A 57671-nucleotide genomic window follows, 5' to 3' on the forward strand; every position below is an offset into this window, starting at 1 on the left:
GCGGCGGTGCTGCGCGCCGGCCTGGCCTGGCACAGGGCGACGGATTGGCGGGGGCGGGTTCCGCCTGCGGGGGTGGCGTAGGCCGGGGGCGCTGCCCCCGGACCCCCGGGATATTTTCCGACAGAAAATGGGCCGGAACGACGGTCAGCCGCGACCGCGGCGGCCGCCGCGGCGACCGCCGGCGGATTGGGTGGCGGCGGCGGAAGCCTCGGCGAAGGTGGCGCCGGCCTCGACCGCTTCGAGCACCTTGGCGAACCGGATCCATTCGCCGCCGTTCGGGTCGTGGTTCATCAGGAAGTTGGCAGCGCGGATCGCCTCCATTTCCTGCTGGCGGACGGGGTTCATGATGGCGCTGGTCATGCCGGCGCCGATGGCCATCGGCAGGAAGGCGCCGTTGATGCCGTGGCGATGCGGCAGGCCGAAGCTGATGTTCGAGGCGCCGCAGGTGGTGTTGACGCCCAGTTCCTCGCGCAGGCGGCGCACGAGGGTGAAGACCTGCTGCCCCGCCGAGGCCATCGCCCCCACCGGCATCACCAGCGGATCGACCACGATGTCATGCGCGGGGATGCCGTGATCGGCCGCGCGCTGGACGATCTTTTTCGCCACCGCGAAGCGCACGTCCGGGTCGGGGGAAATCCCGGTGTCGTCGTTGGAAATGGCCACGACCGGAACGTTGTACTTCTTCACCAGCGGCAGCACGAGTTCCAGCCGCTCCTCCTCGCCGGTCACCGAGTTCAGCAGCGGGCGCCCTTCGCAGGCCATCAGGCCCGCCTCCAGCGCGCCGGGCACCGAGCTGTCGATGCACAAGGGCACGTCCACCGTCTGCTGCACGATGTCGATCAGCGCCTTCATCAGGGGCGGCTCGACGAAGTTGTTGTCGGCATAGCGCGGGTCTTCGGCCATCTTGTTGGTGAAGACCGCGCCCGAGTTCACGTCCAGCACGGTGGCGCCGCAGGCGACCTGTTCCAGCGCATCCTTGATGACGGTGTCGAAGTTGCCCGCCTCCAGTTCCGCGGCCAGTTTCTTGCGCCCGGTCGGGTTGATGCGTTCGCCGATGACGCAGAAGGGTTCGTCGAACCCGATGACCACGGTTTTCGTCTTGGATTCCAGAACAGTGCGGGTCATTCTTCTACCTTTTTCTCAAGCGTTGGCGGGGCGGCCCGAGGCGCCGCCATGATCGGTTACCCACTGGGCGTTGGTCTTGATCCCGCCCAGCGGGAAGAAGTGCACCTGCTCGATCCCGAAATCGGGGTTCGCGGCCTTGTGGGCGGCAAGCTCGGCCAGGAACTCGGTGGGCTCGTAGGGCAACAGCAGCTTGGTCACGTCCATCGCGCGCTTTTGCAGCACCCGCAGGGACGGGCCGACGCCGCAGGCGATGGCGAATTTCAGCAGGGTCTGCAACTTGGCCGGGCCGGCGACGCCGATGTGCACCGGCAGCTTCACCCCTTCGGCAGCCAGGCGTTTCACCCAGTCGATCACCGGGCGGGCTTCGAAGCAGAACTGGGTGGCCATCGCCATCTGCGCATCGGTGCGTTCGGCAAAGGCCGATTTCCAGCGCGCGGCCTCCATCACCATGCGGTCGGAACCGTCGGGGTCGATGTCCTTGTTGCCTTCCGGGTGGCCGGCGACGTGCAGCCGTTCGAACCCGTCGAAGGCGCCCGATTCCAGCAGCTGCATCGAGGAATGGAATTCGCCCGGCGGGTTGCCGGCGTTGCCGGCCAGGATGAGCCCCTGCTTCACCCCGGCCTCGCCCTTGTAGCGGGCGACCCAATCCATCAGCGTGGCGCGATCCTTGATGATGCGCGCGGGGAAATGCGGCATCGGCTCGAAGCCTTCGCACCGCAGGCGGGCGGCGGTGGCGACCATGTCGGCGATCGGCGTGTCGATGTGCGCGATGTAGACGCGGGTTCCGGCTGGCAGGATGGCGCGGAAATCCTCGACCTTTTCGGCGGTGCGCGGCATGACCTCGATGGAATAGCCTTTCAGGAAGGCCTCCATCTCCTCGGCGCTGCCGGTGGCGGCGGGGGCGGTGTCGCGGCGGAAGTTGAACAGTGCCATGGCGTGTCCTTTCAGGCCCAGCCGTCGTTGTCGATCAGGGTTTTCAGGCGTGCGGTGTCGTATTCGGCGTCGATCCGGGCGGCTTCGCGGGCGGCGATCGCCTCGGGTTCGCCTTCGGCCTCGTAGGGCGGCGCCTTGCGCCATTCGGCCAGGTAGGCATCGGAATCGCGGGCGCCGATCTTCATGGCACATCGGTCGATGGCCTGTTCGAACCGTTCGGGCAGCGGCGCCTTGGCGCCCTTGCGGCCCTTGCCGACGATGACCTGCGCGGGGATGTCGCGCCAGCAGACGATGGTGACTTCGGGCATGCGACTCTCCCTTGACCCTGATCCGGTTCTAGCGCCTGTTCGCGACAGCCTGTGCCGGATTTCGACATGGCTTGTGCGATTGGCGACGTGAGGGAGGTTCTAGCGGGCGCGCGGCGGTTCGGCTACGGGGGCGAACATGAATTCTGTGCACATCGACGATGCGGCGGGCACAGGTCAGGCGGACGGGGGTTCGACCCGATCCTGCCAGCGGCCGCGGAAGCCCTGGGCCACCACGAACTTTTCGGAACTGTCCGCGCGCGAGGCCGGCGGCTTGACGTTGGCGACCTTTTCGAAGTTGCGCTTGAGCGTGGCCTGAAGCTCGTTTTCCGCCCCGCCGGCCAGCACCTTGGCGACGAAGGTGCCGCCGGGTTCGAGCACGTCGAAGGCGAATTCGGCCGCTGCCTCGCACAGTGCGATGATGCGCAGGTGATCGACCTGCCGGTTGCCCGAGGCGGCGGCGGCCATGTCCGACATCACGACATCGGCCTTGCCGCCCAGCCAGGTCTTCACCTGCTGTTCGGCGCCTTCGGCGAGGAAATCCAGCACATGCAGTTCGGCCCCGGGGATCGGCGCCACCTCTTGCAGATCGACCCCGATGATGCGGCCTTGCGGCTTGCCCTTGCGTTCGCCCAGGGCGTTGATGCGCGGCACCGCCACCTGGCACCAGCCGCCGGGCGCGCAGCCGAGGTCCACCACCCGCGCCCCCGGTTTCAGAAAGCCGAACTTGTCGTCGAGTTCGAGGATCTTGAAGGCGGCGCGGCCGCGGTAGCCTTCCTTCTTGGCCTTGATGACGTAGGGGTCGTTCAACTGGCGTTCCAGCCACAGCGTGGACGACAGCTTGCGCCCCTTGGCGGTCTTGACCCGCACGCGCAGATCGCGCGCACCGCGGCCGGAGGTCTTTTTCTCGGTCATCTTGGCGGTCCGTCCTGAAGCACGCCGTCGGCGCTCATCTGTGCGTAAAGCAGCCCCTCGCGCAGGCCGCGGTCGGCCACAGAAAGGCGGTCGGTCGGCCATATCCGCATCAGCGTCTGAAGTATAGCCGCCCCCGACATGATGAGCGCGTGCCGGTCGCGGCCGATGCGCGGGTCGGTGCGGCGGCCTTCGGGGCCGAGGTTCAGGTAGTCGCGGATCACGCTGTCGATCTGGGCGCTGGTCATGGTCAGCCCGTCGACCTTGGTGCGGTCATAGCGGCGCAGGCCCAGAAAGCTGGCGGCAACGGTGGTGATGGTGCCCGAAGTGCCGATGATCTGGAACCCGTCGCGCGCCTGCTGGCCCTGATAGGGGGTGAAGTTCGCCAGCTGTTCCTCGAAATACCAGCTCATCAGCGCAAAGCGGGCGGCGTCATCCTCGACGTCGCCGAACTGTTCGCGCAAGGTGGCAACGCCCAGCGGCACCGAGATCCAGTCCACCACCCGGGCTTGCGGCCCTTCGCCCGGCAGGCGGAACCCGGCCGACAGGCGCATCAGCGCCCGCGGGCGCAAGGCGGGGGGCACCGGGCGCAGGTCCACCCAGACCAGTTCGGTCGAGCCGCCGCCGATATCCACCACCAGCAACTGTTCGGTCCCCGGTTCCACCAGCGGCGCGCAGGATACCACGGCCAGCCGGGCCTCCTCCTCGGGGGCAATGATTTCCAGCGTCAGGCCGGTTTCGCGGCGCACGGCACGCATGAACTCGCGGCTGTTGGCCGCGCGGCGGCAGGCTTCGGTCGCCACAAGGCGCATCCGCGCGACGCCGTGGCTTTCCAGCTTTTTCTGGCAGATGCGCAGCGCCTGCACGGTGCGCCCCATCGAGGCGCGGCTGAGCCGGCCCGAGGTTTCCAGCCCGATGCCAAGCTGCACCGTCTTGGAAAAACTGTCCACGACGTGAAACTGACTGCCCCGCGGCCGGGCAATCAGCATGCGACAACTGTTGGTGCCGAGATCCAGCGCCGCATACAGCGGCGCCGGGTCGGCGTTTGCAGGGGTGCCGGACGATTCGACCGGCAAGGCCGCCCCCTCGGGCACGGCCTGCGCTTTCGGGAACGCGTCCGCACCCCGGGGACGCTGGGGCGTCATCTCCGCCCTCCGATATCTGGTTGCTTCCAACCTAGTCTTCCGACGCCCCCCGCGCAAGGGTGCGCGACGGCGGCGGTCCGTTGCGCGACCCGCCCCGATGCGCTATGCGCGCGTCACAACATCCGGGGGAAGCCATGAGCGCGGAAAAGACGGGCCTGACCTATGCCGATGCCGGCGTGGACATCGACGCGGGCAATGCGCTGGTGGATCGCATCAAGCCGGCGGCGAAACGCACCGACCGCCCGGGCGTGATGGGGGGGCTCGGCGGCTTTGGCGGGTTGTTCGACCTGAAGGCGGCGGGCTATGCCGACCCGGTGCTGGTGGCGGCGACCGACGGGGTGGGCACCAAGCTGCGCATCGCCATCGACACCGGGCGCGTGGACACCATCGGCATCGACCTGGTGGCGATGTGCGTCAACGACCTCGTTTGCCAGGGGGCGGAGCCGCTGTTCTTTCTGGACTATTTCGCCACCGGCAAGCTGGAGGTCGCGCAGGCCGCCCGCATCATCGAAGGCATTGCCGCCGGTTGCGAAGCCAGCGGTTGCGCCCTGATCGGTGGCGAAACCGCCGAGATGCCCGGCATGTATCACAAGGGCGATTTCGACCTGGCCGGGTTTGCGGTGGGGGCGATGGAACGCGGGGCCGACCTGCCGCGCGATGTGGCGGCGGGCGACGTGCTGCTGGGGCTTGTCTCCTCGGGCGTGCATTCCAACGGCTACAGTTTCGTGCGCAAGGTGGTGGAACTGTCGGGCCTGGGGTGGGATGCGCCCTGCCCCTGGGGGCCGGGCACGCTGGGGGAGGCGCTGTTGACCCCGACGCGGCTTTACGTGCGCCAGGCGCTGGCCACGATCCGCGCTGGCGGGGTTCATGGGCTGGCGCATATCACCGGGGGCGGCATCACCGAAAACCCGCCGCGCCTGCTGCCCGAAGGGCTGACCTGCGCCATCGACCTTTCGGCCTGGGACTTGCCGCCGGTGTTCCGCTGGCTGGCCGAGACCGCCGGCATGTCGGAACCGGAGCTGCTGAAGACCTTCAACTGCGGCATCGGCATGATGCTGGCGGTGGCGCCCGGCCGGGCCGATGCGCTGGCCGACCTGCTGGCCGGCATGGGCGAAACGGTGGTGCGGCTGGGCACGATCGTGCCCGGCGCGGGCGGGGTGGCCTATTCCGGGCGGCTTTTGTGAAACGTGTCGCCATCCTGATTTCCGGCGGCGGGTCGAACATGGTCCGCCTGGTGGAAAGCATGGTCGGCGATCACCCGGCAAGGGCCGTGCTGGTCGCCTCGAACGACCCTGCGGCGGCGGGGCTGGCGCGGGCGGCGGCGCTGGGGGTGCCGGTGGCGGCGGTGGACCACCGCCCGTTCAAGGGCGACCGCGCCGCGTTCGAGGCGGCGCTGCTGGCGCCGATCCTGGCGGCCGAGCCCGACATCCTGTGCCTTGCGGGGTTCATGCGGGTGCTGACGCCGGGCTTTGTCGCACGGTTTGCCGGGCGGATGCTGAACATCCACCCGTCGCTGTTGCCGAAGTATCCGGGGCTGCACACGCATCGGCGCGCGCTCGACGCCGGCGATGCCGAGGCCGGCTGCACCGTGCACGAGGTGACGGCCGTGCTGGACGATGGCCCGATCCTTGGCCAGGCGCGCGTGCCGGTCGAACCCGGCGACACGGCCGAAACGCTGGCAGCCCGGGTGCTGGCGATGGAACACCGGCTGTATCCGGCGGTGCTGCGCCGCTATGCGCAAGGCGACCGGACACCGGTCTTCCTGCCCTGAGCCTTGCCCACAGGGGACTCGCATATCCTGCACCGCCTGCTATGAGGGAACACCATGCGGGATACCCCCGCGCGACCCCGAGGACCGATGCTTACCATCACCACCACCGAAGCCCTGGCCGAATTCTGCACCCTGGCCAAGGCGCAGCCCTACGTCACCATCGACACCGAATTCCTGCGCGAACGCACCTATTGGGCCAAGCTCTGCCTGATCCAGATGGCGCTGCCCGGCAAGGACGGCCCCGCGGTGCTGGTGGACCCGATCGCCGGGCCCGACATGTCGATGGAGCCGCTGTACGACCTGATGCGCCACGAAGGCACGGTCAAGGTGTTTCACGCCGCCCGGCAGGATCTGGAAATCTTCTTCGTCGAAGGCGGTGTCTTTCCGCGCCCGCTGTTCGATACCCAGGTGGCCGCGATGGTCTGCGGCTATGGCGAACAGGTGGGCTATGAAACCCTGGTCAAGAAAATCTGCAAGGCCGATCTGGACAAGACCAGCCGCTTTACCGACTGGTCGCGCCGCCCGCTGACGCCCGCGCAATCGGAATATGCGCTGGCCGACGTGACGCATCTGCGGCTGATCTACGAAAACATGCTGGCGCAGTTGCGCAAGTCGGGCCGCACCCACTGGCTGGAAGAAGAACTGGCGATCCTGACCGATCCGGCCACCTATACCGTGACCCCGGAAGACGCCTGGACCCGCGTCAAGACCCGCACCACCTCGGGCCGGTTCCTGGCGGTGGTGCGCGAACTGGCGCGCTTCCGCGAGGAATACGCCCAGAGCCGCAACATCCCGAGGTCGCGCATCTTCAAGGACGATGCGCTGCTGGAGCTTGCCTCGACCCGGCCGACCAACCACGAGGAACTGAACCGCGCCCGCCTGCTGTTGCGCGAAGGCCGCAAGGGCGACATCGCCGACGGCATCCTTGCCGCCGTCAGGCGCGGGCTGGACACCCGCCCCGAAGACATGCCGAAGCCCGACCTGAGCCGCGAACAGATGCAGGTCAACCCGGCGCTGGCCGACCTGCTGCGCGTGCTGCTGAAGGCCAAGTCCGAAGAAACCGGCGTTGCGTCCAAGCTGATCGCCACCGCCTCCGATCTGGACGCCATCGCGGCCGGCGACCGCAGCGTGCCGGCCTTGCAAGGCTGGCGGGCCGAGGTGTTCGGCAACGATGCCTTGCGGCTGTGCCGCGGCGAAATCGCGCTGTCGGCGATGGGCCAGCAGGTGACGGTGGTGCGGCTCTAGCCGGGCGGGGCGCCTTCAGGCGCCCTTGCCGTAAAGCTGCGCGGCCCGCGCCTCGAAGGCGCGCACGATGCGCAGCATGGCTTCGTGGAACACCACGCCGATCACCTTTTGCAGGATGGCGTTGCGGAACTCGAAATCCACCAGGAACTCCACCTCGCAGCCGCCTTCGGGGCGGTCGCGGAACTCCCAGGTGGAGCGCATGTGCCGGAACGGCCCGTCGAGGTATTCGGTCTCGATCCGCAAGGCGCCCGGGTCCAGCACCACGCGGCTGCCGAAGCGTTCGCGGAACACCTTGAAGCTGATGACCAGATCGGCCTCCATCACCTCGCGCCCGTCGCCCAGGGGCTTGCGCGACCGGATCCGCGCCGCCGCGTTCCACGGCAGGAATTCGGGGTAGCGCGCCACATCGGCGACCAGATCGTACATCTGGCGCGCGGCATAGGGCAGCGGGCGGGTCTCGTGGTGGCGGGGCATCGGTCTGGTCTGTTGCGGAACCGTTCGGCAAGCCCTATGGGGGAAAGCAGGCCGGGAAATCAAGAGGCGCCCATGTCGCACAAGCCTTATGTCATCGACCAGATGATCAGCGCCAAGTCCATTGCCGCGCGTGTCGAGGAACTCGCGCGCGAGATCACCGCCCATTTCCGCGGCACCGACAAGCTGGTGGTGGTGGGGCTGTTGCGCGGATCGTTCATCTTCATCGCCGATCTGGTGCGCGAGATCGACCTGCCGGTCGAGGTCGATTTCCTCGAGGCGTCCAGCTATGGCGATGCCATGCATTCCAGCCGCGAGGTGCGCATCCTCAAGGACTTGCGCGGCGAAATCGCCGGGCGCGACGTGCTGGTGGTGGAGGATATCGTGGACACGGGCTTTACCCTGCACCACGTCAAGAACCTGCTGCTCAGCCGCGAGCCGCGGCGGCTGGAGGTTTGCGCCCTGCTCGACAAGCCCAGTCGGCGCGAGGTGGACATCAAGGCCACCTGGACGGGGTTCGAAATCCCCGACGAATTCGTCGTGGGCTATGGCATCGACTATGCGCAGCGCAACCGCAACCTGCCCTATATCGGCAAGGTGCGTTTCACCGGGCCTGACGCGTGAACCCCATCTGGTTCCTGCGCATGGCGAAATGGGTGCGCCGCCCGCCGTCGGCGCGCACCGTGGCGATCTGGGCGGTGGTGGCGGCGATCTGCCTTGGGATCGCGGGGTTCGAGCTGCTGTTCGGCTGGCCCGAGGCGCTGACGCTCAACCCCGGCGGCGTCCCGAAGGTGGCGGTACCAAAGCCGTGAGCGTGGCGCCTCGGCGCTGGACAGCACCGGGGCCGGCAAGGCAGGGTTTCGAAAGCAACAGTCGGGGAGGCGATGATGGGGTCCGCGCGTTATGCCCTGATCGGTGCGGTTCTGGTGGCCGGCGCGGTCGGATGGTGGGTCACCCGCCCGGTGCAGATCAACCCTGCGGTTTTCGCGGGCCTGTCGCCCGACCCCGCGCGGGGCGAGGCGGTGTATCACGCGGCGGGCTGCGGATCGTGCCACATGGCGCCCGGCGCGGCCGAGGAGGCGCGGCTGGTCCTGTCCGGCGGGCAGCAGTTCGAAACCCCGTTCGGCGTGTTCGTGGCCCCCAACATCTCGACCGACCCGGTCCACGGCATCGGGGGCTGGACGGTGCCGATGCTGGCCAATGCGGTGATGGCCGGCGTGTCGCCCGAAGGGGCGCATTACTACCCCGCCTTTCCCTGGGACAGCTATCGCGGCATGACCCCGCAGGATCTGGTGGATCTGCACGCCTGGCTGGCCACCCTGCCCGCCTCGGCGGCACCCAGCCTGCCGCACGAACTGCCCTGGCCGCTGCAATTTCGCCGCGGGATCGGCGCCTGGAAGCTGGCCTTCGGGCGCCTGGGCTGGGTCGTGGATGCGCCCGACCTGACCGAGGCCGAACGCCGTGGCCGCTATCTGGCCGAGGTGCTGGGCCATTGCGGCGAATGCCACACGCCGCGCGGCATCACGGGGGCCCCCGACACCGGCCGCTGGCTGGCCGGCGGGCCGGATGCCAGCGGCAAGGGGCGGGTGCCCAACATCACCCCCGCTGCCCTCGACTGGAGCGTCGAGGAGATCGCCGCCTACCTGACCACCGGCTTCACCCCAGACTACGACAGCGCGGGCGGCCACATGGCGCTGGTGGTGGCCAATTTCGCCCGCCTGCCCGACAGCGACCGCGCGGCGGTCGCCGCCTATCTCAAGCGGGTCGCCCCGGTGAAGTGACCCGGCCTTGCCGCATTGCGGCGTGGAATTGACCGCCGCCAGGCTTTCTGCAAAGGATTGACGTCACCGGCACGTGACAGAGGGGCGGGCGGACATGAAGGTCATCATCTGCGGGGCCGGGCAGGTCGGCTGGCAGATCGCGCGCCATCTGGCCGGCGAACGCAACGATGTCACCATCGTCGATTCGAACGCCGATCTGGTGCGACGCGCGGCCGACACGCTGGATGTGCAGGGGATCGCCGGCTTTGCCTCCTACCCTTCGGTGCTCGAGCGCGCGGGCGCGCGCGACGCCGACATGATCATCGCTGCCACCCATTCGGACGAGGTGAACATGGTCACCTGTCAGGTGGCGCATTCGGTCTTCGGCGTGCCGCGCAAGATTGCCCGCCTGCGCGCGCAGGATTACCAGGAAACCCTGCATGCCGACCTCTATCGGCAGGATCACCTGCCGATAGACGTGGTCATCAGCCCCGAACGCGAAGTGGCACTGGCCGCGTTGCAACGCATCGCCGCCCCCGCTGCCTTCGATACCGAGGCGTTCCTCGGCGGGCGGGCGCAACTGCTGGGCCTGGCACTGGAGGAGGATTGCCCGGTTCTGAACACGCCCTTGCGGCAGTTGTCGGACCTGTTTTCCACCCTTCGCGCCATCGTGGCGGGCATTCGCCGCGAAGGCCGGCTGTTTGCCCCCGAACCGGGCGACCAGTTGTTTCCCGGCGACCGGATCTATGTCTTCAGCCATGCCGAGGATGTGAAGCGCACGCTGGAAATCTTCGGCAAGGCCACGAAAAAGCAGGAGCGCGTGGTCGTGGTCGGGGCGGGCAACGTCGGGCTGGCGGTGGCGCAGGCGCTGGAATCGCGCAGCGACCGCGTGCGGGTCAAGCTGATCGAGCGCGACCGCAAGCGCGCCGAACAGGCCGCCGACGCGCTGGAACGCTCGATCGTGCTGAACGGCGACGGCATGGACATGGAGATCCTGCAGGAAGCCGACATCGACCGCGCCGATGCCATCCTGGCCGTCACCGACGACGACAAGACCAACCTGCTGGTGTCGGTGCGCGCCAAGCAGCTGGGCTGCAAGCTGGCCATCGCGCTGGTCAACGACCCCACCCTTGTGCCGCTGATCGCGGCGCTGGACGTGGACGCCTACATCAACCCGCGCGCGACCACCGTCAGCTCGATCCTGAAGCACATCCGCCACGGGCGGGTGCGCGCGATCTACAGCCTTGGCGATGCCGAGGCCGAGGTGATAGAGGCGCAGGTGCTTTCGACCTCGCCCATCGCGGGCAAGATGATACGCGATATCGACTTTCCCGAAGGCGTGCTGGTCGGCATGGTGATGAAGGGCAAGGAGGTGCTGCGCCCGCATTCCGGCCTGCGCATCGACGAAGGCGATGTGGTCACGCTGTTTGCCCTGGCCGGCGACATCCCCGAGGTGGAGCGCCTGTTGCAGGTCTCCATCGACTATTTCTAGGCCATGAAGCGGCTTGCCACCCTGCCCTTGCCGGTGGTGCTGCTGGTGGTGGCGGCGCTGCTGATGTTCCTGCCGGCGGCGCATGGCGTGATCGTGCGCCAGCATGCGGTGGGGCGCGCGTTCTTTTACTCCGGGGTGCTGGTGCTGTCGTTCGCGGTGCTCTTGGGCATCGTGACCCAGGGGTTCCGGCCGCGCAACCCGGCGCGCAGCCACCTGCGGGCGCTGGTGCTGGCCTATCTGATGTTGCCGCCGGTGCTGGCGCTGCCCTTTGCGCAAGCGGTGCCCGACACCTCGTTCTTCAATGCCTGGTTCGAGATGGTGTCGTCGTTCACCACCACGGGCGCCACGCTCTACGACACGCCGGGGCGGCTGCCGCCTTCGGTGCATCTGTGGCGCGGGATCGTGGGCTGGGCCGGGGGGTTCTTCGTGCTGGTGGCGGCGGCGGCGATTCTGGCGCCGCAGAACCTCGGCGGGTTCGAGCTTTATGCCCCCGCGGCGCTGGGGCGGGTGCGGCTGGAGCCGGGCCAGACCGGGCCCGGCGCCGACCCCGCGCAACGGGTGCTGGGGCATGCGTTGGCCTTGCTGCCGGTCTATGCCGGGCTGACGGTGATGGTCTGGGTTGCGCTTTCGGTGGCGGGCGATCCGCCGCTGGTCGCGGTGATGCACGCAATGGCGGCGCTGGCCACCTCGGGCATCAGCCCCCTGCCCGGCCTGCCCGAGGCGCCTTCGGGGCGCATCGGCGAAATGGTGCTGGCGCTGGCGCTGGTCGTGGCGCTGACCCGGCGGCTGCTGCCCGGCGCCCCGTTCGCCGAAGCGCGCGGCCCGCTGTGGCGCGACCCGGAACTGCGGGTTGCCGGCCTGTTCCTGCTGGCGGTGCCCGGCGCGCTGTTCCTGCGCCACTGGATCGGCGCCATCGAAAGCGACCTGCCGTCCAGCCTGGCGGGCGGGCTCAGCGCGTTGTGGGGGGCGCTGTTCACGGTGCTGTCGTTCCTGACGACCACCGGCTTCGAATCGGCCGGCTGGACGGATGCCCGGGTCTGGTCGGGCTTGCCGGCGCCGGGGTTGCTGCTGCTGGGGCTGGTGATGATGGGGGGCGGCGTCGCCACCACGGCGGGCGGGGTCAAGCTTTTGCGGGTCTATGCGCTTTACAGCCTGGGCCGGCATGAAATGGGCCGCCTGTCGGACCCGTCCTCGGTGGCCGGGGGCGGCCCTGCGGCACGGCAGATGCGCGGCGACGGTGCGTTCATCGCTTTTGTGTTCTTCATGCTGTTCGCGCTGTCGCTGGGGGCAGCCAATCTGGCGCTGGCCGGGCTTGGCCTGCCGTTCGAACGCGGGCTCGTGCTTTCGGTTGCGGCGCTGACCACCACCGGCCCGCTGGCCGAGGTGACGCAACTGTCCGAACGCGGCTGGTCGGGCCTGGGCGACGGGGCCAAGGCGGTGCTGGCGGCCTGCATGGTGCTGGGCCGGCTGGAAACGCTCGCACTGCTCGCCTTCCTGTTGCCGGCCGCCTGGCGGCGCTAGGCCCGATTAGATCCGTAACGGACTGTTTTTTGGGCTGGAATCTTGCCGCAAGGCACGACATAGTTGCACCGCGGGGAGGAACCGCGACAAGAAACGCCAAGAAAAACGCGCGCAAAGGCAAAAAAATATGGCTGGCGACAAACAGAACCTGCAGGACGCCTTTCTCAATCACGTCCGCAAGGCCAAGATTCCGGTAACGATCTTTCTCATCAACGGTGTCAAGCTGCAAGGCGTGATAACCTGGTTCGACAATTTCTGCGTGCTGCTGCGCCGCGATGGCCAGTCGCAGCTGGTCTACAAGCATGCGATTTCCACCATCATGCCGGGCCAGCCCATCAGCCTGTACGAAGGCGAGGATTGAGCCGCGAGGCGACCAGCGGCCCCGGCCCCACACGCGCCTGGGTGCTGCACCCGGACCTGAAGTCCGATCAGGGGCGGCGGATGGCCGAACATCGCCTGGCAGAGGCGGTGTCGCTGGCCGGCGCCTTGCCGGGGCTCGAGGTCTGCGGGTCGGACATCGTGCGCCTGTCGCGCGCGCAACCCGGAACGCTGTTCGGATCGGGCAAGGTCAAGGAGCTCGGCGACCGTTTCAAGCAGGCCGGGATCGATCTTGTGCTGGTCGATGGCCCGGTCACGCCGGTGCAGCAGCGCAACCTGGAAAAGGAATGGGGCGTCAAGCTGCTGGACCGCACCGGGCTGATCCTGGAAATCTTTGCCGACCGCGCGCGCACCCGCGAAGGCGTGTTGCAGGTGGAACTGGCGGCGCTCAGCTATCAGCGTACGCGGCTGGTGCGGGCCTGGACCCACCTCGAACGCCAGCGCGGCGGATTCGGGTTCGTGGGCGGCCCCGGCGAAACCCAGATCGAGGCCGACCGCCGCGCCATCGACGATCAGGTGATCCGGCTGAAACGCCAGCTGGACCGCGTGGTGAAAACGCGCGAACTGCACCGCGCCGCCCGCCGCAAGGTGCCGTTTCCGGTGGTCGCGTTGGCGGGGTATACCAACGCGGGCAAGTCCACCCTGTTCAACCGCATGACCGGGGCCGAGGTTCTGGCCAAGGACATGCTGTTTGCCACGCTGGACCCGACGATGCGCGGCGTGGTGCTGCCCAGCGGGCGCAAGGTGATCCTGTCGGATACGGTGGGGTTCATCTCCGACCTGCCCACGCAACTGGTCGCCGCGTTCCGCGCCACGCTGGAGGAGGTGCTGGAGGCCGACCTGATCCTGCATGTGCGCGACATCAGTCACCCCGAAACCGCCGAACAGGCGGCCGACGTGATGGAGATTCTGGGCGCCCTCGGCGTGCGGGCCGAAGTGCCGGTGCTCGAGGTGTGGAACAAGCTCGACCTGGTCGACGCCCCCGCGCGCGAGCCCTTGATGGCCGCGGCCGCCTTGCGCGCCGATGTGCTGCCGGTGTCGGCACTGACCGGCGAAGGGCTGGATCGGCTGCTGGAGGTGGTGTCGGAGCATCTGGGCGAAGAACGGGTGCCGCGCGACCTGGTGCTGCCGTTCGAGCAGGGCCGCAAGCGCGCCTGGCTGCACGAGCAGGGGCTGGTCACCGCCGAGACCGAAACCGAAACCGGCTGGGCGCTGTCGGTGCTGTGGACGGCCCGGCAGGAACGGGCGTTCCGCGCGCTTTAACGGGGCTACTGCCGCCGCGCCGCCAGCCAGCGCGCCCAATCGGCGGGACTGCCGCGAAAGGCGTTGATATCGACCTTGCCGGGAATGCCGGGCACGGCGCCAGTGCCGGTGTATTGCCAGAACGCCCAGTCCTGCCCCGGATAAACGTTCGACGGATGGTCTGCCACCGCCCGCAGCCAGAATTCGGCCCGCAGGCGGCCCAGGTCGGTGTCGCGGTAGAAATCCGGCGTGGTGTAGACGATGGGCCGCTGGCCATAGTGGCGTTCCAGCAGGTTCAGGAACACGGCCGCCTCGCGGCGCACATGCGCCCCCTCCGGCCGGTGCCGGCAGTTGCGCGACCGCGGCCATTCCAGATCCAGCACCGGCGGCAGCGCGCCGGGCTCGCGCGGGACGTTGCGGATGAACCATTCCGCCTGTTCTGCCCCGCTGCGGCAGTGATACCAGAAATGATAGGCCCCGCGCGGCACCCCGGCGCGGCCCGCCGCGACCCAGTGCCAGCGGAATTCCGGGTCGATGTGATCGCCGCCTTCGGTTGCCTTGATGAAGGCGAACGAAACCCCCGCCGCCTGCGCCACCGGCCAGTCGATGCCGGTGTTCCAGCGCGAAATGTCGATGCCATGCACCGGATAGGTGTCCGGGCGGCGCCCGGGCCAGTCCACCGGCTTGTGGTCGGCAAAGGCCGGTGCGGTCAGGGTCACCGGCGCCATCGGGCGCTGTTGCGGCCCCGGGCGCCCGCAGGCGGCCAGAACCGCCAGCACCAGCAGGCCAAGCGTCAGGCGAACGGCGGACACGGGCTTTCTCCACGGCGGTGCATCGCCCCGGTTCTTGCCGCGCCACGCTGCGCCTGTCACCCCTCGGGCCGGAGGGCCGCGTTCACGAAACCGTCAGGCCGAAGCCGCCGCCAGTTCGTCCCAGCAGGCAAAGGCCTTGGCGGCATACATCAGCGCCGGGCCGCCGCCCATCTGCACCGCCATCGCCACCACGTCGGCCATTTCCTCGCGCGTGGCGCCGGCCTTCATCAGCGCTTCGACGTGAAAGCCGATGCAAGGCTCGCAGCACTGCGCCACCGCAATGCCAAGCGCCACGTATTCCTTGTGCTTGAACTCCAGCACGCCGCCTTCCTTCACCGCCTTGGACAAGGCGGCAAAGCCGCGGGCGGTGTCGGGAATGGCCTTGTTGAGCAGGCGCAGGTCTTCGCGTTGCTTGGCGTTCTTGGCGGGCCAGTCCATTGGCAGTCTCCTTCATGGTCTGGCGCCCGGGTGCCACAGGCGGGGGCGCCCGGCCTTGATTCATGTCAAGACATGCGCAAACCGCGATGTTTGCGCCTCAGCCCGGTCGGTCGGCGATCAGGAACAGGTTGTTGGCCGGCATCGCCACCGGGGCGCGCGGGGCAAGCCCGGCCGCAGTCATCCGGCCCTGCACCCAGGCGGCATCCTTGTAGCCGATGGCGGGGTCTTGCGCGCGCAACGCGGCATCGAAGGCAGCATCGCCGTCCGAGGTGGTGCGCCCGTCGCGCAGGAACGGGCCGTAAACGGCCAGCACCCCGCCCGGCGCCAGCGCCGCGGCCGCCTCGGCCACCACCCTCTGCGCCACCTCGGCCGACACGAGGTGCAGCAGGTTCACCGCCAGCACCAGCGCGCAAGGCGCCTCGGCCCGGCCCCATCCGGCGCTGCCCGCATCCAGCACCCGGGCAGGCCGCAGGTTGGCAGCGCCGGACCACGCGGCCCAGGCCGCAATGGACGCAAGGTTGTCCGGGTCGCGGTCGGTCGGCTGCCAGTCAAGCCCCGGCAGCGCCTGCGCGAGGATCGCGGCGTGCTGTCCGGTGCCGCTGGCCAGTTCCAGCGCCCGGCCCCTGGCCGGGGCAGCCGCCACCAGCACATCGCGGATGGCTTCGGCATTGCGCGTTGCCGAAGGCGCCACCCGCCGCCCGTCGGGCAGGACCGCGGCCCCGCTGTCGGGCAGGCGCAGGCTCATGCAAAGCGCGCCGGGCTGACCGCGGCCACCAGCCCCGCATCCACCTGCGGCGCGCGCCCAATAATCAGATCCGCCCCCAGCCGCGCCGCCGCCGGCGCGGTCTGGAACCCGTAGCCGCCTTGTCCCGCCTGCCAGTAGAACCCCGGCGCCACCGGATCGGGCCCGATCACCAGCACCCGATCGGGCGCAAAGGTGCGCAAGCCGGCCCAGTTCGACAGCACCCGGGTTACCGGCTCGGTCACGAACGCCTCGTAGCGCGCCAGCCCTTCGGCCAGAACCATGTCGTCGGCCCAGGCATCGTGCGGGTCCATCGGGTGCTCCTCGGCGGGCGAAACGATCAGCGCCCCGGCATCGGGCTTGGCATACCAGGTTTCGCCGACGCCAAAGATCATCGGCCAACCCGACACATCCTGCCCGCCCGGCGCCGGAAGGCGCGCCATCGACCGGCGATAGGGCTGGAACCGCGGTCCGGCCACGCCTGCCAGCGCCGCCACGACATTCACCCAAGCCCCGGCCGCATTCACCAGAACCGGCGCGCTCAGTCGTTCCTGCGCCACCGTCACCTGCCAGGCATCTGCGGCGCGCGCCATCCCGGTGACGCGCGCGTTCAGCCGCACGGTGCCCCCCGCCGCCCGGATGCGCCGCACGCTGTCCTGCAAAAGGCGGTCGGTGTCGATGTCCCAGGCGTTGCCATGATAGCCGGCCAGGGTCACGGTATCGCGCCGCAGCACCGGCACGCGGGCAAAGGCCTCGTCCAGCGGCAGGCGTTCCATGCCCATCGCGGCAAGGTCGTGCTCGAACACATCGCGCTCGGTGTCGCGGCCCAGGAGCATCAGCCCGCGCGGGCTGAGCAGGCCCGAAGCATGATACCACTCGCCCGATGCGATCGACAGCTCGCGCACGGCGGGTTTGCCATAGGTCGGCTCATACAGCGCCGCCGACCGGCCCGAGCTGTGATAGCCCACCGCCGCTTCGGCCTCCAGCACCAGCACCCGCGCCGCCGCGGCCAGTTCCGCCGCCAGCGTCAGCCCCGCCACGCCGCCGCCGATCACGATCACATCCGCATGCATTCCCACACTCCAACCCTGCCCCTGCAGGTTTCACCTTGATCCAAATATCCCCGCCGGAGGCATCCGCCGCCGGCCAAGGGCGCAGGTCGCTACAATTCCTCGACCGCCAGCACCCCTTGCACCGCCTTCAACGCGCCTTTCACCTGCGGGCCCACCGGCCATTGCCCCGGCAGCACGATGTCGACCTCCTGCCCGGCCGCATCGTCGGCCACGCACAACCGCACCTCGCCTTTCGCCACCCGGCCCGCCGCCGCTCGCGCCCGGTCGAGCAGCGCCGCCACCGCCGCCACCGCCTGCGCTTCGGCCAGATGCACGCGCAAGGCGCTGGCCCCGGCATCCGCCGCCACCCCTTCGACCGCCTGCACGGCGCGCGCCAGCAACTTCAGACTGTCGCCTTCCAGCGTCGCTTCGACCGTCAGCACCACGTTCAGCCCCGGTTCCAGCAAGGCGCGCGCCTGGTCCAGCACGTCGGAAAACACCGTCACCTCGTAAAGCCCGGTCGGGTCGGAACAGGCGACAAAGGCAAAGCGGTTCCCGCGCGAGGATTTGCGCTCCTGCCGCGCGCCGACCGATCCGGCCAGCTTGGCCACCACGGGGCCGCTTTCGGCGCGGCGCGCCACCTCGGTCAGCGTCAGCACGCCCTTGCGCTTCAAGGCGCCCATCCAGTCGTCCAGCGGATGCCCCGACAGATAGAACCCGACCGCCTGGTGTTCCTGCTGCAGGCGTTCCACCGGCAACCAGTCGCCGCGCGGGGCCAGCCGGGGCGGCGGCAGGTCGGCGCCCTGTTCCCCGAACAGCGACACCTGCGCCGAGGCCCGCGCTTCGTGCACCGCCGAGGAATACGCCACCAGCCCGTCCAACCCCTCGAACACCCGGGCCCGGTTGCCCTCCAGCGCGTCGAAGGCCCCTGCCCGCGCCAGCATCTCCAGCGGGCGCTTGCCCACGCGCTTGAGGTCCACCCGCGCGGCGAAATCGGCCAGATCGCGGAAGGGCCTGTCGCCGCGCGCGGCCACGATCAGCCGCATGGCGTCGACGCCCACGTTCTTCAGCGCCCCCAGCGCATAGACGATGCGCCCCTTGTCCACGGTAAAGGTCGCGCCCGAACGGTTCACGCAAGGCGGCACCACGGCAATGCCCATCCGGTCGACCTCGCGCTTGTAGACGTTCAGCTTGTCGGTGAGGTGGATATCGCAGTTCATCACCGCGGCCATGAACTCGACCGGGTGGTTGGCTTTCAGCCAGGCGGTCTGATAGCTGACCACGGCATAGGCGGCGGCGTGCGACTTGTTGAAACCGTAGTTGGCGAATTTCTCCAACAGGTCAAAGACCTCTCCGGCCTTCTTCGCGTCGATCCCGTGGGTTTTCGCCGCCCCTTCGATGAACTTCGGCCGCTCGCGCGCCATTTCCTCGGCAATCTTCTTGCCCATCGCGCGGCGCAAGAGGTCGGCACCGCCCAGCGAATAGCCCGCCATCACCTGCGCAATCTGCATCACCTGTTCCTGATAGACGATGATGCCTTGGGTTTCCTTCAGGATGTCGTCGATGGTCGGGTGAATGGATTCAATGGGTTTCAGGCCGTTCTTCACCTCGCAATAGGTCGGGATGTTCTCCATCGGGCCCGGGCGATACAGCGCCACCAGCGCCACGATATCCTCGATGCAGGTCGGCTTCATCCGGCGCAGCGCATCCATCATGCCGCTGGATTCCACCTGGAACACCGCCACCGTCCGCGCGCTGGCGTAAAGCGCATAGGTTTTCGCATCGTCCAGCGGAATGGCGTTGATCTCGTCCACCGCGCCGGCTGGCGGCGGGTAAATCTGCGTGCCGTCCGGGGCCAGGTGCAGATGCCGCCCCTGCCCGCGGATCAGGTCCACCGCGTTCTGGATCACCGTCAGCGTCTTGAGCCCGAGGAAGTCGAATTTCACCAGCCCCGCCGCCTCGACCCATTTCATGTTGAACTGCGTCGCCGGCATGTCCGACCGCGGGTCGCGGTAAAGCGGCACCAGCTCGTCCAGCGGCCGGTCGCCGATCACCACGCCCGCGGCATGGGTCGAGGCGTTGCGCAGCAAGCCTTCGATCTTTTCGGCATGGGCCAGCAGGCGGCCCACGACTTCCTCCTTCGCGGCCTCGCGCAGGCGCGGCTCGTCGGCCAGCGCCTTGGTGATGGACACCGGCTTGACCCCCTCCAGCGGGATCATCTTCGACAGCTTGTCCACCTGGCCATAGGACATCTGCAGCACCCGCCCCACGTCGCGCACCGCCGCCTTGGACAACAGCGCACCGAAGGTGATGATCTGCGCCACCTTCTCGCGGCCGTATTTCTCCTGCACATAGCGGATCACCTCCTCGCGGCGGTCCATGCAGAAGTCGATGTCGAAGTCTGGCATGCTGACCCGCTCGGGGTTCAGGAAGCGTTCGAACAGCAGCGCATAGCGCAAGGGATCGAGGTCGGTGATGGTCAGCACCCAGGCCACCAGCGACCCCGCCCCCGACCCCCGCCCGGGCCCCACCGGAATCCCGCGGCTCTTGGCCCATTTGATGAAATCGGCCACGATCAGGAAATAGCCCGGGAACCCCATCTTCTCGATGATGCCCAGCTCGAAGCGCAGGCGCTCCTCATAGACCTCGCGCGGGGCCGACAGCGGCGTCACCGCCAGCCGGGCATCGAGGCCCTGCCACGCCTGGCGGCGCAGCTCCTCGACCTCGTCATCGGCAAAGCGCGGCAGGATCGGCTTGCGCTTCCTGGCGGCATAGGCGCAGCGGCGGGCGATTTCCACGGTGTTGGCCACCGCCTCGGGCAGGTCGGCGAACAGCGCGACCATTTCGGCTTCGGACTTGAAACAATGGTGCGGCGTCAGCCGGCGGCGCGGCGCGGTCTGGTCGACATAGGCGCCATCGGCGATGCACAGCAACGCATCATGCGCCTCGAACATGTCGGGCTTGGGGAAATGCACGTCATTGGTCGCCACCAGCGGCAAGCCCCGGGCATAGGCCGCCTCGACGAACCACGGTTCGGTGGCGCGCTCGGCCTCGGTCCAGCGCCCGTCCTCGCCCGGGTGGCGTTGCAGCTCGATGTACAGCCGCCCGGGATAGATCGCGGCCAGCCGGTCCAGCAGCGCCTCGGCCCGCGCGCCTTGCCCGGCGCGCACCAGCCGCCCCAGCGGCCCCTCGGCGGCCCCGGTCAGGCAGATCAACCCCTCGGCATGGGCGGCCAGATCCTCGACCGTCACCTGCGGCACCTCGCTCGACTCGCGCAGGTAAAGGCACGAGTTCAGCTTCATCAGGTTGCCGTATCCCGCCTCCGACTGCGCCAGCAGCACGATGGCCGCCGGGGGCCGCGGCCGTTCGCCGGGCGGCGCCGGATCGTGGCGCAGCGCGATCTGGCACCCGAGAATCGGCTGCACCCCCGCCCCCAGCGCCGTGACCGAAAACTCCAGCGCCGCAAACAGGTTGTTGGTGTCGGTGACCGCAACCGCCGGCATGCCGGCCGCCGCCGCCATCTTGACCAGCGTCTTCAGCGGCACGGCGCCTTCCAGCAGGGAATATTCGGTGTGGGTGCGCAGGTGGATGAATCGGGGCTCGCTCATGCGCCCGACCATAGGGGCGCGCGTGCCGGCAGGAAAGCCGCCATCGCGCAGGCACCGGCGCCGCCGCCGCCCATTTTCGCGGCAGAGGCGAAGATGTTTCAAATCCGCCCGCCAAGTGAAGGCTTGCCAAACCCGGACCCGATGCGCTTTGCTGAGGCCAAGGAGTGCGCCCGGACTTACGCCGCATCGGGACGGGCGCGAAACTCTGCCATCAGGGAAGTACCGCGGCGGAACTGACACATGACTGAGCTTGCGTTTCTGCTCAACGGAACGCCGGTGCGCCTGCGCGACGTTGCGCCCACCCGCACCCTGCTCGACTGGCTGCGCGAGGATCGCGGCCTGACCGGCACCAAGGAAGGCTGCAACGAAGGCGACTGCGGCGCCTGCACGGTGATGGTCACCGATGCGCGCGGCACCCGGGCCCTCAACGCCTGCATCCTGTTCCTGCCGCAACTGGCGGGCAAGGCCGTGCGCACCGTCGAAGGGCTGTCGGCCCCCGACGGCACCCTGCACCCGGTCCAGCAGGCGATGGTCGATCACCACGGCAGCCAGTGCGGCTTCTGCACCCCGGGCTTCGTGGTGGCCATGGCCGCCAACCACCTGAGCGGCGAAACCGACCACGACACCGCGCTGGCCGGCAACCTGTGCCGCTGCACCGGCTACGCCCCCATCCTGCGCGCCGCCCGCGCCGCCGAGGCCGCCCCCGCCCCCGCCTGGATCGACGATTCCGCCGCCCTTTTCACCTTGACCGAAATATCCTCGGGGGGTGAATGGCCCGGCACGGGCCAGAGGGGGGCAGACAGCCCCCCTGCCTTCCTGCCGCGCAGCGCCGACGAGCTCGCCGCCTGGTATCTTGCCCATCCGCAAGGCCGGCTGGTCGCAGGCGCGACGGATGTCGGGCTCTGGGTCACCAAGGGCCTGCGCGATCTGGGCCCGGTGGCCTTCGTCGCCGGGGTCGAGGATCTGCGCGGCGTCACGGTTTCGGACGGCGAAATCCGCATCGGTGCGGCCACCACCATCGCCGAGTTGCGCCGCGCGATCGCGCCGCATCACCCCTCCTTTGCCGGGCTTCTGCGCCGCTATGCCAGCGAACAGGTGCGCAACGCCGCCACCATCGGCGGCAACATCGCCAATGGCAGCCCGATCGGCGATGCCCCGCCGGCGCTGATCGCGCTGGGGGCCACGTTGCACCTGCGCCGCGGCGATGCCCGGCGGTCGATCCCGCTCGAGTCCTTCTTCCTCGCCTACGGCAAGCAGGACCGCGCGCCCGGCGAATTCGTCGAGGCCGTCAGCATCCCGCGCCAGCCCGATAGCTTGCGCTGCTACAAGCTTTCCAAGCGTTTCGACCAGGACATTTCCGCGGTCTGCGGCGCCTTGAACATTTCGGTCGCGGATGGGCGTGTGACAAGCGCGCGCATCGCCTTCGGCGGCATGGCCGGAACGCCGAAGCGTGCGATCCAAGCCGAAGCGGCGCTGCTGGGCGCGGCGTGGAACGAGAAGACCATCGAGGCGGCCTGCACCGCCCTGGCACAGGATTTCACCCCGCTTTCCGACATGCGCGCCTCGGCCGGCTACCGGATGGAGGCGGCGCGCGGCATGATCCGGCGCTGTTTTCTCGAAACGGCCGGAGCGGCCACCAGCGTTCTGGAGGTGCGGGCATGAGCGTGGCAAAACCCCTGGCCCACGATTCCGGACCGCTGCATGTGACCGGCCAGGCGCGCTATCTGGACGATGTGCCGCTGCCGGCCAATGCGCTGCATCTGGCCTTCGGGCTTTCCACCGTGGCCCATGCCGAAATCGTGGCGATGGATCTGGCCGCGGTGCGCGCCGCACCCGGGGTGGTGGCGGTGCTGACGGCCGCCGACATGCCCTTTGCCAACGACGCCTCGCCTTCGGCGCATGACGAACCGGTGCTGGCCGATGGCGTGGTGCATTTCCTCGGGCAGCCGATGTTCCTGGTGGTGGCGACCAGCCACCTTGCCGCCCGCCGCGCCGCCCGCCTGGCCAGGGTGCGCTATGCCGAACGGCCCGCGATCCTGACGGTCGAACAGGCGCTGGCGGCGGACAGCCGCTTCGGGCCGCCGGTGGTCTGGACGATGGGCGATGCCGCCGCCGCGCTGGCGCGGGCGCCGCATGTGATCGAGGGCCGGCTGGAACTGGGCGGGCAGGAACATTTTTACCTCGAAGGCCAGGCGGCGCTGGCCATCCCCGGCGAGGCGGGGGACATGCATGTCATGTCCTCGACCCAGCATCCGACCGAGATCCAGCACAAGGTGGCCGAGGCCATCGGCCTGCCGATGCATGCGGTGCGGGTCGAGTGCCGGCGCATGGGCGGCGGCTTCGGCGGCAAGGAAAGCCAGGGCAACCACCTGGCGGTGGCCTGCGCCGTCGCGGCTCGCGCGACGGGGCGGCCGTGCAAGATGCGCTACGACCGCGACGACGACATGATGGTCACCGGCAAGCGCCACGACTTCCGCATCGACTATCGCGCGGGCTTCGACGATGACGGGCGGCTGTCGGGGGTGGAATTCACGCATTACACCCGGGCCGGCTGGGCGCTGGACCTGACCCATCCGGTCGCGGACCGCGCCATGCTGCACGCAGGCAACGCCTATCACCTGCCGCATGTCCGCATCGAAAGCCACCGGCTGCGCACCAACACCCAAAGCGCCACCGCGTTTCGCGGGTTCGGCGGGCCGCAAGGCGTGGCCGGGATCGAGCGGGTGATGGATCACATCGCCCATGCCCTGGGCCGCGACCCGCTGGAGGTGCGGCGCGCGAACTTCTATGCGGCGCCCGCGGCAGCCCCGGGGGGCGCTGCCCCCCGGACCCCCCGGGATATTTCCGGACAGAAAATGGAGGGCGCGCAGACCACCCATTACGGCCAGCCGGTGCGCGGCTATGTGCTGCACGATCTGGTGGCGCGGCTGGAAGCCTCGTCGGAGTATGTCGCGCGGCGGGCGGCGGTGCGGGACTGGAACGCCCGCCACCCGGTGCTGAAGCGGGGTATCGCGCTGACGCCGGTGATGTTCGGCATTTCCTTCACGCTGACGCATCTGAACCAGGCCGGTGCGCTGGTGCATGTGTATCAGGACGGGTCGATCCACCTGAACCACGGCGGCACCGAGATGGGCCAGGGCCTGTTCCAGAAGGTCGCGCAGGTGGCCGCGACGGAGTTCGGGGTGGACATGGCGGCGGTGCGGATCACCGCGACCGACACGGCCAAGGTGCCCAACACCAGCGCCACCGCGGCATCCTCGGGGTCGGACCTGAACGGCATGGCGGTGCAGGCTGCTTGTGCCGAGATCCGCGGGCGGATGGCGGCGCATCTGGCGCAACTGCATCAGGTGGCGCCCGAGGCGGTGGTCTTTGCCGATGGGCGGGTGCGGGCGGGGGCCGGCGACTACGCCTTCGCCGAAGCGGCCAGCCTGTGTTACCAGGGGCGCGTCGCGCTGTCGGCCACCGGGTTTTACCGCACGCCCGACATCCGCTGGGACCGGACCCGCGGGCGCGGGCGGCCTTTCCTGTATTTCGCCTATGGCGCTGCGGTGACCGAAGTGGTGATCGACACGCTGACCGGCGAAAACCGCATCCTGCGTGCCGATATCCTGCACGATACCGGCGCCTCGCTGAACCCGGCGCTGGACATCGGGCAGGTCGAAGGCGGCTATGTGCAAGGCGCGGGATGGCTGACGACCGAGGAACTGGTCTGGGACGACAAGGGTGCCTTGCGCACCCATGCGCCCAGCACCTACAAGATCCCCGCCTTTGCCGACCGGCCCGAAGTGTTCAACGTGGCGCTTTACAACCAGCCCAACCCCGAACCGACGATCCACCGTTCCAAGGCGGTGGGCGAGCCGCCCTTCATGCTGGGGATTTCGGCGTTGATGGCGCTGTCGGATGCGGTGGCGGCTTGCGGCGACGGGTCGGTCTACCCCGACCTGAACGGGCCGGCCACCGCCGAACGGGTCTTGCGCGCGGTGCGCCGCCAGCAGGGCCGCGATGTTTGACCGGGCCGCGCTGGCGGCGGCGGTTGCGGCGCAGGGCCGCGTGGCGCGGGTGGTGATCGCGGGCTTTGCCGGGTCGTCCCCGCGCGAGGCAGGGGCGGCCATGCTGGTGTGGCAAGGCGGCCAGTCGGGCACCATCGGCGGCGGGGCGCTGGAATGGCAGGCGGCGCAGGCGGCGCGCGCCTTGCTGGGCGCGGGCGGTGCATGCGTCACGCGCCACGCGCTGGGGCCCGAACTGGGCCAGTGCTGCGGGGGGGCGGTGACGCTGGCGACCGAAGTGTTCGATGCGCCGGCGCTGGCGGCGCTGGAGCTGCGGGACGGCTGCGTGCTGCGCCGGGTTGCCGGTGCGGCGCCGGTGCCGCTGGCGATTGCCCGTGCGCTGGCGCGGGCGCGCGACCGCGGCGCGGTGCCGGCGGTGACGCTGGCCGACGGCTGGTTGCTGGAGCCCCTGGCGCTGCCCGCCCGCAAGCTGTGGATCTGGGGGGCAGGGCATGTGGGTCGGGCGCTGGTGGCGGTGCTGGCGCCGCTGCCGGGCTTTGCGCTGACCTGGGTCGATACCGCCGCCGACCGCTTTCCGGCCGACATCCCCCCCGGTGTCGTGCCGCGCATTTCCGCCGACCCGGGCGCGCTGGTGCCCGAGGCGCCCGCCGATGCCGAGCATCTGATCCTGACCTATTCGCATGCGCTGGACCTCGAGCTTTGCCACCGGCTCTTGCAGCACGGTTTCGCCGGTTGCGGGCTGATCGGGTCGGCGACGAAATGGGCGCGGTTCCGGTCGAGGCTTTCGGCGCTTGGCCATGCCCCGGCGGATGTGGCAAGGATCGTCTGCCCGATCGGCGATCCGGGCCTTGGCAAGCATCCGCAGGCCATTGCCATCGGGGTTGCGTCCGAACTGATGCGCGCCGCCCCTGCCCTGACACGAAAGGCCCTTGCATGACCGTGCCGTTGCTGAAGATCGAGGGGTTGACCAAGGCCTATCCGGGGGTCGTGGCCAACGCGGACGTTTCCTTTGCGATCCAGCCCGGCGAGGTTCATGCCCTGCTGGGGGAAAACGGCGCCGGGAAATCGACCCTCGTCAAGATGATCTACGGTCTTGTGCGCCCCGATTCGGGGCACATGTCGCTGCGGGGGGGGGCCTACGCGCCGGCCAAGCCCTCCGAGGCGCGGGCGCAGGGCGTGGCGATGGTATTTCAGCATTTCAGCCTGTTCGAGGCGCTGGATGTCGCCGAAAACGTGGCCTTGGGCATGGAAAACCCGCCGCCGATGCGGCAACTGGCCGAACGCATCCGCGCCGTGTCGCTGGAATACGGCCTGCCGCTCGACCCCGGGAAGCTGGTCGGCGACCTGTCGGCCGGCGAGCGGCAGCGGGTCGAGATCATCCGCTGCCTGCTGCAGGATCCCGAGCTGCTGATCATGGACGAGCCGACCTCGGTTCTGACCCCGCAAGAGGTCGGCATCCTGTTCCAGACGCTGCGGCAGTTGTCGGCCGAGGGCACGGCGATCCTTTACATCTCGCACAAGCTCGAGGAAATCCGCAGCCTCTGCGACGAGGCCACGATCCTGCGGCGCGGCAAGGTGGTGGCCACCTGCACCCCGCGCGAGCGCACCGCGCGCGAGATGGCGGAACTGATGGTGGGCCAGGTGCTGACCCCGCCGGCACGGGCGCAGAAGGCGCCGGGGGCGGTGGCCTTGCAGGTGCAGGGGCTGTCGGTCGCCTCGCCGAACCCCTTCGGCACGGCGTTGCACGACGTCTCTTTCACCTTGCGGCGCGGCGAGGTGCTGGGCATCGCCGGGGTGGCCGGCAACGGGCAGGACGAACTGCTGCTGGCCCTGTCGGGCGAACTGGCCTCGCCGCCGCAGGCGGTGCAGATCGACGGCGTGCCGGTCGGCCACCTTGGCCCCAATGAACGGCGCGCGCTGGGGCTGGTGGCCGCGCCCGAAGAAAGGCTTGGCCACGCCGCCGCCCCCGACATGAGCCTGACGGAAAATGCCCTGCTGTCGGCGCATGTGCGCAAGGGCTTTCTGACCAGCGGCTTCATCGACTGGGCGGCGGTCGAAGGCTTTGCGCAGCAGATCGTCCGCGATTTCGATGTGCGCACCCCCGGCACGCATGTTGCGGCGCGGGCGCTTTCGGGCGGCAACCTGCAGAAATACGTGATCGGGCGGGAAATCCTGCAAGACCCCTCGGTGATCGTGGTGAACCAGCCGACCTGGGGCGTGGATGCGGCGGCGGCCGCAGCCATCCGGCAGGCGCTGCTGGATCTGGCGGCACAGGGGGCGGCGGTGGTGGCAATCAGCCAGGATCTGGACGAGTTGCTGGAAATCGCCGACAGTTTCGCCGCGCTGAACGGCGGCCGGCTGACGCCGCCCCGCCCCGCGCAAGGGCTGACGGTGGACCAGATCGGCTTGATGATGGGGGGCGCGCACGGCATGGATGTGGCCCATCACCACCATCGGGAACAGGGTGCAAGCGCATGATCCGGCTGGAAAAACGCCCCACGCCTTCGCGGTTCTGGACCGCCGCCACCCCGGTTCTGGCGGTGCTGGCCACGATGGTGGCGGGGGGGCTGATGTTTGCCGCCTTGGGCAAGGATCCGTTCGAGGCGATCCGCACCATCTTCTGGGATCCGCTGTTTCACCCGCAGTTCTCGGGCTATTCGCGCCCGCAGCTGCTGGTCAAGGCCGGGCCGCTGATCCTGATTGCGGTGGGGCTGAGCCTCGGGTTCCGCGCCGGGGTCTGGAACATCGGCGCCGAGGGGCAGTACATCATCGGGGCGATCTGCGGCGCGGCGGTGGGGCTGGCCTTCTACCCTGCGGCGGGGTGGTACATCTTTCCGCTGATGGTGGCGGCGGGGGCCTTGGGCGGGTTTGTCTGGGCGATGATCCCGGCGGTGCTGCGCACGCGGTTCAACACCTCGGAAATCCTGGTGTCGCTGCTGCTGGTTTACGTGGCGCAGGCGCTGCTGGCCTCGATGGCGCTGGGGGTGCTGCGCAACCCCGATGGCGGCGGCTTTCCCGGCAGCCGGAACCTTTCGCAGTATCCGGCCGCGTCGAACCCCGAACTGATCGCCGGCACCGGGATGCACTGGGGGGTGGTCGCGGCCTTTGTCGCCGTCATCACCGCCTTCGTGCTGCTGCAACGGCACATCCTGGGCTTTCACATCAAACTGGCCGGCCAGGCACCGCGCGCGGCGCGGTTTGCCGGCGTGTCGTCCGCCGGGCTGGTGCTGACCTGCCTGGGCGTCTCGGGCGTGCTGGCGGGGATGGCGGGGATGTTCGAGGTGGCGGGCCCCTCGGGCAAGATCTCGATCGACTTTGCCAGCGGCTACGGCTTTACGGCGATCATCGTGGCGTTTCTCGGGCGGCTCAACCCGGTGGGCATCCTGCTGGCGGGGCTGCTGATGGCGCTGACCTATATCGGCGGGGAACTGGCGCAATTCATGCTGGGGTTGCCCAAGGCCAGCATCCAGGCTTTTCAGGGGATGCTGCTGTTCTTTCTGCTGGCTTTCGACCTGACCTCCAACTACCGGCTGCGGTTGCGCCGGCCCGAGGTGGCCTGACATGGACCTGAGCGCAATCAACCCGGCGGTGCTGTTCGCCTCGCTGATCGTGGCGGCGACGCCGATCCTGCTGGCGGGTCTGGGCGAGTTGGTGGTGGAAAAGGCCGGGGTGCTGAACCTGGGCGTCGAAGGCATGATGATCGTGGGCGCGATCTGCGGCTTTGCGGTGGCGGTCGGCACCGGCAGCCCGGTGCTGGGCTTTGCCGCGGGGGCGGCGGGGGGCGCGGGGCTTTCGCTGGTGTTCGCGTTGCTGACGCAATACCTGCTGGCCAACCAGGTGGCGACGGGCCTTGCGCTGACGCTGTTCGGCCTGGGTTTTTCGGCGCTGATCGGCCAGGGCTACGTGGGGATCAAGCCGCCGGCGGTGGCGCCGCTGGGCTTTGGCCCGCTGTCGGAGCTGCCGGTGGTGGGAACCGTGCTGCTGCGCCACGATGCGATGGTGTATCTGGCGCTGCTGGCGGTGCCGGGGCTGTGGTGGGCGCTGAACCGTACGCGCGCGGGGCTGGTGCTGCGCGCGGTGGGCGAAAACCACGATGCCGCCCATGCGCTCGGCTACAAGGTGGTGCGCATCCGGGTGCTGGCGATCCTGTTCGGCGGGGCGATGGCGGGCCTGGGCGGCGCATACCTCAGCCTCGTGCGCGTGCCGATGTGGACCGAAGGCATGACCTCGGGCGCAGGCTGGATCGCGCTGGCGCTGGTGGTGTTCGCCAGCTGGCGGCCAGGGCGGCTTTTGCTGGGCGCCTGGTTGTTCGGCGGCATCACGGTGCTGCAGCTCAATCTTCAGGCAGCGGGCGCGAAAGTGCCGGTCGAATACCTGGCAATGTCGCCTTATGTCATCACGATCGTCGTGCTTGTGCTGATCTCGGCGCGGGGCAGGCGCGCGGCCGGCGCCCCGGCGGCGCTGGGGCGCAGTTTCCACGCGACGCATTGACGATACGGGGAAAACCCCGGACAACGGCGGGAACGAACCCGCAGCAACAGGGAGACGACCACATGATCCGCAGAACACTGCTTGCAACGGCCGCACTGGCGGCGGCGCTGGCCTTTGGCGGCATGGCAAGCGCGCAGGCGCTGGACAAGGCCAAGGCGTGCTTCGTCTATGTCGGGCCGATCGGCGACGGCGGCTGGACCTACCAGCACCATCAGGGCGCGCTGGCGGTGAAAGAGGCCTACGGCGACAAGGTGGAAATCGCCTGGCAGGAATCGGTGCCCGAAGGCGCCGACGCCGAACGCGTGCTGACGCAGATGGCGCTGTCGGGCTGCAACATCATCTTCACCACCTCGTTCGGCTACATGGACCCGACCAACACGGTTGCGGCCAAGTTCCCGAACGTGAAGTTCGAACATGCCACCGGCTTCAAGCGCGAACATCCGAACGTCGCCACCTATGACGCGCGCTTCTACGAAGGCCGCGCCGTGATCGGCCACATCGCCGGCAAGATGACCAGGTCGAACAAGATCGGCTACATCGGCTCGTATCCGATCCCCGAGGTGATCCAGGGCATCAACAGCTATTTCCTGCACGCCCGCAAGGCCAACCCGGCGGTCGAACTGTCGGTCGTCTGGGCCTATACCTGGTTCGACCCGGCGAAAGAGGCCGATGCCGCCAAGGCGCTGATCGAACAGGGCGTCGACGTGATCGCCGCCCATACCGACAGCACCGCCCCGCTGGCCGAGGCGGCCAAGGCCGGCAACGTGATCGGCTTCGGCCAGGCGTCGGACATGGCCGCCTACAAGCCCAGCCCGCGCGTCGCCTCGATCATCGACAACTGGGCGCCCTACTACGTCAAGCGCGTCGGTCTGCTGCTGGAAGGCAAGTGGGAACAGGCCGCAAGCTGGGAAGGCATGCCGGGCGGCGAAGTGCAGATCGGCGAGATCACCGATGCCGTCCCCGCCGAGGTCAAGGCCGAAGCCGAAGCGATGATCGCCGCCATCACCGCCGGCACCTACCACCCCTTCACCGGCCCGATCAACAAGCAGGACGGCTCGGCCTGGCTGAAGGAGGGCGAAGTGGCCGATGACGGCACCCTGGCCGGCATGATGTTCTACGTCGAAGGCATCAAGGGCGAGATCCCCAAGTGATCCGCGGCTGATCCGCCCCGCCATCGCGCCCCGCCCCGGACGACAGGGCGGGGCGTCTGCTTTTGCGGGCCTTGCGTCGCGCAGCCTTGTCTCGGGTCAGACGAAGATGAACACGCTTTCGTCAAAGCTGGCTGCCGTCAGCGCTCCGGCCAGGGCATCCACCTGCAGCAGGTCGGCGCCATAGCCGATCAGCACCGACCCCGGGCCGTTGTCGGCAAAACTGAAGTCGCCGAAGTTGTAACCGATGATGAGCAGGCGGTCCTTGCCGAGTTCGAAGTCGAGGATGCGGTCCTGCGCAGCGTCGGTGGACAAGGCAAAGACATCGGCCCCCGCGCCACCGTAAAGCTGATCGGCCCCATCCCCATCGTAAAGCCAGTCCTGACCCGCGCCGCCGAACAGCGTATCGGCGCCGGCGCCGCCATACAGCGTGTCGTTGCCGCTGCCGCCAAAGACTAGGTCGTTGCCCTGCGCCCCCTGCACAAGGTCGTTGCCATTGCCGCCCCGAATCCGGTCGTGGCCGATGCCGCCTTGCAAGGTGTCGTCCCCGTTGCCCCCGAACAGCCGGTCGTTGCCGACATGCCCGACCAGCTGGTCGCCGCCGTCGCCGCCATCCAGCGTGTCGTTGCCTTGCCCGCCGCCCAGCCGGTCGGCGCCGCCCTGCCCTTCGATCCGGTCGTTGCCGCGCGCGCCTTGCAGGATGTTGTCCTGCGCATCGCCGATCAGCGTGTCGTTGCCATCGCCGCCGATCGCATGCTCGAACCCCTGAAGCGTGACAGCCACGCCGTCGATCTGGCCGGTGCCCGTGCTCAGGTCGATGCGCGTTGCCGCGGACACGGCGGCGGCATTCAGCGTGTCTTGCCCGCCGTTGGTATCGGCCAGCGCGGTGGCATGGCCGAAGGCCCCGCCGGCGAGGTCGCTGTAGGCATTGGTGAAGATCCAGATGTCGTCGACCGATTTTTCCGCGCCGCTCAGGGTCAGTTCGGCCCCGATGATCGACGATTCCTCCATGAGCCAGCGGTCGGAGATATGCACCGTCCAGGTGCCCACGCTGGTTTCGCCGCGGAACTGGTTCGACATGAAGACCCAGCTCCAGGTCGCGGAATAGCCATCGTTCCTCGGGCGCGACAGGTAGGAGGTCGTGCCATCGGGCGAGGTCAGGGTAATCAGGTAGTCGCCGGTAAAGGCGGTGCCGGTCTGCCAGGTCAGCTTCAGCTCGACATGTTCCAGCGCCATGTCCTCGGTCACGTTCAGATCGAAGCTGACGCCGGCGATGTTGTCGTCGGGAATCACCATGTCCCCGGTCCAGGTCGCGGCCACCTCCTGCTTCCAGTTGGCCGAGGTGCTTTGCAGCTTCCAGCTTTGCGCCAGCCGGACCGCCGCAAGCGCGTCGATCAGGCCAAAGCCGTAGTCGTTGGAAAAATGCATCCCACCGCCGTTCCAGGTGCGCGCACCGTTCACGGCCCAGGCGTAAAGCTCGGTCCCCGTGGGCGCGGCTCTGATCGCCGACCCGGTGTGCCGCGCCGTGGCGGCCAGGATGGTCTGCACATCGCGCCAGCCGAGGTCGGGGTTGGCTTCCAGCATCAGCGCGACCACGCCTGCGGCAATCGGCGACGCTGCCGAGGTGCCGCCGAACAGGCTTGTATAATCGGCGTCGCCCAGCAGCGGCTGGTTCGAACCGTCGTTGTAGCCCAGGCTGCCGGTGATGTCGGTGGTCCATATCCCGGCGCCGGCGGCACCGTTCGAGGTGGAGCCGATCAGCACCGATGCGCCGGGCGTGGAATAGCGCGCGACATAACCGTCATGGCTGACGGCCGCCACCACGATGGTCTCGATCATCGCGTTCTTGCTGGAATCGTTGGCGTCGCGGCCTTGCAGGCGGTTGTTGCCGGCCGAGGTCACGTTGATCGTACCCAGCCCGCCGCGCCCGGTGATGACACTGTCCTTCCAACCGACGAAAAAGGCGGCCGAATCCGGGTTCAGGATATTGTTGTCGAACGCCTTGGTATAGCCCCAGCTGTGGTTCGTGATGTCGAACATGTTCAGCCGGGTGAAGGATTCGTAATATTCCTCATCGGTCGGCAGGTCGAAGAACATGTCGACCCCGGCGATGGTGGCGCCGAAGGCCACGCCGACCCCGCCGATGCCGTTGTTGGCTGCCGCGATCAGCCCTGCCACGGCGGTGCCGTGATTGGAATCGATGCTTGCGGGAAACGGGTCGTGCGGGGTGCCGTTGATGAGGATGTGCAGGCCGGGGTCGTAACTGCCGATCAGATCGGGGTGCGTGTATTCGATGCCGTCGTCCCAGATGCCGACGGTGACGCCGCGGCCGGTAAATTCGTCCCAGACGCGGGTGACATTGATGTCCACCCCCGGCACGGCGCCGTTCTGGCCGGTATTGAGCAGGTGCCATTGATTGCCGAACAACGGGTCGGCAGGCGCGAAATTGCGTTCGATGGCCGTTGCGGCCGCGTCGAACCGCTTGCCCGGAAAGGCGGTCAACGCGGCGCCGGCAAGGTCCGTGACGTCTTCGGCGCAGGTTGCAGCCCGCGCCGGCGATGCCTCGGGCGACGCGACGCGAAGATCGGCCGGGTCGGCGGCCACCAGCCGGCGGGCGGCCAGAACCGTCACGACCGGCTCGGACTGGCTGCGAAGCCGCTCCGGCTCGCTTGCCGGCTCAAGGCGCGCCAACCCCGGTTCGGGCCAGGGCAGCAGCGCGGCCAGGGCTTCGGGCCCGGGGTTTTCGCTCAACGATACAGCGCCGTCCGGGCCAACGGTGGCCGGTGCTTGCATCAGGTCGGGTTGCATGAATGTCTCCATTGAAGGGAGGAAACGAAAAAGGCTCGACCGCCGTTCGACAAGGCAGCACCCGGCAACTCTGATGCAGGCTGCGACAGCTGTGCGGCAGGCTATCACAGCCGGTGCACTTTGCTACACCAGACCTTGGCCCGCCAAGGCGCGGCGCAAGCGAAAACCTTGCCGAAATGTGACAAGTCTCTTGCGCCGCATCGCAGCATCGCTAGTGTCGCCGGCAACGCCACGCTGCCGGGGAGGTTCCTTCATGGCCGAGTTCAAGAAAATCCTGATCGCCAACCGCGGCGAAATCGCCATCCGCGTGATGCGCGCCGCCAACGAACTGGGCAAGCGCACCGTCGCCGTGTTCGCCGAGGAGGACAAGCTGGGCCTGCACCGCTTCAAGGCGGACGAGGCTTACCGCATCGGCGAGGGGCTGTCGCCGGTGGGGGCCTATCTGTCGATCCCCGAAATCATCCGGGTGGCCAAGCTGTCGGGCGCCGACGCCATCCACCCCGGCTATGGCCTCTTGTCGGAAAACCCCGAATTCGTCGAGGCTTGCGTGGCCAACGGCATCGCCTTCATCGGCCCCACGGCCGAGACCATGCGCGCGCTCGGCGACAAGGCCAGCGCCCGGCGCGTGGCGATGGCCGCCGGTGTGCCGGTGATTCCGGCGACCGAGGTGCTGGGCGACGACATGGCCGAAGTGCGCCGGATGGCGGCCGAGATCGGCTTTCCGATGATGCTGAAGGCCAGCTGGGGCGGCGGCGGGCGCGGCATGCGCCCGATCCTGTCGCCGGACGAGCTTGAATCCAAGGTCCGCGAAGGCCGGCGCGAGGCCGAAGCCGCCTTCGGCAATGGCGAAGGGTATCTGGAAAAGATGATCCAGCGCGCCCGCCATGTCGAGGTGCAGATCCTCGGCGACAGCCACGGTGGGCTTTACCACCTGTACGAACGCGACTGTTCGGTGCAACGGCGCAACCAGAAGGTCGTGGAACGCGCCCCTGCCCCCTATCTGTCGGAGGCGCAGCGCGCGGAAATCTGCGAACTCGGCCTCAAGATCGGCCGCGCCGTCGGCTATCGCAATGCGGGCACGGTCGAATTCCTGATGGATATGGAAACCGGCGCCTTCTACTTCATCGAGGTGAACCCCCGCGTGCAGGTCGAACACACCGTGACCGAGGAGGTCACCGGCATCGACATCGTGCGCGCCCAGATCCTGATTGCCGAAGGCGCCACCCTGGCGCAGGCGACCGGGGCGGCGACACAGGCCGATGTGCACCTGAACGGCCATGCCATCCAGTGCCGGGTGACGACCGAAGACCCGCAGAACAACTTCATCCCCGATTACGGCCGCATCACCGCCTATCGCGGCGCCACCGGCATGGGCATCCGGCTCGACGGCGGCACGGCCTATTCCGGCGCGGTCATCACCCGCTATTACGACAGCCTGCTGGAAAAGGTCACCGCCTGGGCACCGACGCCGGAAATGGCGATCGCCCGGATGGACCGCGCCTTGCGCGAATTCCGCATCCGCGGCGTGGCGACCAATATCGCCTTCGTCGAGAACCTGCTGAAGCACCCCACGTTCCTGTCGAACGAATACCACACCAAGTTCATCGACACGACGCCCGAGCTGTTCCAGTTCAAGCGCCGCCGCGACCGGGCGACCAAGATCCTGACCTACATCGCCGACATCACGGTGAACGGGCATCCCGAAACCGCCGGCCGCCCGAAACCGGCCGAGGCACGCGCCCCCCGTGCGCCCAAGGTGGCGCCCGAACCGCCCCCTGCCGGCACCGCCGACCTGCTGCGGGAACTTGGGCCGAAAGGCGTGGCCGACTGGATGCTGGCGCAAACCCGCGTCCTCGTCACCGACACCACCATGCGCGACGGGCACCAGAGCCTGCTGGCCACCCGGATGCGCAGCCTGGACATGATCCGCGTGGCCCCGGCCTATGCCGCCAACCTGCCGGGTCTGTTCAGCGTGGAATGCTGGGGCGGCGCGACCTTCGACGTCGCCTACCGATTCCTGCAGGAATGCCCCTGGCAGCGCCTGCGCGACCTGCGCGCGGCCATGCCCAACCTGCTGTTGCAGATGCTGCTGCGCGGGGCGAACGGGGTGGGCTACACCAATTACCCCGACAATGTCGTGCGCGCCTTCGTGAAACAGGCCGCCGAAACCGGGGTGGATGTGTTCCGCGTGTTCGACAGCCTCAACTGGGTGGAAAACATGCGCGTGGCGATGGACGCGGTGCAAGAGGCCGGGAAAATCTGCGAAGGCACCGTCTGCTACACCGGCGACCTGCTGGACCCGGACCGCAGCAAATACGACCTGAAATACTACGTCTCGATGGCCAGGGAGCTTCGGGCCGCCGGCGCCCATGTGCTGGGGCTGAAGGACATGGCCGGGTTGCTGAAACCCGCGGCCGCCCGCGTGCTGGTCAAGGCGCTGAAGGACGAAACCGGCCTGCCCGTGCATCTGCACACCCACGACACCGCCGGCATCGCCAGCGGCACCATCCTCGCTGCGGCCGAGGCCGGGGTGGATGCGGTCGATTGCGCGATGGATGCGCTGTCGGGCAACACCAGCCAGGCCACCCTGGGCACCGTGGTTGCCGCGCTGAAGGGGTCGGAGCGCGACACCGGCCTCGACATGGCTGCGATCCGGGCGATTTCCGATTACTGGGACGAGGTGCGCGCCCATTACGCCGCCTTCGAATCCGGGATGCAGGCGCCCAGTTCCGAGGTCTACCTGCACGAGATGCCGGGCGGGCAGTTCACCAACCTCAAGGCGCAAGCGCGCAGCCTCGGCCTCGAATCCCGCTGGCCCGAAGTCGCCCGCACCTATGCCGAGGTGAACCGGATGTTCGGCGACATCGTCAAGGTCACGCCGTCGTCGAAGGTGGTGGGCGACATGGCGCTGATGATGGTGGCGCAAGGGCTGACCCGCGCCCAGGTCGAAGACCCCGATACCGAAGTGGCCTTCCCCGACTCGGTCGTGGACATGATGAAGGGCAATCTGGGCCAGCCCCCCGGCGGCTGGCCGGCGGCCTTGCAGGCCAAGGTGCTGAAAGGCGAAAAGCCCTTTACCGACCGCCCCGGCCTGCACGCGGCCCCCGTGGACCTGGAGGCGACGCGCGCCGACCTGCTGGCAAAGGTGCGCGCGATGGCCGGCGAGGATGCCGAGCTCGAGACCATCGACGACGAAGACCTGTGCGGCTACCTGATGTATCCCAAGGTGTTTCTCGATTATCGCGCCCGCCATGCGACTTATGGCCCGGTGCGCACCCTGCCCACGCGCACCTTCTTTTACGGCATGGAACCTGGCGAGGAGATCACCGCCGAAATCGACCCCGGCAAGACGCTGGAAATCCGCCTGCAGACGGTGGGGGAAACCACCGACGATGGCGAGGTGCGGGTGTTCTTCGAACTCAACGGCCAGCCGCGGGTGATCCGGGTGCCCAACCGCAGCGTGAAATCCGCCACCGCCCGCCGCCCCAAGGCCACCGACGGCAACCCGGCGCATGTCGGCGCGCCGATGCCCGGCTCCATCGCCTCGGTCGCGGTGACGGTCGGGCAAAAGGTGAAGCCCGGCGACCTTCTGGTGACCATCGAGGCGATGAAGATGGAAACCGGCCTGCACGCCGACCGCGCCGGCACGGTCAAGGCTGTCCACGTCAGCCCCGGCGCGGGCGTCGAGGCCAAGGATCTACTGGTGGAACTGGACTGAGGCAGCGCACCCGCCTTCATTTTCTGTCTCCAAATATCCCACGGGGCGCCCATCGTGTTCGCCATCGGTTCGAGAACCGATGGGCGCCGGGGGGTGTGACCCCCCCCGCTTCCGCGCCCGCCACGGCTGCTGCGTTCAGAACACCGCGCGCGGCAGCCAGGTGGCGATGCCGGGGGCCAGCCAGATCAGCGCCATCACCGCCAGCTGCAAGACGATATAGGGTGCAACCCCGCGATAGATCATGCCGGTGGTCACTTCCGCGGGCGCCGCCCCGCGCAGGTAGAACAGCGAAAAGCCGAACGGCGGGGTCAGGAAACTGGTTTGCAGGTTCACCGCCAGCAACACCGCCAGCCAGATCGGATCGTGCCCCATCAGGATCAAGGGCGGGATCAGCAGCGGCAGCAGAATCACCGAGATTTCCACGAAATCGAGGAAGAACCCCAGGACGAACACGAAGGCCATGGCAAAGACCAGCGCCCCTGTAGCCCCCCCCGGCAGCGCGGTCAGGATCGCGGCAACCCGGTGTTCGCCCCCCAGCCCCACAAAGACCAGCGAAAAGAACGATGCCATCAGGATGGTGGCAAAGATCATGGATGTCACCACCATCGTCTGCGCCATCGCGGGCACCATGATGCCGCGGGCAAACAGCGCCCGCAGGCAGGCGGCAATCGCCGCCAGCGCCACCAGCCCCAGCCCGCCATACAGGGCCGCCAGCGCAAAGGCCCCTGCCCCGGCATCCGACCGCTGCAAGCGCACCGGCGCCAGCCCTGCCGCCACCGCCAGCAGCACCAGCGCCCCCGCCCCGGCCAGCACCAGCCCGCGCGAGGCCCCCTGCCGCAGCCCCGCCAGCAGGATCGCGCCCACCGCACCGACGCTGGCGGCCTCGTTCGGGCTGGCGATGCCGCCGAGGATCGAGCCCAGAACCGCAACGATCAGCAGGACCGGGGGCAGGATCGCGCCCGACACCTCGCCCCGGCTGGGCTTCACCGTCCGGTGCTGCATCGCCGGTGCCACCGAAGGCCGCAGCCAGGCCAGCGCAAGGATATACAGGATATAGACCGCCACGAGCACCAGCCCGGGCACCAGGGCGGCGGCAAAGGTCTGGCCCACCGAAATCGTCTCGATGGAAAACTTGCCCTGCTTGTATTGCGCCTGCTGAAAGGCCGAACTCATCACCTCGGCCAGGATGATCAGCAGCGTCGAAGGCGGGATGATCTGCCCGAGCGTGCCGGCGGTGGCCACCGTTCCGGCGGCCAGCGAAGGCGAATAGCCGTTTCGCAGCATCGCGGGCAGCGCGATCATGCCCATCGCCACCACGGTGGCGCCGACGATGCCGGTCGATGCCGCCAGCAGCGCGCCCACCAGCACCACCGACACGCCCAGCCCGCCGCGCATGGCGCCGAACAGCCGGCCCATGGTTTCCAGCAACTCCCCGGCGATGCGGGATTTTTCCAGCACCACCCCCATGATGACGAACAGCGGAATCGCCGTCAGCACCGGGTTGGTCAGCACCGCAAAGAACCGCTGCCCCAGGGCGCCCATCAGGTTCATGGAAAACGCATCCAGCGCCCAGCCCAGCACCGCGAACAGCGTGGCGACCCCGGCGATGGTGAAGGCCACCGGATAGCCCAGCAGGATGGCCCCGATCAGGGCTGCGAACATCAGAAGGTCCAGGGGAAGGGTCATGCCACCGCCCTCGCCCGCAGCACATCGCGCAAGAGCGCCGAGACGCCTTGCACCATCAGAAGCCCGGCATAGGCCGGGATCAGCGATTTCAAGAGGAAAGATGCCGGAATGCCGCCCACCGAAATCGGCCCTTCCCAGATGGCCCAGGACCGGCTGACCATCGGCCAGGACCACCACAGCAGCATCGCCAGCGCCGGGAACAGCAGCAGCACATGCCCGGCCAGGTCCACCCGCGCCTTGCCCGCATCGGTCATCTTCGCATGAAAGATATCCACCCGCACATGCCCGCCCACCAGCATCGTGTACCCCGCCCCCAGCATGAACAGCGACGCGTGCAGATACAGCACCGCCTCGTTCACGAAGATCGAGGTGAAGCCGAAGGCATAGCGCATCACCACGATGGCGAATTGCAGCAGCACCATGGCCAGCGACAGCCACAGGGCAAAGGCGCCGACGGCGCGGTTGATGCGGTCCAGCGCATCGGCGATGGCGGTCATGTCTGCCCCCCGGAATGTTGGCGGCACGAGGCCCCCCCGCGCCGCCCCGCGGCCTCAGCCGCCGTAGTTGTAGCTCAGGCCGCGGGCGATCATCTGCCCGCTGTCGGCGTGGGGCATGTATTCCACCATCAGCTGCCGATAGGCCAGGAAGCTTTCGGTGATGCGCCTGACCAGATCGTCGTTGCTGGCGCGCAGTTCGGCAATGACCTCGCCCATGGCATTGCCCATGGCCACGATCACATCCTCGGGCAGCTGGCGCACCGTGACGCCGTGCTGGGTGGTCAATTCGCGCAAGGCCAGCGCGTGCTTGGTGGTGTATTCGGTCAGCACCGGGTTGTAGAGGCTCTCGGCCGCCTTTTCGACCGCCATCTTCAGATCGTCCGGCAGGTCGGTCCAGGCCTTGGCATTCACCGCGCATTCCTCGGCCGAGGACGGCTCGCCCACGCCGGGGCCGTAATAGTTCTTGGCGACCTGCTGCAACCCGAGGGCACTGTCCGACCACGGGCCGATGAATTCGCCCGCATCCAGCGCCCCCGATTGCAGCGCCTGGAACATGGCCGGGCCCGACATCGCCTCGACCGCCATGCCGATCTTGGCGCAGACTTCGGAATTGAGCCCCGTCGTGCGGTATTTCAGGCCCTTGAGGTCATCGAGGCTGTTGACCTCGTTGCGGAACCAGCCGGCCCATTGCGGGCCCGAGTTGCCGCACAGGAAGGGCTTGAGCCCGAAGCGGCCATACATCTCGTCATACAGCGCCTGGCCGCCGCCGTGCAGCATCCAGCCGTGCTGCTCGATGGCCGTCAGGCCCAGCGGCTGGCTGCCGAACAGCAGGATGCCCTTGGATTTCGACCCCCAGTAGGCCGGAACGGCATGATAGATTTCCGCCGTGCCTTCGGCCACGGCATCGAACACGCCCGGCCCGGGCACGATCTCGCCAGCGGCGAACAGTTCCACCTGAATCCGCCCGCCCGACAGCGCGGTGATGCGGTCGGCCAGCATCTGCGCGGCCACTCCCGGCCCCGGCAGGTTGCGCGGCCAGGCCGAAACCATGCGCCACTTGATCGTGCCTTGTGCGATGGCCGGGGCGGCCAGGGTGGCCGCCGCGGCGCCGACACCGGCGGTGGCGAGGAAGTCACGTCTTTTCATGGGTCTCTCCTTCCTGTTGGATATGTGCAGACTTTATCAGCTTTTCAGAATGCCCGGCAGATGCAAGCCATGTTCGCGGGCGCAGTCGATGGCGATGTCATAGCCGGCATCGGCATGGCGCATGACGCCGGTGGCGGGGTCGTTCCACAGCACGCGCTCGATGCGCCGGTCGGCATCTTCGGACCCGTCGCAGCAGATCACCATGCCGGAGTGCTGGCTGTAGCCCATGCCCACCCCGCCGCCGTGGTGCAGCGATACCCAGGTGGCGCCGGATGCACAGTTCAGCAGCGCATTGAGCAGCGGCCAGTCGCTGACGGCATCCGAGCCATCCTTCATCGCCTCGGTTTCGCGGTTGGGGCTGGCCACGGACCCCGAATCGAGGTGATCGCGCCCGATCACCACCGGGGCCTTCAGCTCGCCCTTGCGCACCATCTCGTTGATGGCAAGGCCCGCCCGGTGCCGGTCGCCCAGGCCGATCCACATGATGCGCGCGGGCAAGCCCTGGAACGCGATGCGGTCTGCGGCCATGTCCAGCCAGCGGTGCAGGTGGGCGTTGTCGGGGAACAGCTCCTTCATCCGCCGGTCGGTCTTGTAGATATCCTCGGGGTCGCCCGACAGCGCGGCCCAGCGGAACGGGCCGATCCCGCGGCAGAACAGCGGGCGGATGTAGGCGGGGACAAAGCCGGGAAAGGCAAAGGCGTTTTCCAGCCCTTCGTCCTTGGCGACCTGCCGGATGTTGTTGCCGTAATCCAGCGTCGGCACCCCGGCATTCCAGAAATCCACCATCGCGGCGACATGCGCCCGCATGCTGGCGCGGGCGGCGCGTTCCACCGCAGCGGGGTCGGTTTCCTGCTTTGCCCGCCATTCCGCCACCGTCCAGCCCGCGGGGCAATAGCCGTGCAGCGGGTCATGTGCGCTGGTCTGGTCGGTGACGATGTCGGGGCGGGGGCCACCGGCCTTCATGCGGGCGACCAGTTCGGGGAACACCTCGGCCGCGTTGCCGATCAGCGCGACCGACTTTGCCTCGCCCTTGGCCGCCCAATCGGCGATCATGGCAAGGGCTTCGTCGAGGCTGTGGGCCTTGGCATCGCAATAGCGGGTGCGGATGCGGAAATCGGCGCGGGTTTCGTCCACCTCTACCGCCAGGCAGCAGGCGCCGGCCATCACGGCGGCCAGGGGCTGCGCGCCGCCCATGCCGCCAAGGCCCCCGGTCAGGATCCAGCGGCCTTTCAGGTTGCCGCCGTAATGCTGGCGCCCGGCCTCGGCAAAGGTTTCGTAGGTTCCCTGCACAATGCCTTGGGTGCCAATGTAAATCCACGATCCGGCGGTCATCTGGCCGTACATCGCCAGGCCCTTGCGATCCAGTTCGTTGAAATGCTCCCACGTTGCCCAGTGCGGCACGAGGTTGGAGTTGGCGATCAGCACGCGCGGGGCATCCTTGTGGGTGCGGAACACGCCCACCGGCTTGCCCGACTGCACCAGCAGGGTTTCGTCATCGTTGAGGCCCCGCAGCGTGGCCACGATGCGGTCGAAATCGTCCCAGGTGCGTGCGGCGCGGCCGATGCCGCCATAGACCACCAGTTCGTGCGGATTTTCCGCCACATCGGGGTGCAGGTTGTTCATCAGCATCCGCAAGGGCGCCTCGGTCAGCCAGCTCTTGCAGCTGATCTCGGGGCCGGTGGGGGGGAACACGTCGCGGATGTTGTGGCGGGGGCTGGTCATGGCATCACCTTCAGAACGGGGGCCAAAGCGGCGATTTTCTTGAGGATTTCGGCAAGGATCGGGCGCAGGCGCGCGGCCTTTTGCGCCGAGTAGGCATAAGGGGCGGATTCGGTTTCCAGATGGGTGGATTGCGCCAGTTCCATCTGGATCGCGTGCCAACCCCGATCGGGGCGGCCGTAATGGCGCGTGGTCCAGCCGCCCTTGAAGCGGCCGTTGAGGATGTGGCTGTAACCTGTTGCATTTGCGCAGGTTTCCAGCGCAGCAGCTTCGATCCGCGGGTCGCAGCTGGCCCCGCCTGCGGTGCCGATGTTGAAATCGGGCAGCGTGCCGGGGAACAGGAAGGGGATATGGCTGCGGATCGAATGGCAATCGTACAGGATCGCCACCCCGTGCAAGCTGCGCACCCGTTCCATCTCGGCCGTCAGGGCGGCGTGGTAGGGGGCGTGGAAGTCGGCCCGGCGCTGCGCGATGTCGGCCGCATCCGGGGGGGTGTCCCAGATCGGGGCGCCGTCGAAATCGGTCAGGGGCACCAGATCGGTGCTGTTCTGGCCAGGATAGAGGCTTGCGCCATCCGGCGGGCGGTTGGCGTCGATGACGTAGCGGTGAAAGGTGGCGCGCACCGTGGTGGCGTCGGGCAGAAGCCCGTCGTAGAGCCGTTCGATATGCCAGTCGGTATCGGAGAGCTCTTGCCCGCGGGCGTTCAGGCGGGCACGGATGCCTTCGGGCAGCCAGGTGCCGGTATGCGGCAGGCCGAGGATGACGGGGCCGGTGCCGCGGGTGACCTCGACCGGGGTCATGGCTGCACCCGGGTCAGGGGGGCCTTCTGCCCCCCTCGGCCTGCGGCCTCACCCCCCGAGGATATTTGCGGACAGAAAATGATCACAGCGCGAACTCCAGTCCGGTGGCGGCGACGAGGGTGCCGTTGCGGACCAGGGCGGCCGCGGCGGCGATGTCGGGGGCAAGGGTGCGGTCCTGGGTGACGGCGGGGCTGACGGCGCGGATGGCGGCCAGCGCCGATTGCAGGCGGGGCGAGGTGGGCAGTGGCGCGCGGAACTCGATGCCTTGCGCGGCGCACAGCGCCTCGACCCCGAGGATGACGGCGAGGTTGTCCACCATCCGCGCAAGGCGGCGCGCGCCGTGCGCGGCCATCGAGACGTGATCCTCCTGATTGGCGGAGGTGGGGGTGCTGTCGGTGCTGCAAGGATGGGCGAGGTGCTTGTTCTCGCTCATCAGGGCGGCGGTGGTGACCTCGGCGATCATCAGGCCGGAGTTGAGGCCCGGATCGGGCGTCAGGAAGGGCGGCAGGTCGTGGGACAGCGTGGGGTCCACCATCAGCGCGACGCGGCGCTGCGCGATGGCGCCGGTTTCGGCTAGGGCCAGGGCGATGATGTCGGCGGCGAAGGCCACGGGTTCGGCATGGAAGTTGCCGCCCGAGACGATGCCGCGCGCGGTGACAAGCGGGTTGTCGGTGACGGCATTCGCCTCGGTTTCAAGGGTTTGCGCGGCAAAGCGCAACAGGTCGACGCCTGCGCCGTTCACCTGCGGCACGCAGCGGATGCAATAGGGATCCTGCACCCGGGTATCGCCATCGCGGTGGCTGTCGCGGATGAGGCTGCCGGCCATCAGGCCGCGCATGGCCTCTGCCACCGCGATCTGGCCGCGGTGGCCGCGCAAGGCGTGGATTTCCTCCTGCAAGGGCGCGTCCGAGCCCATGATGGCATCGGTGGACAGGCAGGCGGTGACCAGCGCCGATTGCGCGCAGCGCCAGGCACCCCAGAGCCCTGCCAGCGCGCAGGCGGTGGAAAATTGCGTGCCGTTGATTAGCCCCAGCCCTTCCTTGGGGCCGAGGGTGACAGGCACCAGCCCCGCCGCCGCCAGTGCCTGGGCGCCGGGCATCCGGGTGCCGCGGAACATGGCCTCGCCCTGCCCGATCATCGCGGCGGTCATGTGGGCAAGCGGCGCGAGGTCGCCCGAGGCGCCGACCGAACCCTGGGAGGGCACCACGGGGGTGACGCCGGCGGCGAGCATCGCCTCGATCAGGGCGATCACCTCCCACCGCACGCCCGAGGCGCCGCGACCGAGCGAAAGGAGTTTCAGCACCATCATCAGGCGGGTGGTGGCCTCATCCAGCGGCTCGCCCACGCCGCAGCAATGCGACAGGATCAGGTTGCGCTGCAGCGTCGCGGTGTCCCTGGCCGCGATCTTGACCGAGGCGAGCTTGCCGAAGCCGGTGTTGACGCCGTAAACCGCCGCCGCGCCTTCGGCGGCGTCGCGCACGCGGGCGGCGGCGGCCTCGATTGCGGGGCGGCAGGCGGGGTCGAGCCGGGCCGGGGCGCCCGTGCGCCAAAGCGTTTCCAGCGTTTCCAGCCGGGTCGCGCCGGGGGTGAGGGTCAGCATGCGCGGCCTCCGAAGATGCGGGCGTGTAGCGGGTTGAAGCCGATGCGGTTGGCCAGCTCGGCCGGGGTTTCGACGTTCCAGATGCACAGGTCGGCGCGCAGCCCGGGGGCCAGCGCGCCGGTATCGGTCAGCCCCAGGGCGCGGGCGGCGTGGGTGGTGATGCCGGCCAGCGCCTCGTCCGGGGTCAGGCGGAACAGGGTGCAGGCCATGTTCATCGCCAGCAGGATCGAGGTCAGGGGCGACGACCCGGGGTTGCAATCGGTTGCCACCGCCATCGGCACGCCATGCGCGCGAAAGGCGGCCACGGGGGGCGCCTGCGTTTCGCGGATGGCATAGAAGGCGCCGGGCAGCAGCACTGCGACGGTGCCCGAGGCCGCCAGCAGGCGGGCGTCACCTTCCGTCGCGTATTCGACGTGATCGACCGACAGCGCGCCGTGCCGTGCGGCCAGCGCCGTGCCGCCCATGTGCGACAGCTGTTCGGCATGCAGCTTGACCGGCAGGCCGAGGGCCTTGGCCGCCGCGAACACCCGCTCCATCTGCGCCACCGAAAAGGCGATGCCTTCGCAGAACCCGTCAACCGCATCGACCAGACCTTCGGCATGAGCGGCCTTCAGCGCCGGGATGCAGGTGCCGTCGATATAGGCGTCGGCCTCGGCGCCCTTCGGCACCGCATGGGCGCCGAGAAAGCTGGTGCGCACCCGCACGGGGCGCACATGCCCGATGCGGCGGGCCACCCGCAGCATCCTGAGTTCGGTCTCGAGGTCAAGGCCATAGCCCGACTTGATCTCGATGCACGACACCCCTTCGGCCAGCAGCGCATCGACGCGCGGCAGGGCCTGGGCCAGCAACTCGTCCTCGGACGCGCCGCGCGTCGCCGCGACGGTGGAAACGATGCCGCCCCCGGCGCGGGCCACCTCCTCGTAGCTGGCGCCTTGCAGGCGCATTTCCCATTCGCGGGCGCGGTTGCCGCCATGCACGATATGGGTGTGGCAGTCGATCGGGGCGGCAGTGACCAGGCGGCCTTGCAGGTCCACCCGCGCCCAGGCGCCGGGCGGGGTATCGCCGACCGCGGCGATACGGTCGCCGTCGATGGCAATGGCGCCCTGCACCATCCCGCCTGGTGTAGCGAGGCGGGCGTTTTCCAGAATCGTCGGTCCGGTGATTTCCATCTTGAGTCCCTGTCGATTGCGGTTAATATGTCTGCACATATTCGGCGTGTCAACCGGGGGAATGCGATGACGGTGATCTGGGCGGAACAGGCGCTCTTGCCGGGGGGATGGGCGCAGGATGTGGCCGTGAGGGTGGAGGGGGCGCGCATCGCCTCGGTCGCCGCGGGGGTGCCGCGGCCGGCGGGAGCACAGGCGGTGGGGCTGCTGCTGCCTGCGCCCGCCAACCTGCATTCTCACGCCTTTCAGCGCGCCATCGCCGGGCTGACCGAACGCCGCGGCCCCGACCCGCGCGACAGCTTCTGGACATGGCGGCGGCAGATGTATGCCTTTCTCGACCGCATGAGTCCTCAGGATGTGCAGGCGGTGGCGGCGCAGGTCTTTGTGGAAATGGCCGAGGCCGGCTATGCCGCAGTGGCCGAATTCCACTACCTGCACCACGGGCCGGGCGGGCAACCCTTTGCCGATCTGGCGGAAATGGCTGGCCGCATCGTGGCGGCGGCGGCGGAGACGGGGTTGGGGCTGACGCTGTTGCCGGTGCTTTACATGCAGGGCGGCTGCGACGGGCGGGCACTGGTGGCCGGGCAGGACCGTTTCGGCAATACCCTCGACCGCTTTGCCCTTCTGCTGGAAGGGGCCGAAGCCCACGCCGCCGCCTTGCCCGGAGATACGGTGGTGGGGGTTGCCCCGCATTCCTTGCGCGCCGTGCCGCCGCAGGCGCTGGCCGCCGCAGCCGCCTTGCGCCCGGACCGCCCCCTTCACATGCACCTGGCCGAACAGGTGGCCGAGGTGGACGAGGTGCAGGGCGCCCTTGGCGCGCGGCCGGTGGAATGGCTGCTGGCCAATGCCGATCTGGATGCCCGCTGGTGCCTGATCCACTGCACCCAGATGCAGCGCGCCGAAACGCTGGCGCTGGCGGCCACCGGCGCGGTGGCAGGGCTGTGCCCGATCACCGAAAGCTCGCTCGGCGATGGCATCTTCGATGGCGTGGCCTATGCCGGCGCCGGGGGCCGCTGGGGCGTGGGCAGCGACAGCAACATCCGCATCGCCTGGTCCGAGGAACTTCGCACGCTGGAGTATTCCCAGCGCCTGCGCGACCGCTCTCGCGCGGCGCTTGCGACGGCGGATCGGTCCACCGGCCGGGCGCTGGTGGAAGGCGCCGCCGCAGGGGGGGCGCAGGCGGCCGGGCGCGACGCCGGGCGGATCGAAGCCGGGCGGCTGGCCGACCTGGTGGCGCTGGACACAACCCACCCGGACATGGAAGGGCGCTCGGGCGATACCGCACTCGACACCTTCGTGTTCGCGCGCGATGACCGGATGGTGCGCCACGTCTGGTCGGCCGGGCGGCACATCGTGCAGGATGGCCACCACCCGGCGCGCGACCGGGTGCAGGCGGCGTATCGGGCAACGATGCGGCGGCTGATGGCCGGATAACGGGGGGGCAGCATGGCGGCGATGACCTGGCAGGCGGTGCAGGCCGAGGCGCTGCGGCGCATCCGCGCCCGCGAATGGCCCCCCGGCGCGCGCATCCCCGACGAGGAGGACCTGGCGCGCGAACTGGGCTGTGCCCGTGCCACCGTCAACCGCGCGCTGCGCGACCTGGCCGAAGCGGGGCTGCTGGAACGGCGGCGCAAGGCAGGCACTCATGTGGCGCTGACGCCCGTGCGCAAGGCGACCTTCGAAATCCCGATCATCCGGCAGGATATCGAATCGCGCGGCCAGACCCCGGGATACCGGCTGCTGTCGCGCAGCCTGGCACCCGCCCCTGCCCCGGTGTCGGCGTTGCTGCGCCTGCCGGCGGATGCGCCCTTGCTGCATGTCCGCGCGCTGCATCTGGCCGATGAGGCACCCTTCTGCCTCGAAGACCGCTGGATCAACCCGGCCGCCGCCCCGGGGGTAGAGACGGCGGACCTGACGACGATCAGCGCCAACGAATGGCTGGTGCGCAACACCGCCTTTTCGGGCGGCGACATCGACTTCGGCGCCGTGGCGGCCGATGCGGGCACGGCGGCCCTGCTGGGCTGCGCCAAGGGGGCCGCGCTGTTCGAGATCGGGCGCACCACCTGGGCCGGCGCCCAACCGATTACCGCCGTGCGCCTGACCTATGGCCCCGGCTACCGGATGCGCACCGCGATCTGACTGCACCCGCAGAAATTGCGCCGCGATGCAGCGTGCAACCTTTGCGACCATTGGACACTTTGTCGCACCCCCTGCCGCGTCTATCCTGCCCGCGCGCCCGGGCACCCCGGGCAGCTACAGGGAGGAGACGACGATGAACAGAATGCGCTTCGGCATCTTCCTTGCGCCATTCCACAAGCCGGGGATCAACCCGACACTGGCGCTGGAACAGGATCTGGAACTGGTGCAGTGGCTCGACCGCTGCGATTACGACGAGGTGTGGTTCGGCGAACACCATTCGGCGGGGTCCGAGATTTCGGCCGACCCGATGCTGATGATCGCCACCGCGGCGCAGCGCACGCGCCATATCCGGCTGGGAACCGGCGTCGTCTCGGTCAGCTATCACAATCCGCTGTGGGTGGCCGAACGCATCGTGCAGCTCGATCACCTGACCCGCGGCCGGGCCATGCTGGGCGTGGGGCCCGGATCGCTGCCCACCGATGCCGCGATGGTGGGCCTCAGCCAGGAGCACACCCGCCGCCTGCTGGCCGAAGGGCTGGACATCATGACCCGGCTGATCCGCACCGAAGATCCGGTGAACTTCGAAAACGAACGCTGGGTGCTCAAGGATGCCCGCCTGCACCTGCGGCCCTATTCCAACTTCGACATCGCCACCGCTGCCGTCGCCTCGCCCACCGGGCCGAAGCTGGCGGGCCGATACGGCACCGGCATGATCTCGATCGGCGCCACCACCGCGGCGGGCTTCGATGCGCTGGCCTTGCACTGGGATGTGCTGGAGGCCGAGGCGCGCCACCACGGCCATGTCGCCGACCGCAGCAAGTGGCGCCTTGTCGGCCTGTGCCACATTGCCGAAACCGCCGAACAGGCGCGGCGCGACGTGGAATACGGGATCGAACACTGGTTCCACTATTTCCAGGAAATCGCCGCCTTCCCGCAGATGTCGATGCCCGGCCAGAACGCGAAGGAGATGATCGACTTCATCAACGAGTCCGGCTTCGGCGCCATCGGCACGCCCGAGATGTGCCGCGCCCAGATCGACCGGCTGTGGAAACAGTCGAACGGCGGTTTCGGCGCCTATCTGATGCTGGCGCACAACTGGGCCAACTTCGAGGCGACGAAGAAATCCTACGAGCTGATCGCGCGCGAGGTGTTCCCGCATTTCCAGGGCCAGCACCATTCCACCATGCAGGCCGCGATCCGCGCGCAGAAGATGCGCCCCGATCTGGCGGCGGTGCACGCCAAGGCCGTGGAAACCGCGCAAACCGCCTATGCCGCCGAAAAGGCGGCGCGCGACGCGGCGGAATGACCGGCCGGGCGGGCGGGGCGGTCTTGCCGCCCTGCCCGCCCGGGGCAAGGTCGGGTGCGACACCGCACAGGAGCCCCGCCCATGCCCCGCCTTTCCGCCGATCCGGCCCGGATGCTGGCCGATCTGGACCATCTGCGCACCATCGGCGGCGTCGGCACCGGCGTGGCCCGCCGGGCGCTTTCCGATGCCGATATCGCCGCGCGCGCCTGGCTGGCCGCGCGCATGCGCGCCGCGGTGCTGGCCGAGGCGGTGGGGCGGCTGACGAACTGACCCCTCAGGCCAGCGCGTCCCACACCAGTTTCGACCCGGTCAGGGTCAGGAGAACATAGGTCACGGCAAAGAACGCGCGTTCCGGGATCAGCCGGTGCGCGCGCACGCCCAGCCAGGCGCCCAGCACCGCCACAGGCGCCAGCATCAGGCTGGCCAGTGCCGTCTGGGCGGTAAAGATGCCCAGAAACAGGAAGGGCACGAACTTGACGATGTTGATGACGGTAAACACGAGGACCGTGGTCGCCTGATAGGGCGTCTTGGCCACGCCTTTGGTCAGCAGATAGACCGCTGCCGGCGGCCCGCCGGCATGGCTGACAAAACTGGTGAACCCCGCCGCCACCCCGGCCACCAGCCCGAAAGCCCGCCCCACGGGCCGCGGTTTCAGCACCAGCAACCCGAAACGGCGCGCCATCTGGAACGCCACGAACCCCAGCGCCACCGCGCCGATCAAGAGCTTCAGCGCCTCGGGCGGCACCGAGCGCCAGACCAGCGCGCCCAGCAGCACCCCCGGTATGCCGCCCAGAATCAGCAGGCGCGACGCCTCCGTGTCCCACCGCTTCCAGTAGGGGCGCAAGGTGGCGGCATCCATCACCATCAGCAAGGGCAGCATCATCCCCAGCGCCATGCCGGGCGGGATCGCCAGCGCCAGAATCGGGGTGGCGGCAAAGGCGGCACCACTGGCGAACCCGCCTTTGGAAATGCCGGCAAAGATCACCGCCGGGATCGCCAGCGCAAAGAACATGGCATCGAACTGCATCGGGCCCCCCGCGCCGGTTGCGGCATGCCGCGCATTTAGCGCAAACGCCGGGGCGATGCCATCGCCCTTGGCGACGCGCAGGCTTGCATGCCGCAGCATGCCGGCATAAGCCCTTGCGCAACTTCCACCCTGCAAGAGGATCCCCTCATGGCCCGACCCAAAATCGCCCTCATCGGCGCCGGCCAGATCGGCGGCACGCTGGCCCATCTCGCCGCGATCAAGGAACTGGGCGATGTCGTCCTGTTCGACATCGCCGAAGGCACCCCCCAGGGCAAGGCGCTGGACATCGCGGAATCGGGCCCCTCGGAAGGCTTCGACGGCAGCTTCAAGGGCACCAACAGCTATGCCGACATCGCCGGCGCCGATGTGTGCATCGTCACCGCCGGCGTGCCGCGCAAGCCGGGCATGAGCCGCGACGACCTGCTGGGCATCAACCTCAAGGTGATGAAGTCGGTCGGCGAAGGCATCAAGGCCCATGCGCCAGACGCCTTTGTCATCTGCATCACCAACCCGCTGGATGCGATGGTCTGGGCGCTGCGCGAGTTTTCGGGCCTGCCGCACCACAAGGTCGTCGGCATGGCCGGCGTGCTCGACTCGGCGCGGTTCCGCCACTTCCTGTCGGTGGAATTCAACGTCTCGATGCGCGATGTGACCGCTTTCGTGCTGGGCGGCCACGGCGACACGATGGTGCCGCTGGTGCGCTATTCCACCGTCGCCGGCATCCCGCTGCCCGATCTGGTGGCGATGGGCTGGACCACGCAGGAACGCATGGACGCCATCGTGCAGCGCACCCGTGACGGCGGGGCGGAAATCGTCGGCCTGCTCAAGACCGGGTCGGCCTTCTATGCGCCTGCCACCAGCGCCATCGAGATGGCCGAAGCCTATCTCAAGGACCAGAAGCGCCTGCTGCCTTGCGCGGCCTTCTGCCAGGGCGAATTCGGGCTGAACGGCCTGTATGTCGGCGTGCCGACGATCATCGGTGCCGGCGGTATCGAACGCATCGTGGACATCAAGCTGACCGCCGAGGAACAGGCGATGTTCCAGAAGTCGGTCGATGCGGTGAAGGGCCTGGTCGAGGCCTGCAAGGCGATCGACCCCTCGCTGGCCTGAGGCGCCTGCCGCCTGCAACCTTGCGAAGGCGCGCCCGACCCGGGGCGCGCCTTCTTGCATGGGCCCGGCCGGGCCCGACAGGAGACAACGGATGGATTACGGCAAATCCGGCAACCCCAAGGCCGCCAGGGACCGTCAGGCCGCGCCCGGGCAACCGCGCAAGGGCGCACCCTTGGCCGATGCTACGGTCGCGGCGAAAAAGGCCCACCTGCTGGCCCGGATGAAGGCCGCGGCCAAAGCCAAGGCCAAGGGGTAGAGGCCCAACTTCCGGTTGCGCTTCGGCCGGTGCCGTGTCAGCCTGCCGCCATGCGAACCGCGCCGATCCTGCTTGCCGCCTGCCTGCTGCTCGGGGCCTGTGTGCCCGGTCCCGGCGCCGGGCCGGATGCGTTCGAACTGGCGAACATGCAGCCCTGGAACGTGGTGCCGCAAAGCACGCCCGCGCGGCTGGTCGCAGGGTTCGAGGCTGCCTGCCTCGACGGCCCCGCCGACCCCGACCGCGCCGCCGCCGCCTTGCGCCAGGCCGATTATGTCGAAACCCGCCGCCGCCCGGGGGCGCGCACCCGTGCCTTCGTGGTCGATGACAGCCGCCCGGCGGTGCTGCTGGGCCTCGATGGCCGGTCCTGCGCGGTGGCCGCCAGGGCCCGCACCGGCCAGGCGCAGCGCATCGCGGGAATGGTCGCCCGCCGCTTTCCCGGCGCGCAGGCGGTGGACCCCGCCCGCATCGGCCCGCGCACCGAAAGCGCGTGGCACACCGGCGACGGCATGATCGTGCTGAACCGCGTGATCCTGCCGGGGCGCCCGTCCGAAGTGCTGCTGATCCGCGTGCGGGCCTAGTGGCGGGTTGCCCTTGGCGCCCATCTGGGGCAGCCTCTGCGCTCGGGGGCAGAAATGGGCATCCATCTGCCGGCGTTGCGCCCGCGCCGGCCATGCCGCCGAGGACAGCCGATGCTTGGCTCTGGTTTCGGCGGACCCCCGATGTCGGGCGGGGCGCGCGAGTGCGCCGGCGCTGCGGTGCAACTGACCGGCCGCCTTGAGTCGGTGCCGCGGCAGCCCGCGGCATACAACCGCATACCGCATCCGGCCGCTATGTGATCACGCGATTTTTCCTTGTGATCACATGCGGCGGATTTTCGCCGCGTCGCCCGGATTTTCAGCGGATTTGGTTTTGAACCCCGGTCAAGCTGTGCCAGAACGCGGCAAATTCCAGCCACAGACGGGACAGTCTCATGAACATCCACGAATACCAGGCCAAGGCGCTGCTGCGCAGCTACGGTGTGCCGGTGTCGGACGGCCGCGTGGTGCTGCGCGCCGAAGAAGCCAAGACCGCCGCAGGCGAACTCGACGGGCCGCTCTGGGTGGTCAAGGCGCAGATTCACGCCGGCGGCCGCGGCAAGGGCAAGTTCAAGGAAGCCGAAGCCGGCGAAAAGGGCGGCGTGCGTCTGGCCCGTTCGGTCAGCGAGGCGGCGGAAATGGCCAGCCAGATGCTGGGCCGCACGCTGGTCACGCACCAGACCGGGCCGGCCGGCAAGCAGGTGAACCGCATCTACATCGAAGACGGCAGCGACATCGCCCGCGAACTTTACCTTGCCCTGCTGGTCGATCGCGGCACCAGCCGCATTTCCTTCGTCGTCTCCACCGAAGGCGGCATGGATATCGAGGAAGTCGCGGCCCACACGCCCGAAAAGATCATCACCTTCTCGGTCGATCCGGCAACCGGCATCCAGGGCTTTCACGGCCGCCGCGTGGCCTTTGCGCTGGGGCTGGAAGGCAAGCAGGTCAAGCAGTGCGGCGACCTCATCAACAAGCTCTACAAGCTGTTCGTCGAAAAAGACGCCGAGATGATCGAGATCAACCCCCTGATCGTCACCACCGCCGGCGATCTGAAGGCGCTGGACGCCAAGGTGGGCTTCGACAACAACGCGCTCTACCGCCAGCCCGACATCCTGTCGTTGCGCGACGAGACGGAAGAAGACCCCAAGGAACTGGCCGCCTCGAAGTTCGACCTGAACTACATCGCGCTGGACGGCGAGATCGGCTGCATGGTGAACGGCGCGGGCCTGGCGATGGCCACGATGGACATCATCAAGCTCTACGGTGCCGAGCCGGCCAACTTCCTCGACGTGGGTGGCGGTGCGACGAAGGAAAAGGTGACCGAGGCGTTCAAGATCATCACCTCGGACCCGAACGTCAAAGGCATCCTCGTCAACATCTTCGGCGGTATCATGCGCTGCGACATCATCGCCGAAGGCATCATCGCCGCGGTGAAGGAAGTGGGCCTGCAAGTGCCTCTGGTCGTGCGCCTCGAAGGCACCAACGTCGATCTGGGCAAGAAGATCATCGCGGACAGCGGTCTGAACGTGATTGCCGCCGACGACCTGTCGGACGCCGCGCAGAAGATCGTCAAGGCCGTCAAGGGCTGAGCCATCGGGTGCGCGCCCCCGCGCACCTTCCCACGAACTTCGGTGCGGCAAGCCCGCACCTTATTCTCAAGGAGGCCACGATGGCCGTTCTCGTCGACAAGCATACCAAGGTCATCTGCCAGGGCATCACCGGATCCCAGGGCACCTTCCACACCGAACAGGCCATCGCCTATGGCACGCAGATGGTCGGTGGCGTGACGCCGGGCAAGGGCGGCACCACCCATCTGGGGCTGCCGGTGTTCAACTCGGTGCACGAGGCGCGCGCCGCGACCGGGGCCGATGCCACCGCGATCTACGTGCCGCCGCCCTTTGCGGCCGACTCGATCCTCGAAGCGATCGACGCCGAAATCCCGCTGATCGTCTGCATCACCGAAGGCATCCCGGTGCTGGACATGATGAAGGTCAAGCGCGCGCTGGTGAACAGCCGCTCGCGCCTGATCGGGCCGAACTGCCCCGGCGTGATGACGCCCGACGCCTGCAAGATCGGCATCATGCCGGGCAACATCTTCAAGCGCGGCTCGGTGGGCGTGGTCAGCCGCTCGGGCACGCTGACCTACGAGGCGGTGAAGCAGACCACCGACGTGGGCCTTGGCCAATCGTCGGCCGTGGGCATCGGCGGCGACCCGATCAAGGGCACCGAACACATCGACGTGCTGGAAATGTTCCTGGCCGACCCGGAAACCCAGTCGATCATCATGATCGGCGAAATCGGCGGCAGCGCCGAGGAGGAGGCGGCGCAGTTCCTGGCCGACGAACGCCGCAAGGGCCGCTGGAAGCCGACCGCCGGCTTCATCGCCGGGCGCACCGCGCCCAAGGGGCGCCGCATGGGCCACGCCGGGGCCATCGTCTCGGGCGGCAAGGGCGACGCGGAATCCAAGATCGAGGCGATGAAATCGGCCGGCATCGTCGTGGCCGACAGCCCCGCCGGGCTGGGCGAGGCCGTGCTGAAGGCGATCAAGGGCTGACCCACGCTGCCGGGCCGGGGAATTGCCCCCTGCCCGGCCTTTCCACCCTTCGGGAGGACGACATGAACGACCATTCCCCCAATGACCAGATGCGCGCCGCCGGTTTCATGGATGGCGCCAACGCCGACTACATCGACCAGTTGCAGGCGCGGTTCGCGCGCGACCCGGCTTCGGTGGATGGTCAGTGGGCCGAATTCTTCCGCGCCCTGGGCGACAGCCCGGTCGATGCCGCCCGCGCCGCCGATGGCCCCAGCTGGGCCCGCGCCGACTGGCCGCCGCAACCGGCCGACGAGCTGACCCTGGCGCTGACCGGCGAATGGCCGATGGTGCCGAAAGAGGCGAAGGGTGCCGGGCAAAAGATCGCCGCCAAGGCCGCCGAAGCCGGCGTGCCGCTGTCGGATGCGCAGATCCAGCGCGCCGTGCTGGACAGCATCCGCGCGCTGATGATCATCCGCGCCTACCGCATCCGCGGGCATCTGGTGGCCGACCTCGACCCGCTGGGGATGCGCGACCAGAAGCTGCACCCCGAGCTCGACCCGCTGTCCTACGGCTTCACCGAGGCCGACATGGATCGGCCGATCTTCATCGACAATGTGCTGGGCATGACCCATGCCAGCATGCGCCAGATCCTCGACGTGCTGCGGCGCACCTATTGCGGCACCTTTGCGCTGCAATACATGCATATTTCCGACCCCGAACAGGCGGCCTGGCTGAAGGAGCGGATCGAAGGCTACGGCAAGGAAATCGCCTTTACCCAGCGCGGGCGCAAGGCGATCCTCAACAAGCTGGTCGAAGCCGAAGGCTTCGAAAAGTTCTGCCATGTCAAGTTCATGGGCACCAAGCGCTTCGGCCTTGACGGCGGCGAGGCGCTGATCCCCGCGATGGAGCAGATCATCAAGCGCGGTGGCGCGCTGGGGGTCAAGGAAATCGTCATCGGCATGCCGCACCGCGGCCGGCTGTCGGTGCTGGCCAACGTGATGGGCAAACCCTACAAGGCCATCTTCAACGAATTCCAGGGCGGCAGCTTCAAGCCCGATGATGTGGACGGTTCGGGCGACGTGAAATACCACCTCGGCGCCTCCAGCGACCGTGAGTTCGACGGCAACGTGGTGCACCTGTCGCTGACCGCCAACCCCAGCCACCTCGAGGCGGTGAACCCCGTGGTGCTGGGCAAGGTGCGCGCCAAGCAGGACCAGCTGGGCGATACCGACCGCCATCAGGTGCTGCCGATCCTGCTGCACGGGGACGCGGCCTTTGCCGGCCAGGGCGTGGTGGCCGAATGCTTCCAGCTTTCGGGCATCAAGGGCCACCGGACGGGCGGCACCATCCACATCGTGGTGAACAACCAGATCGGCTTCACCACCGCGCCGCATTTCAGCCGCACCAGCCCCTACCCCACCGACATCGCCCTGATGGTCGAGGCGCCGATCTTCCACGTCAACGGCGACGACCCCGAGGCCGTGGTCCACGCCGCCCGCGTGGCCACCGAATACCGCCAGCGCTTTGGCAAGGATGTGGTGATCGACATCTTCTGCTACCGCCGGTTCGGCCACAACGAGGGGGACGAACCGATGTTCACCAACCCCGCGATGTACAACCGCATCAAGCGCCACAAGACCACGCTGCAACTTTACACCGAGCGCCTGGTCAAGGACGGGCTGATCCCCGAAGGCGAGATCGAGGACATGAAGGCCGCCTTCCAGGCGCGCCTGAACGCCGATTTCGAAGCCGCCAAGGACTACAAGCCGAACAAGGCCGACTGGCTGGACGGCCGCTGGAAGCATCTGGACCGGGAAAAGCCCGATTACGAAGCCGGCACCACCGCCATCGCGCCCGAAACCCTGGCCGAGGTCGGCGCCGCGCTGACCCGCGTGCCCGAAGGCTTCGACATCCACAAGACCGTGCTGCGCCAGCTGGAAGCGAAAAAGCAGATGTTCGCCACCGGCAAGGGCTTCGACTGGGCCACGGCCGAGGCGCTGGCCTTCGGTTCGCTGGTTACCGAAGGCTTCCCAGTGCGCCTGGCCGGGCAGGACTGCACCCGCGGCACCTTCAGCCAGCGGCATTCGGCCTTCATCGACCAGTCCACCGAAGACCGCTACTACCCGCTCAACAACATCCGCTCGGGCCAGGCGCGTTACGAGGTCATCGACTCGATGCTGTCGGAATACGCGGTGCTGGGCTTCGAATACGGCTATTCGCTGTCGGAGCCCAACGCGCTGGTGATGTGGGAAGCCCAGTTCGGCGATTTCGCCAACGGCGCGCAGATCATGTTCGACCAGTTCATCAACTCGGGCGAATCGAAGTGGCTGCGCATGTCGGGGCTGGTGATGCTGCTGCCGCACGGCTTCGAGGGCCAGGGGCCGGAACATTCCAGCGCCCGCCTGGAACGTTTCCTGCAACTGTCGGCGCAGGACAACTGGATCGTCGCCAACTGTTCCACCCCGGCCAACTACTTCCACATCCTGCGCCGTCAGATTCACCGCAGCTTCCGCAAGCCGCTGGTGCTGATGACGCCGAAGTCGCTGTTGCGCCACCCGATGTGCATTTCGACGGCCGAGGATTTCACCACCGGATCGAGCTTCCACCGCGTGCTGTGGGACGACGCCGAAAAGGGCAACTCGGATCTGGAGCTGCGGCCCGATGCCGAAATCCGCCGCGTGGTGATCTGCTCGGGCAAGGTCTATTACGACCTGCTGGCCGAACGCGACAAGCGCGGCCTGTCGGACGTGTATCTGCTGCGGCTGGAACAGTTCTATCCCTTCCCGGCGCTCAGCCTCGTGAAGGAGCTGGAACGCTTCAAGCAGGCCGAGATCGTCTGGTGCCAGGAAGAGCCCAAGAACCAGGGCGGCTGGAGCTTTGTCGAACCCAACCTCGAATGGGTGCTGACCCGCATCGGGGCGAAACATTCGCGCGCGGTCTATGCCGGGCGCTCGGCCTCGGCCTCGCCCGCCACGGGCCTCGCCTCG

Annotated in this window: 48 protein-coding genes (1 of these 48 running past the window's edge); 28 read left to right on the plus strand and 20 right to left on the minus strand. The window is 68.5% G+C overall.

All coding sequences use genetic code 11. The features are described 5' to 3' along the window. Positions 1-144: 144 nt before the first annotated feature. The 5 genes from ACK4S2_RS05055 to ACK4S2_RS05075 form a co-directional block, all read right to left on the minus strand. The gene (locus ACK4S2_RS05055; protein WP_409621018.1) at positions 145-1125 is read right to left on the minus strand and encodes a methyltetrahydrofolate cobalamin methyltransferase; all 981 of its coding nucleotides are present in this window, start codon (positions 1123-1125) and stop codon (positions 145-147) included. Positions 1126-1140: 15 nt separating this feature from the next. Continuing rightward, a complete protein-coding gene (locus tag ACK4S2_RS05060; protein ID WP_409621021.1) occupies positions 1141-2058 on the minus strand; it encodes a methylenetetrahydrofolate reductase in 918 nt (305 codons plus the stop codon). Positions 2059-2069: 11 nt separating this feature from the next. Next, the gene (locus ACK4S2_RS05065; protein ID WP_409621024.1) at positions 2070-2366 is read right to left on the minus strand and encodes a virulence factor; all 297 of its coding nucleotides are present in this window, start codon (positions 2364-2366) and stop codon (positions 2070-2072) included. 174 nt (positions 2367-2540) lie between these two features. After that, a complete protein-coding gene (locus tag ACK4S2_RS05070) occupies positions 2541-3278 on the minus strand; it encodes an RlmE family RNA methyltransferase (RefSeq protein ID WP_409621027.1) in 738 nt (245 codons plus the stop codon). After that, positions 3275-4420, minus strand: coding sequence for a Ppx/GppA phosphatase family protein (locus ACK4S2_RS05075; RefSeq protein WP_409621029.1), 1146 nt, complete (start codon positions 4418-4420; stop codon positions 3275-3277). Before ACK4S2_RS05075 ends, ACK4S2_RS05070 begins: the two co-directional genes overlap by 4 nt. Positions 4421-4554: 134 nt before the next feature. On the opposite strand from ACK4S2_RS05075, the gene purM reads away from it, so the two are divergent. From purM to rnd, 3 genes are all read left to right on the plus strand, one after another. After that, positions 4555-5604, plus strand: coding sequence for a phosphoribosylformylglycinamidine cyclo-ligase (gene purM / locus ACK4S2_RS05080; RefSeq protein ID WP_409621032.1), 1050 nt, complete (start codon positions 4555-4557; stop codon positions 5602-5604). Next, a complete protein-coding gene (gene purN / locus ACK4S2_RS05085) occupies positions 5601-6191 on the plus strand; it encodes a phosphoribosylglycinamide formyltransferase (RefSeq protein ID WP_409621035.1) in 591 nt (196 codons plus the stop codon). Before purM ends, purN begins: the two co-directional genes overlap by 4 nt. 87 nt (positions 6192-6278) lie before the next feature. Next, positions 6279-7436, plus strand: coding sequence for a ribonuclease D (gene rnd, locus ACK4S2_RS05090; protein WP_409621038.1), 1158 nt, complete (start codon positions 6279-6281; stop codon positions 7434-7436). A gap of 15 nt (positions 7437-7451) precedes the next feature. On the opposite strand, the gene ACK4S2_RS05095 is transcribed toward rnd, so the two are convergent. After that, complete coding sequence (locus tag ACK4S2_RS05095; RefSeq protein WP_409621041.1) at positions 7452-7910, minus strand: type II toxin-antitoxin system RatA family toxin; 459 nt, start codon at positions 7908-7910, stop codon at positions 7452-7454. Between the two features lie 72 nt (positions 7911-7982). Here ACK4S2_RS05095 and hpt point away from each other — a divergent pair, with 72 nt between their 5' ends. The 7 genes from hpt to hflX all read left to right on the plus strand — a co-directional run bounded on the left by hpt (position 7983) and on the right by hflX (position 14321). Next, positions 7983-8531, plus strand: coding sequence for a hypoxanthine phosphoribosyltransferase (gene hpt, locus ACK4S2_RS05100; RefSeq protein ID WP_409621044.1), 549 nt, complete (start codon positions 7983-7985; stop codon positions 8529-8531). Continuing rightward, positions 8528-8719 carry a hypothetical protein gene (locus ACK4S2_RS05105; protein ID WP_409621047.1) on the plus strand — a complete coding sequence of 64 codons (192 nt, stop codon included), beginning with the start codon at positions 8528-8530 and terminating at the stop codon, positions 8717-8719. The genes hpt and ACK4S2_RS05105 overlap by 4 nt, the downstream gene beginning before the upstream one ends. Before the next feature lie 72 nt (positions 8720-8791). After that, on the plus strand, positions 8792-9688 hold the full coding sequence (locus tag ACK4S2_RS05110; RefSeq protein ID WP_409621050.1) for a c-type cytochrome: 897 nt from the start codon (positions 8792-8794) through the stop codon (positions 9686-9688). A gap of 94 nt (positions 9689-9782) precedes the next feature. Further along, positions 9783-11159, plus strand: coding sequence for a Trk system potassium transporter TrkA (gene trkA / locus ACK4S2_RS05115; RefSeq protein ID WP_409621053.1), 1377 nt, complete (start codon positions 9783-9785; stop codon positions 11157-11159). A 3-nt stretch (positions 11160-11162) separates the two neighbouring features. Next, the gene (locus tag ACK4S2_RS05120) at positions 11163-12680 is read left to right on the plus strand and encodes a potassium transporter TrkG (protein ID WP_409621056.1); all 1518 of its coding nucleotides are present in this window, start codon (positions 11163-11165) and stop codon (positions 12678-12680) included. A 127-nt stretch (positions 12681-12807) separates the two neighbouring features. Then, complete coding sequence (gene hfq / locus ACK4S2_RS05125; RefSeq protein ID WP_409621059.1) at positions 12808-13041, plus strand: RNA chaperone Hfq; 234 nt, start codon at positions 12808-12810, stop codon at positions 13039-13041. Further along, a complete protein-coding gene (gene hflX / locus ACK4S2_RS05130; RefSeq protein ID WP_409621062.1) occupies positions 13038-14321 on the plus strand; it encodes a GTPase HflX in 1284 nt (427 codons plus the stop codon). The genes hfq and hflX overlap by 4 nt, the downstream gene beginning before the upstream one ends. Positions 14322-14326: 5 nt before the next feature. On the opposite strand, the gene ACK4S2_RS05135 is transcribed toward hflX, so the two are convergent. The 5 genes from ACK4S2_RS05135 to dnaE all read right to left on the minus strand — a co-directional run bounded on the left by ACK4S2_RS05135 (position 14327) and on the right by dnaE (position 20952). Beyond that, a complete protein-coding gene (locus ACK4S2_RS05135; protein WP_409621065.1) occupies positions 14327-15112 on the minus strand; it encodes a GH25 family lysozyme in 786 nt (261 codons plus the stop codon). A gap of 93 nt (positions 15113-15205) precedes the next feature. Next, positions 15206-15550 carry a carboxymuconolactone decarboxylase family protein gene (locus ACK4S2_RS05140; RefSeq protein WP_409621068.1) on the minus strand — a complete coding sequence of 115 codons (345 nt, stop codon included), beginning with the start codon at positions 15548-15550 and terminating at the stop codon, positions 15206-15208. A 97-nt stretch (positions 15551-15647) separates the two neighbouring features. Continuing rightward, positions 15648-16295, minus strand: coding sequence for a DUF938 domain-containing protein (locus ACK4S2_RS05145; protein WP_409621071.1), 648 nt, complete (start codon positions 16293-16295; stop codon positions 15648-15650). Further along, positions 16292-17365 (minus strand): NAD(P)/FAD-dependent oxidoreductase, encoded by a 1074-nt coding sequence (locus ACK4S2_RS05150; RefSeq protein ID WP_409621074.1) that lies wholly within the window; start codon positions 17363-17365, stop codon positions 16292-16294. The genes ACK4S2_RS05145 and ACK4S2_RS05150 overlap by 4 nt, the downstream gene beginning before the upstream one ends. An 89-nt stretch (positions 17366-17454) precedes the next feature. After that, complete coding sequence (dnaE, locus tag ACK4S2_RS05155) at positions 17455-20952, minus strand: DNA polymerase III subunit alpha (protein WP_409621077.1); 3498 nt, start codon at positions 20950-20952, stop codon at positions 17455-17457. Positions 20953-21192: 240 nt separating this feature from the next. Between dnaE and xdhA the strand changes: the two genes are divergently transcribed. The 7 genes from xdhA (at position 21193) to ACK4S2_RS05190 (ending at position 30601) form a co-directional block, all read left to right on the plus strand. Next, complete coding sequence (xdhA, locus tag ACK4S2_RS05160; RefSeq protein ID WP_409621080.1) at positions 21193-22614, plus strand: xanthine dehydrogenase small subunit; 1422 nt, start codon at positions 21193-21195, stop codon at positions 22612-22614. Beyond that, positions 22611-24962, plus strand: a complete 2352-nt coding sequence (gene xdhB, locus ACK4S2_RS05165) for a xanthine dehydrogenase molybdopterin binding subunit (protein ID WP_409621083.1) — start codon at positions 22611-22613, stop codon at positions 24960-24962. Before xdhA ends, xdhB begins: the two co-directional genes overlap by 4 nt. Further along, on the plus strand, positions 24955-25896 hold the full coding sequence (gene xdhC / locus ACK4S2_RS05170) for a xanthine dehydrogenase accessory protein XdhC (protein ID WP_409621086.1): 942 nt from the start codon (positions 24955-24957) through the stop codon (positions 25894-25896). Before xdhB ends, xdhC begins: the two co-directional genes overlap by 8 nt. Then, entirely contained in the window at positions 25893-27437 is a 1545-nt protein-coding gene (locus ACK4S2_RS05175; protein WP_409621089.1) for an ABC transporter ATP-binding protein, read from the plus strand. Before xdhC ends, ACK4S2_RS05175 begins: the two co-directional genes overlap by 4 nt. Then, positions 27434-28519 carry an ABC transporter permease gene (locus tag ACK4S2_RS05180; protein ID WP_409621092.1) on the plus strand — a complete coding sequence of 362 codons (1086 nt, stop codon included), beginning with the start codon at positions 27434-27436 and terminating at the stop codon, positions 28517-28519. Before ACK4S2_RS05175 ends, ACK4S2_RS05180 begins: the two co-directional genes overlap by 4 nt. Position 28520: 1 nt before the next feature. Next, positions 28521-29450: an ABC transporter permease gene (locus ACK4S2_RS05185; RefSeq protein WP_409621095.1), complete on the plus strand. Its 930-nt coding sequence runs from the start codon at positions 28521-28523 to the stop codon at positions 29448-29450. A 62-nt stretch (positions 29451-29512) separates the two neighbouring features. After that, positions 29513-30601, plus strand: a complete 1089-nt coding sequence (locus ACK4S2_RS05190) for a BMP family ABC transporter substrate-binding protein (RefSeq protein ID WP_409621097.1) — start codon at positions 29513-29515, stop codon at positions 30599-30601. Between the two features lie 96 nt (positions 30602-30697). Here the strand turns inward: ACK4S2_RS05190 and ACK4S2_RS05195 are convergent, their stop codons facing one another. After that, complete coding sequence (locus ACK4S2_RS05195; RefSeq protein WP_409621099.1) at positions 30698-33406, minus strand: S8 family serine peptidase; 2709 nt, start codon at positions 33404-33406, stop codon at positions 30698-30700. 253 nt (positions 33407-33659) lie between these two features. Here ACK4S2_RS05195 and pyc point away from each other — a divergent pair, with 253 nt between their 5' ends. Beyond that, positions 33660-37124 (plus strand): pyruvate carboxylase, encoded by a 3465-nt coding sequence (gene pyc / locus ACK4S2_RS05200; RefSeq protein WP_409621102.1) that lies wholly within the window; start codon positions 33660-33662, stop codon positions 37122-37124. A 135-nt stretch (positions 37125-37259) separates the two neighbouring features. Here the strand turns inward: pyc and ACK4S2_RS05205 are convergent, their stop codons facing one another. From ACK4S2_RS05205 to hutI, 7 genes are all read right to left on the minus strand, one after another. Continuing rightward, positions 37260-38810, minus strand: a complete 1551-nt coding sequence (locus ACK4S2_RS05205) for a TRAP transporter large permease subunit (RefSeq protein WP_409621105.1) — start codon at positions 38808-38810, stop codon at positions 37260-37262. Further along, positions 38807-39307, minus strand: coding sequence for a TRAP transporter small permease subunit (locus ACK4S2_RS05210; protein ID WP_409621108.1), 501 nt, complete (start codon positions 39305-39307; stop codon positions 38807-38809). Before ACK4S2_RS05210 ends, ACK4S2_RS05205 begins: the two co-directional genes overlap by 4 nt. A 54-nt stretch (positions 39308-39361) precedes the next feature. After that, positions 39362-40453 carry a TRAP transporter substrate-binding protein gene (locus tag ACK4S2_RS05215; RefSeq protein WP_409621111.1) on the minus strand — a complete coding sequence of 364 codons (1092 nt, stop codon included), beginning with the start codon at positions 40451-40453 and terminating at the stop codon, positions 39362-39364. Positions 40454-40489: 36 nt separating this feature from the next. Then, entirely contained in the window at positions 40490-42175 is a 1686-nt protein-coding gene (hutU, locus tag ACK4S2_RS05220) for a urocanate hydratase (protein ID WP_409621114.1), read from the minus strand. Continuing rightward, positions 42172-42972, minus strand: a complete 801-nt coding sequence (gene hutG / locus ACK4S2_RS05225; protein ID WP_409621117.1) for an N-formylglutamate deformylase — start codon at positions 42970-42972, stop codon at positions 42172-42174. Before hutG ends, hutU begins: the two co-directional genes overlap by 4 nt. An 82-nt stretch (positions 42973-43054) precedes the next feature. Next, on the minus strand, positions 43055-44572 hold the full coding sequence (hutH, locus tag ACK4S2_RS05230; protein WP_409621120.1) for a histidine ammonia-lyase: 1518 nt from the start codon (positions 44570-44572) through the stop codon (positions 43055-43057). Beyond that, entirely contained in the window at positions 44566-45741 is a 1176-nt protein-coding gene (gene hutI, locus ACK4S2_RS05235) for an imidazolonepropionase (RefSeq protein WP_409621123.1), read from the minus strand. The genes hutH and hutI overlap by 7 nt, the downstream gene beginning before the upstream one ends. A gap of 66 nt (positions 45742-45807) precedes the next feature. Here hutI and ACK4S2_RS05240 point away from each other — a divergent pair, with 66 nt between their 5' ends. The 4 genes from ACK4S2_RS05240 to ACK4S2_RS05255 all read left to right on the plus strand — a co-directional run bounded on the left by ACK4S2_RS05240 (position 45808) and on the right by ACK4S2_RS05255 (position 49453). After that, positions 45808-47172, plus strand: a complete 1365-nt coding sequence (locus tag ACK4S2_RS05240) for a formimidoylglutamate deiminase (RefSeq protein ID WP_409621126.1) — start codon at positions 45808-45810, stop codon at positions 47170-47172. A 12-nt stretch (positions 47173-47184) separates the two neighbouring features. Beyond that, complete coding sequence (locus tag ACK4S2_RS05245; protein ID WP_409621129.1) at positions 47185-47877, plus strand: UTRA domain-containing protein; 693 nt, start codon at positions 47185-47187, stop codon at positions 47875-47877. 133 nt (positions 47878-48010) lie between these two features. After that, positions 48011-49183, plus strand: coding sequence for an LLM class flavin-dependent oxidoreductase (locus ACK4S2_RS05250; protein WP_409621132.1), 1173 nt, complete (start codon positions 48011-48013; stop codon positions 49181-49183). Positions 49184-49264: 81 nt separating this feature from the next. Then, entirely contained in the window at positions 49265-49453 is a 189-nt protein-coding gene (locus ACK4S2_RS05255; RefSeq protein ID WP_409621135.1) for a hypothetical protein, read from the plus strand. Positions 49454-49457: 4 nt separating this feature from the next. On the opposite strand, the gene ACK4S2_RS05260 is transcribed toward ACK4S2_RS05255, so the two are convergent. Next, positions 49458-50210 carry a sulfite exporter TauE/SafE family protein gene (locus ACK4S2_RS05260; RefSeq protein ID WP_409621177.1) on the minus strand — a complete coding sequence of 251 codons (753 nt, stop codon included), beginning with the start codon at positions 50208-50210 and terminating at the stop codon, positions 49458-49460. A gap of 147 nt (positions 50211-50357) precedes the next feature. Here ACK4S2_RS05260 and mdh point away from each other — a divergent pair, with 147 nt between their 5' ends. The 6 genes from mdh to ACK4S2_RS05290 all read left to right on the plus strand — a co-directional run. Next, a complete protein-coding gene (gene mdh / locus ACK4S2_RS05265) occupies positions 50358-51320 on the plus strand; it encodes a malate dehydrogenase (RefSeq protein ID WP_409621137.1) in 963 nt (320 codons plus the stop codon). Between the two features lie 91 nt (positions 51321-51411). Then, the gene (locus tag ACK4S2_RS05270) at positions 51412-51576 is read left to right on the plus strand and encodes a hypothetical protein (protein WP_409621140.1); all 165 of its coding nucleotides are present in this window, start codon (positions 51412-51414) and stop codon (positions 51574-51576) included. A gap of 50 nt (positions 51577-51626) precedes the next feature. Further along, positions 51627-52154: a hypothetical protein gene (locus ACK4S2_RS05275; protein WP_409621143.1), complete on the plus strand. Its 528-nt coding sequence runs from the start codon at positions 51627-51629 to the stop codon at positions 52152-52154. A 392-nt stretch (positions 52155-52546) separates the two neighbouring features. Continuing rightward, the gene (sucC, locus tag ACK4S2_RS05280) at positions 52547-53740 is read left to right on the plus strand and encodes an ADP-forming succinate--CoA ligase subunit beta (RefSeq protein ID WP_409621146.1); all 1194 of its coding nucleotides are present in this window, start codon (positions 52547-52549) and stop codon (positions 53738-53740) included. 80 nt (positions 53741-53820) lie between these two features. Continuing rightward, positions 53821-54705, plus strand: a complete 885-nt coding sequence (gene sucD / locus ACK4S2_RS05285) for a succinate--CoA ligase subunit alpha (RefSeq protein ID WP_409621148.1) — start codon at positions 53821-53823, stop codon at positions 54703-54705. A gap of 62 nt (positions 54706-54767) precedes the next feature. After that, on the plus strand, positions 54768-57671 hold the 5' portion of the coding sequence (locus tag ACK4S2_RS05290) for a 2-oxoglutarate dehydrogenase E1 component (RefSeq protein ID WP_409621151.1). The gene runs 60 nt beyond the window's last position; 2904 of the gene's 2964 nt are visible here — the first part of the coding sequence; it begins with the start codon at positions 54768-54770; its stop codon lies beyond the right edge, outside the window.

Source organism: Gemmobacter sp. (assembly GCF_046292685.1).
Lineage (GTDB): Bacteria > Pseudomonadota > Alphaproteobacteria > Rhodobacterales > Rhodobacteraceae > Wagnerdoeblera.

What these genes read in the sequence shown, in the direction of transcription:
- ACK4S2_RS05055 (WP_409621018.1), bottom strand. Translation starts at nt 1,125, where the DNA reads ATGACCCGCACTGTTCTGGAATCCAAGACGAAAACCGTGGTCATCGGG.
- ACK4S2_RS05060 (WP_409621021.1), bottom strand. Translation starts at nt 2,058, where the DNA reads ATGGCACTGTTCAACTTCCGCCGCGACACCGCCCCCGCCGCCACCGGC.
- ACK4S2_RS05065 (WP_409621024.1), bottom strand. Translation starts at nt 2,366, where the DNA reads ATGCCCGAAGTCACCATCGTCTGCTGGCGCGACATCCCCGCGCAGGTC.
- ACK4S2_RS05070 (WP_409621027.1), bottom strand. Translation starts at nt 3,278, where the DNA reads ATGACCGAGAAAAAGACCTCCGGCCGCGGTGCGCGCGATCTGCGCGTG.
- ACK4S2_RS05075 (WP_409621029.1), bottom strand. Translation starts at nt 4,420, where the DNA reads ATGACGCCCCAGCGTCCCCGGGGTGCGGACGCGTTCCCGAAAGCGCAG.
- purM (WP_409621032.1), top strand. Translation starts at nt 4,555, where the DNA reads ATGAGCGCGGAAAAGACGGGCCTGACCTATGCCGATGCCGGCGTGGAC.
- rnd (WP_409621038.1), top strand. Translation starts at nt 6,279, where the DNA reads ATGCTTACCATCACCACCACCGAAGCCCTGGCCGAATTCTGCACCCTG.
- ACK4S2_RS05095 (WP_409621041.1), bottom strand. Translation starts at nt 7,910, where the DNA reads ATGCCCCGCCACCACGAGACCCGCCCGCTGCCCTATGCCGCGCGCCAG.
- hpt (WP_409621044.1), top strand. Translation starts at nt 7,983, where the DNA reads ATGTCGCACAAGCCTTATGTCATCGACCAGATGATCAGCGCCAAGTCC.
- ACK4S2_RS05110 (WP_409621050.1), top strand. Translation starts at nt 8,792, where the DNA reads ATGATGGGGTCCGCGCGTTATGCCCTGATCGGTGCGGTTCTGGTGGCC.
- trkA (WP_409621053.1), top strand. Translation starts at nt 9,783, where the DNA reads ATGAAGGTCATCATCTGCGGGGCCGGGCAGGTCGGCTGGCAGATCGCG.
- ACK4S2_RS05120 (WP_409621056.1), top strand. Translation starts at nt 11,163, where the DNA reads ATGAAGCGGCTTGCCACCCTGCCCTTGCCGGTGGTGCTGCTGGTGGTG.
- hfq (WP_409621059.1), top strand. Translation starts at nt 12,808, where the DNA reads ATGGCTGGCGACAAACAGAACCTGCAGGACGCCTTTCTCAATCACGTC.
- ACK4S2_RS05140 (WP_409621068.1), bottom strand. Translation starts at nt 15,550, where the DNA reads ATGGACTGGCCCGCCAAGAACGCCAAGCAACGCGAAGACCTGCGCCTG.
- ACK4S2_RS05145 (WP_409621071.1), bottom strand. Translation starts at nt 16,295, where the DNA reads ATGAGCCTGCGCCTGCCCGACAGCGGGGCCGCGGTCCTGCCCGACGGG.
- ACK4S2_RS05150 (WP_409621074.1), bottom strand. Translation starts at nt 17,365, where the DNA reads ATGCATGCGGATGTGATCGTGATCGGCGGCGGCGTGGCGGGGCTGACG.
- dnaE (WP_409621077.1), bottom strand. Translation starts at nt 20,952, where the DNA reads ATGAGCGAGCCCCGATTCATCCACCTGCGCACCCACACCGAATATTCC.
- xdhA (WP_409621080.1), top strand. Translation starts at nt 21,193, where the DNA reads ATGACTGAGCTTGCGTTTCTGCTCAACGGAACGCCGGTGCGCCTGCGC.
- xdhB (WP_409621083.1), top strand. Translation starts at nt 22,611, where the DNA reads ATGAGCGTGGCAAAACCCCTGGCCCACGATTCCGGACCGCTGCATGTG.
- xdhC (WP_409621086.1), top strand. Translation starts at nt 24,955, where the DNA reads ATGTTTGACCGGGCCGCGCTGGCGGCGGCGGTTGCGGCGCAGGGCCGC.
- ACK4S2_RS05175 (WP_409621089.1), top strand. Translation starts at nt 25,893, where the DNA reads ATGACCGTGCCGTTGCTGAAGATCGAGGGGTTGACCAAGGCCTATCCG.
- ACK4S2_RS05180 (WP_409621092.1), top strand. Translation starts at nt 27,434, where the DNA reads ATGATCCGGCTGGAAAAACGCCCCACGCCTTCGCGGTTCTGGACCGCC.
- ACK4S2_RS05185 (WP_409621095.1), top strand. Translation starts at nt 28,521, where the DNA reads ATGGACCTGAGCGCAATCAACCCGGCGGTGCTGTTCGCCTCGCTGATC.
- ACK4S2_RS05190 (WP_409621097.1), top strand. Translation starts at nt 29,513, where the DNA reads ATGATCCGCAGAACACTGCTTGCAACGGCCGCACTGGCGGCGGCGCTG.
- ACK4S2_RS05195 (WP_409621099.1), bottom strand. Translation starts at nt 33,406, where the DNA reads ATGCAACCCGACCTGATGCAAGCACCGGCCACCGTTGGCCCGGACGGC.
- pyc (WP_409621102.1), top strand. Translation starts at nt 33,660, where the DNA reads ATGGCCGAGTTCAAGAAAATCCTGATCGCCAACCGCGGCGAAATCGCC.
- ACK4S2_RS05205 (WP_409621105.1), bottom strand. Translation starts at nt 38,810, where the DNA reads ATGACCCTTCCCCTGGACCTTCTGATGTTCGCAGCCCTGATCGGGGCC.
- ACK4S2_RS05210 (WP_409621108.1), bottom strand. Translation starts at nt 39,307, where the DNA reads ATGACCGCCATCGCCGATGCGCTGGACCGCATCAACCGCGCCGTCGGC.
- ACK4S2_RS05215 (WP_409621111.1), bottom strand. Translation starts at nt 40,453, where the DNA reads ATGAAAAGACGTGACTTCCTCGCCACCGCCGGTGTCGGCGCCGCGGCG.
- hutU (WP_409621114.1), bottom strand. Translation starts at nt 42,175, where the DNA reads ATGACCAGCCCCCGCCACAACATCCGCGACGTGTTCCCCCCCACCGGC.
- hutG (WP_409621117.1), bottom strand. Translation starts at nt 42,972, where the DNA reads ATGACCCCGGTCGAGGTCACCCGCGGCACCGGCCCCGTCATCCTCGGC.
- hutH (WP_409621120.1), bottom strand. Translation starts at nt 44,572, where the DNA reads ATGCTGACCCTCACCCCCGGCGCGACCCGGCTGGAAACGCTGGAAACG.
- hutI (WP_409621123.1), bottom strand. Translation starts at nt 45,741, where the DNA reads ATGGAAATCACCGGACCGACGATTCTGGAAAACGCCCGCCTCGCTACA.
- ACK4S2_RS05240 (WP_409621126.1), top strand. Translation starts at nt 45,808, where the DNA reads ATGACGGTGATCTGGGCGGAACAGGCGCTCTTGCCGGGGGGATGGGCG.
- ACK4S2_RS05245 (WP_409621129.1), top strand. Translation starts at nt 47,185, where the DNA reads ATGGCGGCGATGACCTGGCAGGCGGTGCAGGCCGAGGCGCTGCGGCGC.
- ACK4S2_RS05250 (WP_409621132.1), top strand. Translation starts at nt 48,011, where the DNA reads ATGAACAGAATGCGCTTCGGCATCTTCCTTGCGCCATTCCACAAGCCG.
- ACK4S2_RS05255 (WP_409621135.1), top strand. Translation starts at nt 49,265, where the DNA reads ATGCCCCGCCTTTCCGCCGATCCGGCCCGGATGCTGGCCGATCTGGAC.
- ACK4S2_RS05260 (WP_409621177.1), bottom strand. Translation starts at nt 50,210, where the DNA reads ATGCAGTTCGATGCCATGTTCTTTGCGCTGGCGATCCCGGCGGTGATC.
- mdh (WP_409621137.1), top strand. Translation starts at nt 50,358, where the DNA reads ATGGCCCGACCCAAAATCGCCCTCATCGGCGCCGGCCAGATCGGCGGC.
- ACK4S2_RS05270 (WP_409621140.1), top strand. Translation starts at nt 51,412, where the DNA reads ATGGATTACGGCAAATCCGGCAACCCCAAGGCCGCCAGGGACCGTCAG.
- ACK4S2_RS05275 (WP_409621143.1), top strand. Translation starts at nt 51,627, where the DNA reads ATGCGAACCGCGCCGATCCTGCTTGCCGCCTGCCTGCTGCTCGGGGCC.
- sucC (WP_409621146.1), top strand. Translation starts at nt 52,547, where the DNA reads ATGAACATCCACGAATACCAGGCCAAGGCGCTGCTGCGCAGCTACGGT.
- sucD (WP_409621148.1), top strand. Translation starts at nt 53,821, where the DNA reads ATGGCCGTTCTCGTCGACAAGCATACCAAGGTCATCTGCCAGGGCATC.